The organism is Chitinophaga sp., from assembly GCF_039596155.1.
Taxonomy (GTDB): Bacteria; Bacteroidota; Bacteroidia; order Chitinophagales; family Chitinophagaceae; genus Chitinophaga.
In genome coordinates, this window is sequence record NZ_JBCNKF010000018.1 from 1 (window position 1) to 57,671 (window position 57,671).

46 protein-coding genes (1 of these 46 running past the window's edge) are annotated in these 57,671 nt (G+C 44.7%); 22 read left to right on the plus strand and 24 right to left on the minus strand.

Annotation, left to right across the window (positions count from 1 at the left end; all coding sequences use genetic code 11):
- Positions 1 to 255: 255 nt before the first annotated feature.
- Positions 256 to 570, minus strand: a complete 315-nt coding sequence (locus ABDW33_RS17730) for a hypothetical protein (protein WP_116853021.1) — start codon at positions 568 to 570, stop codon at positions 256 to 258.
- Positions 571 to 891: 321 nt separating this feature from the next.
- On the opposite strand from ABDW33_RS17730, the gene ABDW33_RS17735 reads away from it, so the two are divergent.
- Entirely contained in the window at positions 892 to 1,674 is a 783-nt protein-coding gene (locus tag ABDW33_RS17735; RefSeq protein WP_343691422.1) for a TIM barrel protein, read from the plus strand.
- 11 nt (positions 1,675 to 1,685) lie between these two features.
- On the opposite strand, the gene ABDW33_RS17740 is transcribed toward ABDW33_RS17735, so the two are convergent.
- The 3 genes from ABDW33_RS17740 to mqnC all read right to left on the minus strand — a co-directional run bounded on the left by ABDW33_RS17740 (position 1,686) and on the right by mqnC (position 4,184).
- Positions 1,686 to 2,228 carry a GNAT family protein gene (locus ABDW33_RS17740; protein WP_343691423.1) on the minus strand — a complete coding sequence of 181 codons (543 nt, stop codon included), beginning with the start codon at positions 2,226 to 2,228 and terminating at the stop codon, positions 1,686 to 1,688.
- A gap of 65 nt (positions 2,229 to 2,293) precedes the next feature.
- On the minus strand, positions 2,294 to 2,902 hold the full coding sequence (locus tag ABDW33_RS17745) for a hypothetical protein (protein WP_343691424.1): 609 nt from the start codon (positions 2,900 to 2,902) through the stop codon (positions 2,294 to 2,296).
- Between the two features lie 121 nt (positions 2,903 to 3,023).
- On the minus strand, positions 3,024 to 4,184 hold the full coding sequence (gene mqnC / locus ABDW33_RS17750; RefSeq protein ID WP_343691425.1) for a cyclic dehypoxanthinyl futalosine synthase: 1,161 nt from the start codon (positions 4,182 to 4,184) through the stop codon (positions 3,024 to 3,026).
- A gap of 73 nt (positions 4,185 to 4,257) precedes the next feature.
- Here mqnC and ABDW33_RS17755 point away from each other — a divergent pair, with 73 nt between their 5' ends.
- From ABDW33_RS17755 to ABDW33_RS17775, 5 genes are all read left to right on the plus strand, one after another.
- Complete coding sequence (locus tag ABDW33_RS17755; RefSeq protein ID WP_343691426.1) at positions 4,258 to 5,478, plus strand: aspartyl protease family protein; 1,221 nt, start codon at positions 4,258 to 4,260, stop codon at positions 5,476 to 5,478.
- Positions 5,479 to 5,510: 32 nt separating this feature from the next.
- Positions 5,511 to 6,419 carry an aspartyl protease family protein gene (locus ABDW33_RS17760; RefSeq protein ID WP_343691427.1) on the plus strand — a complete coding sequence of 303 codons (909 nt, stop codon included), beginning with the start codon at positions 5,511 to 5,513 and terminating at the stop codon, positions 6,417 to 6,419.
- Positions 6,420 to 6,505: 86 nt separating this feature from the next.
- A complete protein-coding gene (locus ABDW33_RS17765; RefSeq protein ID WP_343691428.1) occupies positions 6,506 to 7,741 on the plus strand; it encodes a pitrilysin family protein in 1,236 nt (411 codons plus the stop codon).
- A 15-nt stretch (positions 7,742 to 7,756) separates the two neighbouring features.
- Positions 7,757 to 9,040, plus strand: coding sequence for a pitrilysin family protein (locus tag ABDW33_RS17770; protein ID WP_343691429.1), 1,284 nt, complete (start codon positions 7,757 to 7,759; stop codon positions 9,038 to 9,040).
- A 124-nt stretch (positions 9,041 to 9,164) separates the two neighbouring features.
- Positions 9,165 to 9,575, plus strand: coding sequence for a lysozyme inhibitor LprI family protein (locus tag ABDW33_RS17775; protein WP_343691430.1), 411 nt, complete (start codon positions 9,165 to 9,167; stop codon positions 9,573 to 9,575).
- Here the strand turns inward: ABDW33_RS17775 and ABDW33_RS17780 are convergent, their stop codons facing one another.
- The 3 genes from ABDW33_RS17780 to ABDW33_RS17790 all read right to left on the minus strand — a co-directional run bounded on the left by ABDW33_RS17780 (position 9,576) and on the right by ABDW33_RS17790 (position 12,077).
- The gene (locus ABDW33_RS17780; RefSeq protein ID WP_343691431.1) at positions 9,576 to 10,466 is read right to left on the minus strand and encodes a YitT family protein; all 891 of its coding nucleotides are present in this window, start codon (positions 10,464 to 10,466) and stop codon (positions 9,576 to 9,578) included. It abuts the gene before it with no gap.
- Positions 10,467 to 10,519: 53 nt separating this feature from the next.
- The gene (locus ABDW33_RS17785; protein ID WP_343691432.1) at positions 10,520 to 11,659 is read right to left on the minus strand and encodes a formimidoylglutamase; all 1,140 of its coding nucleotides are present in this window, start codon (positions 11,657 to 11,659) and stop codon (positions 10,520 to 10,522) included.
- A gap of 169 nt (positions 11,660 to 11,828) precedes the next feature.
- Positions 11,829 to 12,077: a hypothetical protein gene (locus ABDW33_RS17790; protein ID WP_343691433.1), complete on the minus strand. Its 249-nt coding sequence runs from the start codon at positions 12,075 to 12,077 to the stop codon at positions 11,829 to 11,831.
- Positions 12,078 to 12,454: 377 nt separating this feature from the next.
- Between ABDW33_RS17790 and ABDW33_RS17795 the strand changes: the two genes are divergently transcribed.
- Positions 12,455 to 13,549 (plus strand): glycosyltransferase, encoded by a 1,095-nt coding sequence (locus ABDW33_RS17795; RefSeq protein ID WP_343691434.1) that lies wholly within the window; start codon positions 12,455 to 12,457, stop codon positions 13,547 to 13,549.
- A 35-nt stretch (positions 13,550 to 13,584) separates the two neighbouring features.
- Here ABDW33_RS17795 and ABDW33_RS17800 read toward each other — a convergent pair whose 3' ends face one another.
- Complete coding sequence (locus tag ABDW33_RS17800) at positions 13,585 to 13,941, minus strand: ArsC/Spx/MgsR family protein (RefSeq protein ID WP_343691435.1); 357 nt, start codon at positions 13,939 to 13,941, stop codon at positions 13,585 to 13,587.
- A gap of 71 nt (positions 13,942 to 14,012) precedes the next feature.
- Here ABDW33_RS17800 and polA point away from each other — a divergent pair, with 71 nt between their 5' ends.
- From polA to ABDW33_RS17815, 3 genes are all read left to right on the plus strand, one after another.
- The gene (polA, locus tag ABDW33_RS17805; protein WP_343691436.1) at positions 14,013 to 16,829 is read left to right on the plus strand and encodes a DNA polymerase I; all 2,817 of its coding nucleotides are present in this window, start codon (positions 14,013 to 14,015) and stop codon (positions 16,827 to 16,829) included.
- Positions 16,830 to 16,990: 161 nt separating this feature from the next.
- A complete protein-coding gene (locus ABDW33_RS17810; protein ID WP_343691437.1) occupies positions 16,991 to 17,512 on the plus strand; it encodes a GNAT family N-acetyltransferase in 522 nt (173 codons plus the stop codon).
- A gap of 87 nt (positions 17,513 to 17,599) precedes the next feature.
- The gene (locus ABDW33_RS17815; protein ID WP_343691438.1) at positions 17,600 to 18,748 is read left to right on the plus strand and encodes a C1 family peptidase; all 1,149 of its coding nucleotides are present in this window, start codon (positions 17,600 to 17,602) and stop codon (positions 18,746 to 18,748) included.
- A gap of 153 nt (positions 18,749 to 18,901) precedes the next feature.
- Here the strand turns inward: ABDW33_RS17815 and ABDW33_RS17820 are convergent, their stop codons facing one another.
- A complete protein-coding gene (locus ABDW33_RS17820) occupies positions 18,902 to 19,210 on the minus strand; it encodes a hypothetical protein (protein ID WP_343691439.1) in 309 nt (102 codons plus the stop codon).
- Positions 19,211 to 19,221: 11 nt separating this feature from the next.
- On the minus strand, positions 19,222 to 19,839 hold the full coding sequence (locus tag ABDW33_RS17825; protein ID WP_343691440.1) for an L-threonylcarbamoyladenylate synthase: 618 nt from the start codon (positions 19,837 to 19,839) through the stop codon (positions 19,222 to 19,224).
- Positions 19,840 to 20,091: 252 nt separating this feature from the next.
- Here ABDW33_RS17825 and mtgA point away from each other — a divergent pair, with 252 nt between their 5' ends.
- Complete coding sequence (gene mtgA, locus ABDW33_RS17830; RefSeq protein WP_343691441.1) at positions 20,092 to 20,766, plus strand: monofunctional biosynthetic peptidoglycan transglycosylase; 675 nt, start codon at positions 20,092 to 20,094, stop codon at positions 20,764 to 20,766.
- Here the strand turns inward: mtgA and ABDW33_RS17835 are convergent.
- The 4 genes from ABDW33_RS17835 to ABDW33_RS17850 form a co-directional block, all read right to left on the minus strand.
- Positions 20,743 to 21,285 (minus strand): ATP-binding protein, encoded by a 543-nt coding sequence (locus ABDW33_RS17835; protein WP_343691442.1) that lies wholly within the window; start codon positions 21,283 to 21,285, stop codon positions 20,743 to 20,745. The two genes, mtgA and ABDW33_RS17835, sit on opposite strands and share 24 nt — an antisense overlap.
- Positions 21,264 to 21,884, minus strand: a complete 621-nt coding sequence (gene pnuC / locus ABDW33_RS17840; RefSeq protein WP_343691443.1) for a nicotinamide riboside transporter PnuC — start codon at positions 21,882 to 21,884, stop codon at positions 21,264 to 21,266. Before pnuC ends, ABDW33_RS17835 begins: the two co-directional genes overlap by 22 nt.
- A gap of 70 nt (positions 21,885 to 21,954) precedes the next feature.
- Positions 21,955 to 23,616 (minus strand): PNGase F N-terminal domain-containing protein, encoded by a 1,662-nt coding sequence (locus ABDW33_RS17845; RefSeq protein WP_343691444.1) that lies wholly within the window; start codon positions 23,614 to 23,616, stop codon positions 21,955 to 21,957.
- A gap of 243 nt (positions 23,617 to 23,859) precedes the next feature.
- Positions 23,860 to 24,453 (minus strand): NifU family protein, encoded by a 594-nt coding sequence (locus tag ABDW33_RS17850; protein WP_343691445.1) that lies wholly within the window; start codon positions 24,451 to 24,453, stop codon positions 23,860 to 23,862.
- A 224-nt stretch (positions 24,454 to 24,677) separates the two neighbouring features.
- On the opposite strand from ABDW33_RS17850, the gene ABDW33_RS17855 reads away from it, so the two are divergent.
- The gene (locus tag ABDW33_RS17855; protein ID WP_343691446.1) at positions 24,678 to 25,130 is read left to right on the plus strand and encodes a methylglyoxal synthase; all 453 of its coding nucleotides are present in this window, start codon (positions 24,678 to 24,680) and stop codon (positions 25,128 to 25,130) included.
- A gap of 180 nt (positions 25,131 to 25,310) precedes the next feature.
- Positions 25,311 to 26,855 carry a family 10 glycosylhydrolase gene (locus ABDW33_RS17860; RefSeq protein ID WP_343691447.1) on the plus strand — a complete coding sequence of 515 codons (1,545 nt, stop codon included), beginning with the start codon at positions 25,311 to 25,313 and terminating at the stop codon, positions 26,853 to 26,855.
- Between the two features lie 79 nt (positions 26,856 to 26,934).
- Here ABDW33_RS17860 and pafA read toward each other — a convergent pair whose 3' ends face one another.
- From pafA to ABDW33_RS17885, 5 genes are all read right to left on the minus strand, one after another.
- On the minus strand, positions 26,935 to 28,578 hold the full coding sequence (gene pafA, locus ABDW33_RS17865; RefSeq protein ID WP_343691448.1) for an alkaline phosphatase PafA: 1,644 nt from the start codon (positions 28,576 to 28,578) through the stop codon (positions 26,935 to 26,937).
- Positions 28,579 to 28,693: 115 nt separating this feature from the next.
- Positions 28,694 to 29,587, minus strand: a complete 894-nt coding sequence (locus ABDW33_RS17870) for a helix-turn-helix transcriptional regulator (protein WP_343691449.1) — start codon at positions 29,585 to 29,587, stop codon at positions 28,694 to 28,696.
- 27 nt (positions 29,588 to 29,614) lie between these two features.
- Complete coding sequence (locus tag ABDW33_RS17875; RefSeq protein WP_343691450.1) at positions 29,615 to 30,436, minus strand: SDR family NAD(P)-dependent oxidoreductase; 822 nt, start codon at positions 30,434 to 30,436, stop codon at positions 29,615 to 29,617.
- A 47-nt stretch (positions 30,437 to 30,483) separates the two neighbouring features.
- Complete coding sequence (locus ABDW33_RS17880; protein ID WP_343691451.1) at positions 30,484 to 31,308, minus strand: SDR family NAD(P)-dependent oxidoreductase; 825 nt, start codon at positions 31,306 to 31,308, stop codon at positions 30,484 to 30,486.
- 341 nt (positions 31,309 to 31,649) lie between these two features.
- Complete coding sequence (locus ABDW33_RS17885) at positions 31,650 to 32,537, minus strand: glycerophosphodiester phosphodiesterase family protein (RefSeq protein ID WP_343691452.1); 888 nt, start codon at positions 32,535 to 32,537, stop codon at positions 31,650 to 31,652.
- 266 nt (positions 32,538 to 32,803) lie between these two features.
- On the opposite strand from ABDW33_RS17885, the gene ABDW33_RS17890 reads away from it, so the two are divergent.
- The 7 genes from ABDW33_RS17890 to ABDW33_RS17920 all read left to right on the plus strand — a co-directional run bounded on the left by ABDW33_RS17890 (position 32,804) and on the right by ABDW33_RS17920 (position 48,819).
- The gene (locus ABDW33_RS17890) at positions 32,804 to 33,574 is read left to right on the plus strand and encodes a DeoR/GlpR family DNA-binding transcription regulator (RefSeq protein WP_343691453.1); all 771 of its coding nucleotides are present in this window, start codon (positions 32,804 to 32,806) and stop codon (positions 33,572 to 33,574) included.
- A 335-nt stretch (positions 33,575 to 33,909) separates the two neighbouring features.
- A complete protein-coding gene (gene gltB / locus ABDW33_RS17895; RefSeq protein ID WP_343691454.1) occupies positions 33,910 to 38,436 on the plus strand; it encodes a glutamate synthase large subunit in 4,527 nt (1,508 codons plus the stop codon).
- Positions 38,437 to 38,464: 28 nt separating this feature from the next.
- Positions 38,465 to 39,940 carry a glutamate synthase subunit beta gene (locus ABDW33_RS17900; protein WP_343691455.1) on the plus strand — a complete coding sequence of 492 codons (1,476 nt, stop codon included), beginning with the start codon at positions 38,465 to 38,467 and terminating at the stop codon, positions 39,938 to 39,940.
- A gap of 211 nt (positions 39,941 to 40,151) precedes the next feature.
- Positions 40,152 to 40,763, plus strand: coding sequence for a hypothetical protein (locus ABDW33_RS17905; protein WP_343691456.1), 612 nt, complete (start codon positions 40,152 to 40,154; stop codon positions 40,761 to 40,763).
- Between the two features lie 164 nt (positions 40,764 to 40,927).
- Positions 40,928 to 46,003 carry a translocation/assembly module TamB domain-containing protein gene (locus ABDW33_RS17910; protein ID WP_343691457.1) on the plus strand — a complete coding sequence of 1,692 codons (5,076 nt, stop codon included), beginning with the start codon at positions 40,928 to 40,930 and terminating at the stop codon, positions 46,001 to 46,003.
- A gap of 37 nt (positions 46,004 to 46,040) precedes the next feature.
- Positions 46,041 to 48,305: a BamA/TamA family outer membrane protein gene (locus tag ABDW33_RS17915; protein WP_343691458.1), complete on the plus strand. Its 2,265-nt coding sequence runs from the start codon at positions 46,041 to 46,043 to the stop codon at positions 48,303 to 48,305.
- A gap of 130 nt (positions 48,306 to 48,435) precedes the next feature.
- A complete protein-coding gene (locus ABDW33_RS17920) occupies positions 48,436 to 48,819 on the plus strand; it encodes a septal ring lytic transglycosylase RlpA family protein (protein ID WP_343691459.1) in 384 nt (127 codons plus the stop codon).
- Positions 48,820 to 48,883: 64 nt separating this feature from the next.
- Here the strand turns inward: ABDW33_RS17920 and ABDW33_RS17925 are convergent, their stop codons facing one another.
- Positions 48,884 to 49,435 (minus strand): type 1 glutamine amidotransferase domain-containing protein, encoded by a 552-nt coding sequence (locus tag ABDW33_RS17925; RefSeq protein ID WP_343691460.1) that lies wholly within the window; start codon positions 49,433 to 49,435, stop codon positions 48,884 to 48,886.
- 646 nt (positions 49,436 to 50,081) lie between these two features.
- Between ABDW33_RS17925 and corA the strand changes: the two genes are divergently transcribed.
- Complete coding sequence (corA, locus tag ABDW33_RS17930) at positions 50,082 to 51,188, plus strand: magnesium/cobalt transporter CorA (protein WP_343691461.1); 1,107 nt, start codon at positions 50,082 to 50,084, stop codon at positions 51,186 to 51,188.
- Between the two features lie 46 nt (positions 51,189 to 51,234).
- Here the strand turns inward: corA and ABDW33_RS17935 are convergent, their stop codons facing one another.
- Both ABDW33_RS17935 and ABDW33_RS17940 read right to left on the minus strand, forming a co-directional pair.
- On the minus strand, positions 51,235 to 51,738 hold the full coding sequence (locus ABDW33_RS17935; protein ID WP_343691462.1) for a DUF2480 family protein: 504 nt from the start codon (positions 51,736 to 51,738) through the stop codon (positions 51,235 to 51,237).
- Between the two features lie 128 nt (positions 51,739 to 51,866).
- Positions 51,867 to 53,993 carry a SurA N-terminal domain-containing protein gene (locus ABDW33_RS17940; protein ID WP_343691463.1) on the minus strand — a complete coding sequence of 709 codons (2,127 nt, stop codon included), beginning with the start codon at positions 53,991 to 53,993 and terminating at the stop codon, positions 51,867 to 51,869.
- Positions 53,994 to 54,761: 768 nt separating this feature from the next.
- Between ABDW33_RS17940 and nadA the strand changes: the two genes are divergently transcribed.
- Positions 54,762 to 55,769, plus strand: a complete 1,008-nt coding sequence (gene nadA / locus ABDW33_RS17945; RefSeq protein ID WP_343691464.1) for a quinolinate synthase NadA — start codon at positions 54,762 to 54,764, stop codon at positions 55,767 to 55,769.
- 949 nt (positions 55,770 to 56,718) lie between these two features.
- On the opposite strand, the gene ABDW33_RS17950 is transcribed toward nadA, so the two are convergent.
- Both ABDW33_RS17950 and ABDW33_RS17955 read right to left on the minus strand, forming a co-directional pair.
- Positions 56,719 to 57,417, minus strand: a complete 699-nt coding sequence (locus tag ABDW33_RS17950; protein WP_343691465.1) for an SDR family oxidoreductase — start codon at positions 57,415 to 57,417, stop codon at positions 56,719 to 56,721.
- Between the two features lie 158 nt (positions 57,418 to 57,575).
- Positions 57,576 to 57,671, minus strand: the 3' end of a protein-coding gene (locus ABDW33_RS17955; RefSeq protein ID WP_343691466.1) for an AraC family transcriptional regulator. Its footprint extends 825 nt past the window's final position; 96 of the gene's 921 nt are visible here — the last part of the coding sequence; its start codon lies off the right edge, out of view; the stop codon is at positions 57,576 to 57,578.

Genomic DNA, 57,671 nt, shown 5'->3' on the forward strand with positions numbered 1-57,671 from the left:
TCTCAAAACGATTACCCAAAAATCAATATAGGGCGACCCTTAAAATGCTATATAACTCAAAAAAATGAGAGGGTGCCTCATTTACTTATGAGACACCCTCTTTTTATGTATTATACATGTAAAATGACTCCGGATTTTTTGAAAGGTTGAAAGGAAATAAAGGTGACGGTGAAACATCTCCCCTCGTACCCTCAGCTTTATAACCTTACAACCTTAATAACTTTGTCGTTTGACCATAGAGGTGGTACCATCGGATCAGGCAACTTTATATTGCTGTACCTTCTGCGCCGGGGTTTTGCGCTCTCTGATACCCTGAGTAATCCTGCGTACAATCCAGCTAAGTGTAAACGTCGGAATAAAGTCCAAACCAGGGAATAATTCCTCCATAAAGTTGAACACACTTCCGAATGCTCCCATACTGCCACCAAACATCCTGTAAAATATGATAGCGGAAATGGGGGCCCAAATTACATCACTTACTTCGCCTAGTACTGGCACTGCATAACTGGCACAGCCAATCAGGTCCATCAGTATACAAATCCATAAGGCGGGAGTAAATCTCTTTTCCATATTGACCTCCGCTTTAAATTGTGAACATTATAGTATAATCAAATAGCTTACCAAATTCAATTACGGATGGTGGTATAGTAATTACGGAGTCGGTGGCCGGGGTTCTTTTCGGGAGTAATGATTTGTTATACAATCTTTTAAAAAATGCTGATTTTTTATACTTCCTGGGATTTCTCGTAATTTCTTATTTAACACAGGCGTAACTGTACTTCTGTAACGTTTGGTACTACTATAAAGTTACGAATTTCAGCCGTGATTGGTTGTACCCAATTTCAAAAATGCGTAGTTCCACGTTATATTTAGGAAAAATTCTATTGTTATATGTCCACTTCGCTCAAAGGCCGTATCCGTCATTCTGTATGTGCCTGGCCTTATGAATCCATTCCATTGGACGCCTTTTGCAAAGGTGCCAAAGAAATAGGCCTGGAATCCATTGATCTTTTGTATCCCCATCAGTTTGAAACTGCAAAGCAATTCGACCTCACATGTGCAATGGTTGCATCCGTGAGCGATGAATGGAATATCACCAGAGGATGGAACCGCATAGCGCATCACGATGATCTCATTACATACTACCGATACCTGATCGATGAAACAGCGAAAGCCGGATTTCCTTCAGTTGTTTGCTTCTCTGGCAACAGAGAGGGGTTGGACGATGAGCAGGGTATTGAAAACTGTGCAAAAGGATTAAAGCGTCTACTGCCTTATGCAGAAAAAAAGAAGGTGAATATCGTAATGGAACTGCTGAATAGTAAGGTTGATCATCCTGATTATCAATGTGATCATACAAACTGGGGGGTAGCGCTGAGTAAGGAAATTGGCTCGGACCGTTTTAGCCTGCTATATGATATCTATCACATGCAGGTTATGGAAGGCGATATTATCCGCACAATCCGTGATAATCATACTTATTTCAGTCATTATCACACAGGTGGTGCTCCTGGTAGAAATGAGATCAATGACAGCCAGGAGTTATATTACCCGGCCATTATGAAAGCAATTTACGAAACAGGTTATAAAGGCTTTGTAGCACAGGAATTTATTCCTACCAGGACGGATAAACTATCCTCGCTGAAAGAAGCTGTATTGATATGTGATATCTGATGCTACTTATATCAGTACTTCCAGTCACTACGCAGCATGCCCATGACCACCATATCTACAAATTGTCCATGTAGTTTGGCATTGTGGCGCAAAATACCCTCCTTCGAAAATCCAAGTTTAATTGGAATACGGGCACTGCGCTCATTTTCCAGTGCAAACCGGATCTCAACTTTATTGAGTTTCAGATTTTCGAAAGCAAATGAGATGAGCACCTTGCAGCAGGCCACGACAATACCATTGCCGCGGCAATGTTCTGCCAGCCAATAGCCGATTTCTGCTTTTTGCAGCAGGTGGTCCCAGCAATGTAAGTCCAGTACACCGCATAGCTGTCCGTTATACCAGATGCCGAAGGCAATGGCTTCCTGGTCGTCTGCTTTGCGCAGCATTAACTCTATAAAGCGAAGTGAATGTTCTTCATTCGTGTTGTAATCCACCCATGGGAGGAATCGGCGCAACGCCTTACGGGATGTATCGAGGGTGCGATAAAGCACCGGTGCATCGTCAGGTTGTAACTGCCTGAGGATTATATGATCGTCTACGGCTAACTCCAGCATAAAAAATTAAGGTTTGGCACCTGCACCCGGCCAGGGTATAGGGCCAAACCTCAAATATAGTAAACTTAAATTTTTGTAAACAATTGTTGCCGTTGCATATCCCGAATTATCTGACGTGCAAACTGAGACGCCTGCTTATAAGCCGTAGGCGGATCTATTGCTTCTGACTGTGCATTGTAGATCAGTTTCTTCTGTACCAGGTCATACAGATTCGTATCCCACTCATATCGTATATTAGTGGTGTAATAGCCTGGGGTGAACATCCCTCCGTACCATCCCCTGTAGTAGGGAGCGTAAGGGTAGGAGGGCACATAGCCTTTTGTTTTTGTTTTATCTACCATGGCTATCGTCAGCACCTGGTCTACATCATCATTCCTGAATTTATGCAGAGCAGCCTTTTCATCTTCTGTTCCCGACAACACTGCATCCGGGCCGTATTGGGCAAAGGAAGATACTGCATTGAGCCCTTCCTTGTGCAACTCATTTACCAACTCCCTTTCCATCAAAATGCGCAGATTCCTGTCCCTGGGAGAAACAAGGGCTATCACGATCATTTTTTTGCTGGTATCCAGTCTGGCATCCGGTGTTTTCCAGGACGAAGTTAGTTTGGTACTGGTACAGGCAGAGATGGGCAACAGTCCTATACATACTAGCAATACTCCTAACCTTTTCATAATCTCTTCCTTTTAACTGTTGATTAGACGGAAAAAAAAGGGGAGAGTTACATTGACTTGTTAAAAATAATAAGGGCTTGCAACGATTGGTTGCAAGCCCTTATACTTATGTAAGTCAATATTAATAATTAATTACCTGCTCCTGGATACCTGCCGGAATTTCCCTGAATTCGTACAACTGGGTTCTCAGCTGCGGTTCAAAACCTGCTTCTTTGATCGCCTGTTGCATGGATTTATAGGTAAATCTGTGCGGTGCTCCGGCAGCACTAACCACATTTTCCTCGATCATAATTGATCCAAAATCGTTCGCCCCGGCATGGAGACAGATCTGCGCCACCTGCTTACCGACAGTCAGCCAGCTGGCCTGAATATTTTTGATATTCGGCAGCATAATACGACTCAATGCAATCATGCGGATATATTCTTCGGAAGTGGTCATGTTGTGTACCCCTCTTATTCTTGAAAGCAGGGTATCTACATCCTGGAATGTCCATGGGATGAAAGCGGTGAAACCGTAGTGACCTTCAGGCTTCTCGCTCTGAACCTGTCTGATATCTGCCAGGTGTTCAAAACGCTCCAGGACTGTTTCCACATGTCCGAACATCATAGTAGCAGATGATGCGATATTCAGCTTGTGAGCTGCCCGCATTACATCCAGCCACTCCTGTGCACCACATTTCCCTTTAGAAATGAGCCTGCGCACACGGTCGTTCAGAATTTCCGCCCCTGCACCCGGTAAGCTGGCCAGACCAGCCTCTTTCAGTGCTTTCAGGACTTCTATATGTGTACTTTTTTCAAGTTTGGTGATGTGTGCCACTTCAGGGGGGCCGAGGGCATGCAGCTTGATGGTAGGATACAACTGTTTCAGCTGCTTAAAGGTATCCACATAAAAGGCCAGACCAAGATCCGGATGGTGTCCACCCTGCAGGAGCAATTGATCGCCGCCAAATTTCAGGGTTTCCTCGATCTTTACCTTGTACTCCTCAATAGTTGTGATGTAAGCGTCTCCGTGACCCGGGATACGGTAAAAGTTACAGAATTTGCAGTTAGCCGTACACACATTGGTCGTGTTTACGTTTCGATCTATCTGCCAGGTAACTTTCCCATGTGGAACCTGCTGCTTACGAAGCTCATTTGCAATGTGCATCAGCTCCGTAAGTGGTGCTTTTTCAAACAGATATACCCCTTCTTCCGGTGTAAGCCACTCAAAATTTAATGCTTTCCTATATAGATCTTTCAGTTCCATGATAAACAAAGGTAGCAAAAAACAATATGCCGCCATTGGTGGATTTTTAGCTGGTAATCGGCTTTTTTAGTCCTACATTTATATAACTGTTATTCTGTCATTCTCACGTATGCAAAAAGCAACATTGTCAAAGCACTGTTGTATCATTTTATTAGCGCTTTCTTTATTCCACGTCGCAACAGCTCAATCAAAACTGCCCCAGGAAGTGGAAAGTACGCTGATCTCCCGCTTTCCGTTCAAACAATATTATGGAGGCGTTGTGGTGATACTTGCACAGATCAAAGGTTTTTCCGATACGCTCCAGTTCATCCTTGATACCGGAAGTGCTGGCATTTCTCTGGATACCGGCACCTGCGTTCGCCTGGGAATCCCCCTTACACATACAGACAAAGTGGTGCGAGGAGTAGGAGGCTCTAAGAAGGTGGATTTCGCTATGGACCGAACGCTGGTATTGCCAGGCCTTGATGTGGATAGCCTAAACTTTCATGTTAATAATTATGAGCTGATCAGCCAGGTGTACGGTCTGCAGGTGGATGGAATTATTGGTTACAGCCTGTTGAGCCGATTCAATGTACTCGTAGACTACAATATTGAAGAAGTACAACTTTTTACAAAAGGAAAATTCAACTACCCTAAAGGCGGCACATTACTGCATCCGACCCTGACCATGATACCCATCGTCAATGCTCAACTGCGGAATGGCAAAACATCCACTGCAAGCAGGTACTATTTTGACACCGGCGCAGGGATGTGTCTCCTGTTCTCCAAACAATTTGTATCGGACAGTGCCGTGCTTTCTACCCGGAAAAAACAGCGGAAAGTCATTCAAACCGAGGCCCAGGGACTAGGTGGCAAAATGACAATGGATGTAACTACTATCGGGGAATTCAAGATAGGCAATTACAGCTTCCGGAATGTACCCGTCTATGTATTTGATGATCAGACAAATATCACCGCCTATCCTTTTCTTGGAGGCATGGTTGGCAATGACCTGCTCCGCCGTTTCAATATCTATCTCAACTACGGTAAAAAAGAGATTTATCTGCTGCCCAACAATCATTTTAAAGAGCCGTTTGACTATTCCTATACCGGACTGGTCATCTATATGATTGATGGTAAAATTGAGATTACTGATATAATTAAAGGTTCTCCGGCAGAAAAAGCTGGTTTAAAGCCCGGAGATATCATCATTGCAATCAATAACCTCTTCACTAACAACATTCAGGAGGTGAGGGAACAGTTAAAAAATATAGGAACGAAGCCCATGTTACTTATCAGCAGGAACAACGAACTCATGTTGAAAAAAGTGCTCATCAAAAGTATTTTATAATACTTTGCAGTATCTTTCGTTTGATGTGTAACGTGAAAAAGCTACTGTTCTACATAATAATCGCTCTGCCGCTCTTGTCAGCCGCCCAGACACCACCCACTACCGCGGAACCGGTAGCCATTCTGCCGTTCAGAATATACAATCACTCCCTGATTATCAGTGCTTCACTAAGTAGCTCAGAAGATAGTCTGCATTTTATTTTCGACACAGGTGCCGAGGCAACTACTTTGAGTATCGAGACAGCCAAACAACTAAGACTGGAAACAAAGGAAGACGGTGGATTGAGTGGAACAGACGACATTGTGATCCGGGTACCCACATCCACTATTAACCTGCTATACTTTGGAAAGGCCCGTTTACCCCTGATAAAAGTATATCTGGAGACCCTGAAGGAATTCCAGAAATCTCCCATTCATATTGATGGCATTATCGGTGTGGATCTGCTCAAAATGTACATTGTTCAGATTGACTATTCCAATGCCCGGATCCTGCTATTCCGCCCCGGTAAAACACCCATGAGCATTCCCGGCAAGCGACTGGCTATGACACTCAATTTTGATACGCCAGTTATAGAAGCCGTGATCGAACTGCCAGATGGCCGTTCCCTGGGTAGTCGTTACCATTTCATCTCCGGGGGAGACTATGGAATTCTGTTTAACTGGCCATTCGTCGAAAAATACCGTCTGAAAGATATATTGCCCATTGTCAGTACAGACAAGGTCGGCGATCTTTACCAGGTACTTACCTATATGAATACGATCATTCCTTATCTTGCCTTTGGCTCTGTACGCATGGATAAAGTTTCTGCCAGCTACTGCAAGGATGTAAACGATATAGGCGGATTAACAGAAGTGGCTGGTTCTATCGGCTCCTATGTCTGGTCACAATTCCATACCATTACCATCAATTACAAGCAACGGGAAATTTACCTCGACAAATAGAGGTTTAACCTGCCTCTCTCAAAATCAATATGGACATTCCTCTTTATTTTTAATACCTTAACTTGCAGTTCTCATAAATAGGAATTATGATCCATTACAATAAATTCACTTTAGCCAATGGCCTGCGCGTGATTGTGCATGAAGACCATACCACGCCAATGGCAGTGTTAAATGTCATGTACGATGTGGGCTCCCGCGATGAAGATGCTGATAAGACAGGATTTGCACACTTGTTCGAACACCTGATGTTTGGCGGCTCTGTCAACATCCCGGAATATGATGAACCACTTCAGATGGCGGGTGGCGAAAACAACGCTTACACAACCAGCGATCTGACGAACTACTATATTCAGCTTCCCGCAGAAAATATTGAAACCGCCTTCTGGCTGGAGAGTGACCGTATGCTTTCCCTGGCATTCAGCGAAAAAAGCCTCGATGTACAGCGCAAGGTAGTGTGCGAAGAGTTCAAAGAACACTATATTAACAAACCATACGGCGATATCTGGCACAAAATGCGTGAACTGGCATACACCGTGCATCCCTACAAATGGATGACTATCGGTAAAGAGCTATCACATATTGAAGACGCGAAACTGGAAGATGTAAAAAGCTTTTTCTTCAAATATTACCGCCCGGTCAACGCTATTCTGGTGGTAGCCGGCAAAGTAACCACTTCTCAGGTGAAAGCCCTGGCAGAAAAGTGGTTCGGTGATATCCCGGCAGGAGAGCGGATTCCACGCAATATTCCTCAGGAGCCGGTACAGCAGGAAGCACACAAACTTGAAGTAAAAGCTAACGTGCCGCTGGATGCCCTTTATAAATGCTACCATATGCCGGGTCGTATGGATAAAGATTATTACGCAATCGATCTTATCTCTGATATTCTCGGAGGCGGTGCTTCATCCCGCCTGCACCAGGTGCTGGTAAAAGAGAAAAAACTCTTCAGCAATATTGATTGTTATCATTTCGGTACCCTCGATGCCGGATTGTTTACAATTGAGGGTAAGCTGGTGAAAGGCGTAAAAATGAAGGATGCAGAAAAAGCTATACAGGAAGAGCTGGATAAGGTACAACAGCAAATCATCCCCGAAAGAGAGCTGCAGAAAGTAAAAAATCGCGTGGAAAGCATGCTCGCCTTTGAGGACATGGGACTGTTGAACAGAGCGAATAACCTCGCCTTTTACGAGCTGATGGGCGATGCCGCTCTTATGAATGCGGAATTCAGCAACTACGAAGCAGTAACTGCCGAAGAAATGCACAAGCAGGCTGCTATACTCTTTGACGAGAAAAACTCGAATACTCTTTACTATTACGCAGGTTAATATTCACTAAGATTAATGATAAATCGTAAACTCGCCCCTGAGATAAAAGATGCCGTTGATTTTGAAATCGCACTGAAACCGTATGAGAAATTCACACTGGATAATGGCATCCCTGTCTATGTAATTGAATCGGACGAACAGGAAACCTTGCAGCTGGAAATGGTATTTCCTGCGGGTAGCTGGTACGAATCAGAAAACCTCATTGCCTCTGCTGCTAACTTCCTGATGAAGAATGGCAGTGGTAAGCATTCTGCATTGCAAATAAATGAAAGTATTGATTACTATGGTGCTTACCTGAACAGGAGCTGTCACCATGAATTCGGTACTTATACCCTACACTGCCTCACCAAGAGCTTTTCCGCCCTACTGCCTACACTGCAGGAAGTGATCCTGGACCCTGCCTTTTCTGAGGAGGAGCTGGCCATCTTCCAGCAGAACATGAAGCAAAGGCTCGCGGTAAACCTGCAGAAATGCGATTTTGTAGCTAACAGGCATATTGATAGATACCTGTTCGGCGAATTCCATCCTTATGGCCGTGTAAGCAGCATGGAAGCCTACGATGCATTGCAGACAGCGTCACTGAGATCCTTCTATCAGCAACATTACACTTACAACAACTGCCGCATCTTCGTGGCTGGCAAGCTACCCGATCAACTGATTCCGCAACTAAACCAATACTTTGGCACCACCAAATGGAATGGAGAAGCGACAATCATCAAACCGGAGATCGCTATTATGCCAGCAGAAGAAAAAAAGTTCCGCATTTTTAATGATGAGAATGGGGTGCAGGGAGCTGTGCGTGTAGCACGTCATTTCCCGAACCGTTACCATCCTGATTATCCAAAGATGCTGGTGCTGAATACTATCTTCGGTGGCTATTTCGGGTCCCGCCTGATGAGCAACATCCGTGAAGAAAAAGGCTACACCTACGGTATTTCTTCCCAGGTATACAACTTCCGCCAGACAAGTGCGATCAATATTCATACAGAAGCGGGCAGAGATGTGTGCGAAGCAACCATTGAAGAGATCTATAAAGAAATGCGCACCCTGCAGAATGAAGTCGTGGATGAGGAGGAATTGGCTCTGGTTCGCAATTTCATGATCGGTTCTATTCTGGGTGACCTGGATGGTGCCTTCCAGATTATTCAACGCTGGAAGAACCTGATACTGAATGAACTGGATGAACATTACTTTTATAATAATATCAAAACTATCAAAACCATTTCTGCAGAGGAACTGCATGTACTAGCCAAACAGTACCTCTCCCCGGAAGATTGGTATGAACTGGTTGTGATATAAAACCTTTCATATTATTACACAAAAGAGAGGTCTCGTCTAGGACGAGACCTCTCTTTTTGCTTTTCCCTATGCCAAATGTAGTTATTATTATTTTTTTCTATATTTGCACACCTAATCATATCTTATGAAAATACTTTTACTATGCCTGCCATTGTGCATAAGTCTGACTGTGTTTGGACAAACCTCCAGAACAACTATAGACTCTATTGAATATCGCTATCAGCAATGCCTGAGCCAGGGTGGTAGTTCTTATAACTGTGCACTGGCGTACTACCAGGAAATGGATAGCCTGCTCGCTGCTGTATACAATCAGGTCTACAATAATCTGGACAATCCTCGCCGCGAAAATTTAGAATTAGCTCAGGCTCAGTGGGCTGAAAAGAAAGATGCTTACTTTAAAGACATTGAAACCCGTGCTGAAAAGAAAAGACCTTTGACACTTGCGGGTCTGGATGATGATATGATCGTGACTGATAACAAGGCTGCCTACCTGAAACACAGAGTAATAGAGTTGCTTAAGAGCATCCATTCCTGATTAGTGATGGGTGGCGCGGCGCTTGATCATGCCTCCTTTGGTATCATTGATGTTGTGTTGTACTATAAAGGCTTTTTCATCTATTTTCTCTATTTCGTCAATGATTTTGTGCACTTCCAGGCGGGTCACTACCGTGTAGATGATATCAATATCCTTGTCCACAGCGCCCCGTTTGCCATAACCACTTTGTCCCTTGAATACGGTCACTCCTTTCTTGAGGGACAAAGTCAATGTCTTGCGAACCAGTTCACTTTCATTTGAAATAATAGTAAGTGCAATATATTCTTCAAAACCGGAGATCACATAGTCTACCGTTTTTGAAGCGGCCAGGTAGGTGAGTATTGCATACAGTGCTGTTTCAATATTAATAAGGATCGCAGCTACACTAAAAATGACGAGGTTGAAATACATGATCACTTCACCCATGGACAGGACCGTCTTACGGTTGATGTAAAGTGCAAGTACTTCTGTACCATCCAATACCGCTCCGCCTCTTACTGACAAACCAATACCCGCACCTAAAAAGAAGCCACCGAAAATAGCGATCAGCAGACGGTCGCTGGTGATGGTAGGTACCTTGATAAATACCAGTGCACAAGCCAATCCTACGATAGCACACATCGCCTTGATGGTAAATTCAACGGAAAGTTGCTTATAAGCAAGTAAGATAAAAGGGATATTAATAATAACCAGTAGCAGGGAAATGTTCCATCCAGTCAACCTGTTGATAAGCAGAGAGATACCCGTCACACCTCCATCCAGGAATTCATTCGGCATCAGGAATCCTTTCAAACCAATAGCCGCCAGTAGCACTCCAATGGTAATCAGGACAATATCCTGTAAATTCTGGATCAGGTTAATTCGGGCACGGATTTCCTTCGTGTTCGGCATGACAGGTAGTTATTTAGTTTGTACAATTTAACTCCGGGCCGTCTTGTGGTGTCTTACATCCGCTCCTGGTGGCGCAGCCATCTCTCCGGGATCTCATTATTGCTCGCCATCAGGTAATCGTTATAGGCACAGGGTAAGAATTCTTTCCCAGGCATCTGCATCCACCAGCGCCCGGTCTTTTTACTCTTTAAAAATACAGTTTCGATATCCCCACATACAATGTTAAACTCCCAGAATGCTTCGCGGTCCTGTAACAGCGCTTCTTTATTTCGGATGGCTACACCATCCATGAAGTACCACATCATCTGAGAAATCTGTTTTGCCGTCAACTGGTTCCTATCCCTTTCAGGGAGATAACCATAAATACCAAAGGTGCTTAAGCGGGCGCTCATTCCCGCATAACGGGAGAGTACACAGGCCTCATCACCCGCCAGTCCGTTAGGGGAGAGAGTATTTGCAGGAGCATCAGAGTTCCTGATGATGTTGATATCCAGACTCAGCATATCTGTGTTCCGCAATACCGGCTCCATCTCTTCCATGTTTTCTCTCACCTTGCCCAGGCGATAGCAATCGAACCGGAGTTTATCCAGTGTTTCCAGCATACGGGGATGCACAAAGAAGCTCTGGAAGCCAAGGTGATTATAATGACGGATGTAGTTGGGCTGCTCAGTAAACATTTCCATGAGGAAGCTGTCTGCAGGGATAGTAGATTCTTCTTTCAGGTCTATCAACGCATCGGCCACAGTGGCCTCAATCACATATTTCTGCGTTGCGTAAGCCTTATATTGTGCATAGGTCAGGTCGTGGGAACCGCCTAATATAATAATCGTTTTACCGGAGTTTAATAGCTCTGCCAGTACTGTTTTCAGTCCGGCATAGGTATCTGTGAGGGTAATGCCTGGGCGCAGATTACCGATATCGGCAATCTTCACTTCCTTATGCCAGTAGAAAAGACCAAAGAACTCACGGCGAATTGCATCCGCGGCATCAGGCCCTTTCTTACCTGGACCATATCCGCGCTCTTCAGATGCGCCTATTAAAATAATGTCAGCCGCATCCAGATCAGGTATGTTTCCTTCTTCATAGCAATCGCAAATGGCGCCTATCTGGTAGGCATCATATTCCTGTTCATTGTTCAGGTCTGCTTTTGAGAGGGGAATCAGGTAATCGTGAAGTAGCGCGAAATCTGCCATCAATAGTAGTTTGTTTGGTCGCAAACCTACGAATCAATTGTGAATTAACGATCGACGTGAATAAAGATAGTGATTTGATATGCAACTGATAATGATAGCAATACCGGACCGATGAAATCAGTAAGTATAGTGACAACCTGCCAGCCACTACAAATGAACTTTCTGGCAATTAGTTCTTATGTATGATGAATTCAAAAGGTTTGACTTCCTTCCTTGACAATGCTTTTTGCAGTACTGTACGCTTGCTGCTGACCTTGTTTTTGTTACAATCTGCAACTTCCATAACATTACACAGATATTCCATTGTTTCTACCATGGATAGCATCTCGTTGATTTGTCTAACTGCATTTTGAATTTGCTGTTCGCTGTACCTGTCTTCATGCAGTACAAACAATAAATCCCTTTCAACCTGTTTCATTAGAATAAATTGATTGTTCCCCTAAATGTTGTTTAAAGGCGTTTTCAATAGGCGTAAGTGATTTGGTGTGCTTAACAACTGGATGTATACAAGGTCTTTAATTGCGCGGGAACGATCCGGCTATATTCAATAAAGATCAGTGCATGCGCTTTTTATTCATAGTAGGACAACCGCAATCGTTTTTCTTTAAAACTTTACAGCTCTGTCCGATTAAGCTTACCGTGGCGCAAAGAAGAAAAATAGCCAGCCAATTATTAGATTTCATACTCTATGTTGTTTCTCCGATAATGTTATAGATGCCAGTCTGTACGAGAGTTTACCTTTTCTTAACAGTGCGCATTTCTAAATTAAGCTAATTTCGTAAAAATTTCAAATATTTGCCTACAAAATCTGCGCGTAAAACAGTTCTGGTAGTCCCTCTGGACTGGGGATTAGGTCATGCAACCAGGGATATCCCTATCATTCACGAATTATTAAACGCAGGCTGTAATGTAGTTATTGCTGCCGAAGGGAAACACGCTGCGCTGTTAGGCCAGGAATTTCCCCAGCTGACTATCCTGCCACTTCCCGGATATCGTATCCAGTATGCTCAAAAAGGCTGGTTCTTTGGCCCGAAAATTATCCAGCAGATCCCTCAGATCATCAAGTCCATCAAATATGAACAAAAATGGCTGCACCAGATTGTGAAAGAACACAATATCGATGCTGTCATTTCTGACAACCGGTTCGGCTTATATCATCGCGACATCCCTACTGTTATTATCTCTCACCAGTTGTTGATCAAGACACCGTTCGGTGGAGTCATTGAGACGATCCTGCAAAAGATCAATTACAGTTACATTCGTAAGTATGGCGCTTGCTGGATACCAGACTATGCCGGGTCCAACAATCTCTCCGGAATATTAGGCCACCCAAAGGCATTACCGCCGAATACTAAATACCTGGGCTGTCTCAGCCGTTTTGAAAACAGACCAGATGTAGCTAAAAAATACGATCTGCTGGTACTGATCTCAGGCCCTGAGCCACAACGCTCCAACCTGGAAAAAATGGTGCTGGAACAAGTAGCAGCATTACCTATCAGTGCACTGATTGTAAGCGGTAAGCCAGGTACGCCCGAAACCAAACAGGTAACAGATCGTATTCAACAGGTGAATCATCTCAATGCAAAAGAGCTGAATGAAGCGATGCTGGGTGCAGATATGGTATTAAGCCGCTCTGGTTATACCACCCTTATGGACCTTGTAAAACTGAATAAGCGGGCAATCTTAGTACCTACGCCAGGTCAGTCCGAGCAGGAATATCTGGGTAAGTTCCTGATGAAAAAAGGGTTCTTTTACAATGTGAATCAATCTGAATTCAGGTTGGAGAAAGCATTGGAAGATATCAAAACATTTCCCTGGAAGTCTTTTGAACACGAGGAAGACATGGAACAATACAAACAGGTTGTAAGAGATTTTGCTGCCGCATTATAATTAAAGCGTGCGACTATCGGTCGCACGCTTTAGAACTATTTTTTTGCTGCCGCTTCCAACCCTTCCACATTTTTCTTATCACTCCCGATAAAGATCTCTTTTCCTACTATTGCTACCGGTCTCTTCAAAAATGAATATTCCTGCAAAATTAAATCGCGGTAATCTGTCTCCGTCAGCTCCTTCTCATGTAATCCCATTGGACGATACTTTTGTGATCTCCTGCTAAACAAAGCTTCATAACTTCCCGCCAGTTTATGCATTTCTTCCAGTTGTGCTGCTGTTATCTTCTCAGTCTTAATATCCTGCAACTCAAATCCTTTTTCCTTTGCTTGTACCGCCTCAATGATCTTCTTACAGGTGTTACATGTCGACAGATGGTATATTTTTTTCATGTTGCTTTTCTTTGATCGCAAAGATCCTAACTGAGGTGATATAATTCACAATTCATAGTTACTTTTGGCAGATGCAAAAGAAACTTTTTTTATTGGATGCCATGGCTCTCATATATCGCGCATACTATGGCCTGATCCGTAACCCTCGTCTTACCAGTGCTGGCCGTAACACCAACGCCCAGTTCGGTTTTACTTCCACACTGATAGACCTTATCAAAAAAGAGAATCCTACTCATATGGCTGTGGCATTCGATACGCATGCTCCAACCGAAAGACATACCACCTTCGTCGATTATAAAGCGAATCGGGAAGATGCGCCCGAAGACCTGCTTGATGCTATTCCTGACATAAAACGTATCATCACCGGCTTCAATATTCCTTGCATTGAACTGGACGGATACGAAGCGGATGACGTAATTGGCACCCTCGCGTGGCAAGCTGCCGAAGCAGGTTATACTGTATACATGGTCACTCCTGATAAAGACTATGGCCAGCTTGTAAAAGAAAATGTATTCATCTATAAACCTCCTTACATGGGCAGCAAAGAAGAAATTCTTGGTCCTAAGGAAGTCTGTGAAAAATGGCAGATCAAAGATGTACATCAGGTAATTGACATCCTGGGACTTATGGGTGACGCTGTCGATAACATTCCGGGTATTCCCGGAGTGGGAGAGAAGACCGCTATGAAATTGTTAGCACAGTACGATTCTATTGAAAATGTACTGGCCAATGCCGACAAGATTGGCGGTAAAATGGGAGAAAAGATCAAAGCGGGTGCTGATAGCGCCATCCTCTCAAAACAACTCGCTACCATTATTACCGATGTTCCTGTTACTTTCCATGAGGAAGACTTCTGCATCAAAGACCATAACAAAGACGCTCTTTCTGAAGTATTTATCGAACTGGAATTCAAAACCCTGGGTAAACGTATCCTGGGTGATACATTCGGAGGAAGTACAGAAGCCACCGCTACCGGCAAGGTACAACTGGACCTCTTTGGCAATGCCACGGGTGCAACTGTGGTAGTGACACCTGAAGACAATCCGGAACAGGTAGTAAGCATCCTCGTTGCTGAAAAGAATATCAACAACACACCACATACCTATCACCTTGCAGATACGCCTGAAAAGAGGGCAGAACTGCTGACCACCCTGCTTACCAAACAGGAAATTTGCTTCGATACTGAAACGACCGGTACCGATGCAAATGCAGCAGACCTGGTAGGTATGAGCTTTTCATTTGCTGCCGGTGAAGCCTGGTATGTTCCTGTACCTGCGGACAAAGCCGGTACCCAGGCAATCCTGGAAGAATTCCGTCCACTCTTTGAAACCACTCATATCGTCTTCATTGGTCAGAATTTGAAATATGATATGCTGGTGCTTAAGTGGTATGGTATAGAAATTAAGTCCCCTGTATTTGATACCATGCTGGCCCACTATCTCATTGAGCCGGAAGGCCGTCGCAGCATGGATCTGCTTAGTGCCCAGTACCTGCAATATGAACCTGTTTCCATCGAAACCCTCATCGGCAAAAAAGGGAAGAACCAGGGCAATATGCGCGATGTGGAAATCGAGAAGATCAAAGATTATGCAGCAGAAGATGCTGACATTACTTTTCAGCTGAAAGAAAAGTTTGCGCCATTGCTACCTGCTAAAAAGGTAGAAAAGGTATTCTATGAAGTAGAAAACCCACTCGTTAAAGTCCTTACAGATATGGAATATGAAGGGATTGCCATTGATGTACAGGCGCTGGCAGACTATTCCCGCGAACTGGATACCGAAATCAGAAGGGCAGAAGAGAGTGTGTATACACAGGCTGGTGTCCGTTTTAACCTTGCCTCTCCCAAACAATTGGGAGAAGTACTCTTCGAAAAACTGGCGCTTGATCCTAAAGCGAAAAAGACCCGTACAGGTCAATATGCCACTGGTGAAGATGTATTGGCAAAACTGGCCAGCAAACACCAGATTGTTGACGACATTCTCGTATTCCGTGAGCTGAGCAAGCTGAAGTCTACCTATGTAGATGCATTGCCAACCATGCTCAATAAGCGTACTAACAGGGTACATACTTCTTATAACCAGGCAGTCGCCGTAACCGGTCGTTTGAGTAGCACGAATCCCAACCTCCAGAATATTCCTATCAGAACTGACAGAGGTCGGGAGATCCGTAAGGCATTTGTACCCCGCAGCGAAGAGTATACCCTGCTTTCTGCAGATTACTCACAGATAGAACTCCGCATCATTGCCGCCATTAGTGAAGACCAGGCCATGATAGACGCTTTCCGCCAGGGTATAGACATCCATGCAGCTACTGCCGCAAAGGTATATGGTATCCCACTGGAAGAAGTGACCTCAGACATGCGTCGCAATGCCAAGAGCGTAAACTTCGGTATCATCTATGGTGTGAGCGCCTTTGGCCTTTCGGAGAACCTGGGTATTGCGCGTAGTGAGGCAAAAATGCTGATTGATAATTATTTTGCCCAATATCAGGCGATCAAGAACTATATGGACAAACAAATCCAGTTCGCACAGCAGAACGGCTATGTAGAAACATTGCTGGGACGTAAACGCTGGCTAAAAGATATCAACAGCTCTAATGCTGTTGTAAGAGGCTATGCGGAACGAAACGCTATCAACATGCCAATACAAGGTACCGCCGCCGACATGATCAAACTGGCCATGATCGCAATCCATAAAACACTGAAGGCACAAAACCTGCGCTCAAAAATGATCCTGCAGGTGCATGACGAGTTGGTTTTCGATGTACATAAGGAAGAAATTGACATTATTAAGCCGATTATTCTCGAAGGAATGCGCAACGCACTGCCGCTGGCTGTTCCGGTCGAAGCAGAAATAGGCGTTGGCCGTAACTGGCTGGAAGCCCATTAATTACTAATAAAGTGTTAATATATTCACATAAAGGCCGGACAATTGATTATTGTCCGGCCTTTATTCATCATGGAAAGTATAAGAAAACTCACTGCATGAGCGCTGCACCGGGTACTTACGCCCCTCTTGTGTTTTCCAAAATCCTTTACTAGCTTTCGCCCATGATCCTGACCTCAAGGTTGCAAATATTGCCTTGTACCCTGCAGTACTTCGAAGCATTACTACAAGGAAAAGAAGCATTGGCCCATTTGTTGGATGTAGATATACCGCTATTCTGGACCGAGTTCCCTGAAATAATACTGGTAGCGTACGACAAATTGCGTAATGACCCTTCTATGCTTGGCTGGTTCCTTTACCTGGTGATCCACCAGGAAGACAAACGGCTGATTGGTGCCGGTGGCTTCAAAGGCCGCCCGGACGATAATGGCGTGGTGGAAATCGGCTATGAAATCACGGCTGCATACCGCGAGCAGGGGTATGGCACCGAATTGACTCAGGCCCTCATCAGGTTCGCCTTTGGCCACTCTTATGTGACACGGGTGATCGCCCATACAGAAGAAGAATATACCGCTTCTGTAAAAGTGCTCCAGAAATCGGGAATGTCCTTTGCCGGCGAAAACCCCGACACTCAATTATGGCGCTGGGAAATTTCCCGGGCACAATATAAAATGCCCCAGGACTAACAACCGCTTACCTCAACTTTCTTTCTGAGTATAAAAGGTTTGGTTTACATTTGGAACCTCGTTTTATAATCAAAACACCAAACCAAAATGAAGAAATGGATCTTATGCCTGGCCGTGTGTTATTCCACCACGACTGCCATGGCGCAAACCACTAACAAAGAAGGCAGCAAATACCAATTTACCGTAATCAAAAACCTGGATGCAGGTGATGTGGAAAATCAGGGCCGTACTGGTACCTGCTGGTCCTTCTCCGGTCTCTCCTTTTTCCAGGCCGAAGCACTGCGCAACGGTAAAGGCAAAGGTGTAAACCTGAGCGAAATGTTTGTGGTAAGAAGAATGTATCCGCTCAAAGCCGTAAACTATGTTCGCATGCATGGTAAAGCAAACTTTGGTGAAGGTGGTGGTTTTCCGGACGATCTGACCTGTCTGCGTGAATATGGACTGGTACCTCAGTCTGTCTATGATGGCAATCGCGATAAAGTATATAACCATGCCGAAATGGTATCCGTTCTGGAGACTATGACCAGCAAAATCGGCGCTTCAGAAGGTACTATCAACCCCAACTGGAAAAATGCAGTTGACGGCGTGCTGAACGCCTACATGGGTGATGCTCCTGAAAAATTCGAATATCAGGGTAAATCATACAATCCCCAATCCTTCGCAAAGGAACTGGGGCTGAATGCTGATGACTATGTCCTGGTTTCTTCTTTCACTCATCATCCATATTATCAGCAGTTCGTACTTGAAGTGCCGGATAACTGGAATTGGGAAAGAGTATATAATGTACCATTGAATGATTTCACTGCTATCGCAGAAAATGCTATCCAGAATGGTTATACCATCGCATGGGCTGCTGATGTGAGTGAAAAAGGCTTCAACTTCTTTGAAGGATTGGCGGTAGTGCCAGAAACTGAGTGGAACGACATGAGCGCTGAAGATAAAAAGAAAGTGTTCGAAGAGCCTGTAAAAGAAAAAACAATCACGCCTGAACTGCGTCAAAAAGCTTTCGATAATTACGAAACACAGGACGACCACGGTATGCATATTGTTGGTATGGCAAAAGATCAGAATGGTAAAGTATACTTCCGTGTGAAAAATTCATGGGGTACAAGCAATCCTGGCAGTGGTTTCTTCTATGCTTCCGAACCATACTTCGCTTATAAGACAACCTGCATCATGCTGAACAAAAAAGGCTTGCCTGCAGATATAGCCAAGAAGCTGGGCATTAAACAATAATACACTCTTTCTCAGCAAACAGCCGCTTTTCCCAGAAGGGAGAAGCGGCTGTTTTTATTTGCCGGAGGCAAGTAAATTATCTGCTTTTGTCAAATATTTTCGCTCTTTTCCTCATTTAGAAAGGACTTCCGACCGCAAGACAAAGTTCACTTGTTATTTGCCTTCAATACGTTGTGCTTCCTGGTAAGTCCCTAACCTGAATTTTAAAGGGATCTTTGTCCGCTGTTCAAAGTACCACTCCTTTTTACAGAAATATCCGAAGCACCGATCATAATATTCATGCGGACTGAGGGGAGGAGCTACAGCTGGTGTAAAAGCTGCTACCGGAGCTGGCTTTGCAAAAGTAATTGCTTTAGTCATCTTTTTCTGAAGCGGATACAACGGCGCGACAGAAAGCTTATTTTGCCCTTTCGCAACATTAAGACCTAAAAACAGCAGTAAAAAAGCACTACTTATTTTCATAACTAAACTGTTTAAACGATCTCCTCAAAACTACCTATTCCTTCCCTGATCAGTTCAGGTTCAGCGCCGGTACAATCTATCACCGTGGAAAACTGCATACCTCCCGGCCCACCATCCACAACGATATCCACAATGTTCTCAAACTTCTCGTGAATGATCTCGGGATCAGTATATTCTTCTACGTAGGCTTCAATGGGTAATGATGTGCTGAGAATAGGATTCCCTAATTCTTTCACGATCGCCCTGCTGATATTATTATCTGGCACACGAATACCAACCGTATCTTTCTTTTGTTTCAGCATTCTGGGCACCTGTTTGCTGGCAGGCAGGATAAATGTGTACGGTCCCGGCAATGCTTTCTTGAGCATTCTGAACGTAGGTGTATCTACACTTCGCGCATAGTCAGACAAATGACTGAGATCGTAACATATAAATGAAAACTGGGCTTTGGCAGGATTAATATGCTTAATGCGGCAAATGCGCTCTACAGCTTTATGCTGTGAAATATCACAGCCCATGCCATAAACCGTATCGGTCGGATAGATAATCACGCCTCCATCTTTCAGACATTCCACAATCGTCTTCAAATGACGGGGATTCGGATTGTCCGGGTGTAAAGTCAAAAGCATACTGTAAATTTACGATTATACCTCCAATTACCAGACCAGCTGTATAAAAGGTAATAGTTCATTTTGCATTTTATCCCCATATACTGCAGAACTACCTATAGCTGGCTTTTTAATCTGAACATAAGCCAATAGGGAATAAAAAGCCACTCATAGTTAACAAGGACATTAAATAATCTTACTATCTTTCCGCCCGATTTCCAAAATCTCTTGTGGATGAAGTTGAAAGGAATTGTTCCGAGAACATGGCGACACTTGAAAAAGATTCTCCTGGTCTTATTTATTGCTCATTTTGTTTACCTCATTGCTTTAAAATGGGTCAATCCCCCCATTACTGTGACGATGATCTCCAGCTGGATTGGTACATGGGGTACTGATACTAAATTTCATAAAACATGGGTAGACTATTCAGAGATCTCTGAATTTACCAAGCTGGCCGTTCTGTCCAGTGAAGACCAGTTATTCCCCGATCATAATGGCTTTGACTTTAAGTCTATCGAAAAAGCCATGAAACATAACCAGAAGAGTAAAAAGATCCGTGGGGCAAGTACCATCAGTCAGCAGGTAGCAAAAAATGTATTCCTCTGGCAGGGGAGAAGCTGGTTTCGAAAAGGACTGGAAGTCTATTTCACCTTTATGATTGAAAAACTCTGGGGCAAGGAACGCATTCTGGAAGTATACCTTAATGTAGCTCAGACCGGCGATGCCATCTTCGGTGTGGAAGCCGCTGCCCAGCAGTTCTATCATAAACCGGCGGCAAGCCTCAACAGGGAGCAGTCTGCCATGATCGCGGCCTCTTTGCCTAATCCGGTTAAGTATACGGTTGTACCACCGGCAAGGCCAACATTGTACAGGCAAAAAAAGATACTGGTGCAAATGCGTTTACTGGCAGGCGATCCTGATATCTCAGAGCTGATCAGTTCCAAGTAATAACTGATCGACGGCCTTTACTGCCGCCTTCTCTCTTTCCTCAAACGATCCACGGATTTCTACCCATGGTATCCCTGAAGACTGCACAATCTCTTTATAGACATTATAAAAGTATTCCCGCATAGCGGGATCAGGATGCTCTCTCTGTGGATCTTCCTCCCATGGAATATCAATATAGGTAAGCAGGTAAAGGTCATACCTCCGCTCTGCCAGTGCAGCCAGTATCCAGGGATCACATTCACCGTACTTATGCTCACTCCACACCCTGATCACATGTAGGTCTGTATCACATACCAGTAGGCGGTTAGCCAGCTTTGCCCTTTCTGCCTCCAGTTCCAACTGCCCCTTTGCAATGACCAGCAGATCTGACTGCTCATAGCTGCGGGGTAATTCCTCTATATACTGACGGGCATACTCTGGCACCCACATTGTTTCGTAATAAGACGCCAGAAACTCACTCAGCGTACTTTTGCCCGTGCTCTCCGGACCAATAACCACTACTTTGAATAGCTCTTCCATATCTTCTTCCAGCTGTAATACCCCATCACTGCTACGATAAACAGGAAGATGGTCAGCACCGCTGTCGCGACTAGTTTTTTATGAAATAATAACGGGATAGCTACCAGATTGGATATATTCAGTAAAATCCAGTTTTCAATCTTCCTTTTGGCAAGGAGCCACATTCCACTGCATGCAGTAGCAGATACGAAGGCGTCTATTAACGGTACATCTGAATTGGAAAAATGACTCAGCAGGTAATAGAATAAAGCCCAGCCGATCAATGATATGGCCACCGTGACTATCCATTCTTTTTTAGACGCCCACCCGATCGGTACCGCTGGCTCCGTCGGCTTCTTCCTGGCCCAATGATACCATCCATACACACTCATGATGAAATAATAAGCATTCAGCGTCGCTTCTGCATAGAGCTTAAACTGCTCTCTGGATAAGAGATATACATAAATACCCGTGCTGATCAGACCTGTAGGATAAAGCCAGATGCTGTTCTGTTTACTACATACTACGCTGATGGCGCCAAATATCGCAGCCAGGATCTCCAGCCAGCTCATGGCCTTTACCCCTTCTATCAACGCCTGGTAAAATACATCCACATTCATGCCGCAAAGATAAGTGTACCAACCCCCTAAAAAAATCGCTTATGCGGTTGGCATAAGCGATTCTCTAACGTTATTTTTTATCTCCCATCAATACTCCCGATACATTCCATGCACTAAAGGCACTTCCTTCTCTCTTGCCTAATGGGATCGCTATTTTAAATTCATGTACTCCCGGCGCGAGATCCGGCAGTGGAATGTATACCGCCGGTGTCAGACTTCCAGGGCACCAGTTAGATCTGCTGAGATCAGATGATGACAGTCCATTTGAGAAATTACCTGAGGATGGATTCAGCAAACGGTAAGTGCCGCAGTCTGTTCTCCATGGTACAAAGTGATATACCCGTTTGCCATCTACAAATATTTCATTCAGCTTAGGTACGAATTCATCACCATTCCCCCAGCCGCCATGACCGGTAGTAATGTAGCGAAGCTGTAAATTGGTAACACCATCCGGAATATTCACTTTCACCGTCAGGGAATCATGGTCGAACATAGTACCATATTCCTGTCCTGCCATTTCCATTACGTTGGTGGTATTGAAGATCGGCTCCAAATAGCCCGGCGCCCGCAATCCTTCATCTTCATCTCCTTTAAAGTATTTCAGACGCAGACTTACAATATGACCTCCCTTGTCATAGTTGCCAATGAATACCCCTATCCACACATCGCCTTGCATTCCTGGCTGCAGTTCTGTGATCTCCTGACGGAACACGGCAGAATCAGCCCAGTTGTAACCTGCAATCTGGCTTCTCTCATTGTAATGATGAATGCCGAAAGGAGTGAAAAAACGCAGTAGTTCCAGAATAGGGAGGTAATCGTCTGTAGCCACCACACCCTGATATTTTTCTCTGTAAACAGGCAGATCCTTTACCCCATTTTGCAGACCGTTCAGAAAAGAACGTTGTTTATCCATAGGGATCACAAATACAGAACCTGTACGATCATAGGCGTCTCCATTGGAATACTGGGCCAGTTCTGCAAATACCTGGCGACCCGGTACATATTCCGGCAGTTTTATTTTTTTCAGAATTACGGTCCCCCCGGCATAATGGTAGGTCACGTCACGCTGATCGGCAGCAGGATTCGGCTTATCATAGCCAAAGGAAAGCTGCTCCTTGCTGAATACCGGAATGGTGGTATAACGGCTATCGATTACCTCACGGGTATAATTAGCCTGATCTACCAGTTTACCCATCGCTATCGTATCCGGCCAATTCAGATCTTTAGGACTGATCTTTCCTTTTTTCACCTCGGTAGCCACCACCTCCATTTCTCCGTTCCTCACGGTCTTCAGCACCAGTCCCAGGGCAGGTGCTATTCCTAAGCCTGGTGAACCTTTCACATGCAGGGCATTGGTATACCATACCTCCACGGTATTAGAGCGGACGATGACTTTGGCTTTTTTACAAAGATACCCGGCAATAGTAGCTGTATCCGGTAAAAGCTCCGGCTTCTCGTAATCTTCGATCTTTTTTCTGAAGGTTACGGATCTACCTTCCAGGCGAAGCACCTGTAAGGTCACATTTTCGCCAAAATCGAAGTATTGCTGTTCTCTGGCATTTCTATCTTCATCATTGATAATATGGGCTTTGGGTCCATCAATGAATAGTGTTGACGCATTTTTTTTAAGTTCTTCCCCGTGATAGCGCACCTTGTAGTAGACTGTCACGGCATTCTGAGCATGTAAATCCGCGGCAAACAGCAAGCTGGCTGCGATAAACAGATATTTCATAAGTATGAGGCCTGATTTTGTAACGTTTGCAAGATAGTAGCAAAAAACAGAAATAAAATATTCCATGGCAAACCTATGAATACAAATACTGCATTCCTGCCCCAACCGTAATACAAAACATCCGGTAGCCATTTACCATATTAATCTTGTAGCGGCAGTGATCGCTGCCAGCTGCACGCAATAAAAAAGCACAGTCAAAAAGACTGTGCTCATTTTTAACACTATCATTCTCTCAACTATGGCTTATTCCGCTTCAGCTACCACTTCCTTCACTTCCGGGATCATACGCTTCATCATGCCTTCGATACCGGCTTTCAGTGTGATCATGGAAGAAGGGCAACCTGAACATGAGCCTTGCAGCATCAACGTCACAGTTCCATCTTCGTAGTCTTTGAACTGAATGGCGCCACCATCCATTTCAACAGCAGGCTTCACGTAGTTTTCAAGCAATTCTTTAATACGCTTTACCACATCAGTATCGTCTGCACTTACTTCGTTCCCGGCAACTGGTTTGTCAACGATCTCATCTTCGTTCACAACAGGACGGTTATCTTCCAGATACTCTTTCAGAAAAGCTTTTATAGTAGGGATAATATCATTCCAATCAGTTTCAGAAGTTTTTGTCAGCGTTATAAAGTTCGCCATAATAAACACACCCCTGATGAACGGGAAACTGAACAATTCAGCTGCCAGTGGAGATGGTTTTGCACTTGCTTCATCCGGAAAGTCAATATGCTTACCTGGGTACAGGAGCTTGTTAGCAACAAACTTCATGGTTTCCGGGTTCGGCGTCATTTCAGTATATATGCTGATGATGGGATTTCCTGTTTTAATCATGGTATTCTAAACTTTTGATGGAACAAAGGTAACTACTTTCAACTAGAATCTGAGGGAATTCAGCCCTTTTAACTATTACATTTTTCAATAGGGATATAGATAAAATCGCATGGGTTACACCCTGAATTTACCCCGGCAGAGCCGGGATAAATTTTTTCGACTAATTATTACATTGCACATTATTCTATATATTAACTTTATGGAAAATAACGCCATCATTGAGTATGCCTTCTATTAAAACATTGCATGCACGCAAAAGAATAGCACTGATCGCCCATGATCATAAGAAAGCTGAGCTCGTAGAATGGGCCCTATATAATAAAACCGTACTCTGCCGCCATGAACTGTACGCGACAGGTACCACAGGCAAGCTCATTGAAGAAAATCTGGACGTGCCTGTCAGAAAATTATTATCAGGCCCCCTGGGTGGCGATCAGCAAATCGGCTCTATGATTGCCGAAGGCAAAATTGATGTGGTAATCTTCTTCTGGGATCCTATGGAGGCACTTCCGCACGATCCGGATATCAAAGCCCTGCTCCGCCTTGGTGTAGTATGGAACATCCCTATGGCCAGCAACCGTACCTCTGCAGATTTCCTGCTTACATCTCCGCTTATGCACCAGGAATATGAAGTACGCTTACCTGACTATTCACAATATCTCGGTAGAAAAGTATAGCACTCATTTCGTCCCAATCTGACCTAATCTTTTCAATTATTCATCTTTCTTAGAAAGATCGGCACCGTTTGTGCTGCAAAGTACTCCTTACTAGCCAGTTAGGTGTTTTCCACACACCTTGCCGGAGAGTAATCGGGTTTCCTTATTTTCGCAATTTTTCAGGTCTTAACGTATTGTAGAATGGTGAAACACTTATTAGTGGCCGCTTTCCTCCTGGCAGGCTTTTTCAAACCGGTCCAGGCGCAGCTGCCACCCAAACGGGAACTAAGAGCCGTATGGATAGCAACAGTAGAGAATATCGATTGGCCTTCCCGCAGAGGGTTACCTGTTGAACAACAAAAACAGGAATTTATCAACCTTCTCAATACACAACAGCGTAATGGCATGAATGCCGTAGTGGTACAAATCCGCCCGGTAGCTGATGCTTTGTATGCTTCACCCTTTGAACCCTGGTCAGAATACCTGACGGGTACACAGGGACAGGCTCCCAATCCTTATTATGACCCTCTTCACTTCATGATCGAGGAAACACATAAAAGAGGAATGGAATTTCATGCCTGGTTCAATCCTTATAGAGCCGTATTCAATGCCAGTCGCAATAATGTGACAGGGAACCATATTTCCAGAATGCGCCCTCAGTGGTTCCTCACTTACGATAACAAAAAGTACTTTGATCCGGGCATTCCCGAGGTACGGGAATATGTCACACAGATCATTCGAGATGTAGTACGTCGTTATGACATAGATGCTGTTCATTTTGATGATTACTTCTATCCATACCGCGTACCAGGTAAGGAGTTCCCTGATTATGCTTCCTTCCGTCAGTATGGACAGGGTATGGAAAAAGACGACTGGCGCCGGTACAATGTAGATACCATCATACATATGGTGAGCATTGCTATCAAACAGGAAAAAGCATGGGTGAAGTTTGGAATAAGTCCGTTTGGCATCTGGAGGAACAAGAATAAAGATCCGGAAGGGTCTTATACAAGTGGTACCACCAATTACGATGATCTGTATGCAGATGTACTGAAATGGCTGAAGAATGGCTGGATTGATTATGTAGCTCCGCAGCTATACTGGGAAAGAGGCTTCCGGGTAGCCGACTACGAACTGCTGCTTAACTGGTGGGCTCAGCATGCTTATGGACGTCATTTGTATATCGGCCATGGAGTGTACAGGATCAACAGCAATGCCGCCTGGAGTAATCCGAATGAATTGCCGGTGCAAATCACGGAAGCCCGCACACTTAATACTGTACAGGGAAGTATGTTTTACAGTGCCAAGTCCTTCAATGGCAACCCAAGGGGCATAGAAGATAGTCTGCGGAATCACTTCTATCACTATCCAGCCTTACGTCCCATTATGCCATGGCTGAATGGGAAAGCTCCTGAGTCTCCATATTTTGCTGATGCATTTGAAAGACCCAATGGATTGCATTTACACTGGGTAGATGGTGATACAACCAATCGCACAACACAATATGTGTTATATCGTTTCGAAGGCAGAGAGGTGATCAATCTGAATAATCCTGAAAAGATATTGACCATCTTAACACAAATGTCAGATCCGCAGTATGTAGACCCTACCTACCAGAAGGGAAAAGAGTATACTTATGTGCTCACATCTCTCGACAGAATGCAGGATGAAAGCCTGGCAAGTGATCCAATGTATATAAGAATAGTTGGTGGAAAAGCGAGATTCTATTTCGATCCTCAACCATAATAAAACCTCCGGGCGACCGACCCGATGGTTCGCATAAAAAAACCGCTGCCTGAGGCAGCGGTTTTTTTATGCTTATTTTTTATTTGTAGACTTCCATTACCGCTCTACCCACACAACCACTCGGCATCTGTATCTTCAACATCGCCGCTACTGTTGCCGCAATATCCGTCATACTCGTCTTCTCATTAGTATACCCATGCTTTACATGCCAACCCATGAACACCATTGGAATATGTGTGTCATAAGGCGCCCATGTACCATGCGTCGTACCTTTCAGACTGCCCTCATACCATCCTGGATCAGGAATTATAATCACTGCACCATCGCGCTTAGGATAGTATCCATTGATTGCCATCTGTTTAATTGGTTCAGGTAAGGCGCTGTTTCCTATATTATCCAGATCTGCGGCAAACTGAATCCCCGGCACTGTCTGCAGATAATACACCGCTTCTTTCTTCACTGCATCATAATCCAGCTTTGCAGCTTTGATCTTCTTCACATCGAAGTCTACATGGTAATTGTTGGTGCCAAGTACCAGACTATCCACACCAAATACATTTTTCAGATCAGCTGTCAGACCAGATACAATTGCTTTATCATTCACCAGTCCTGAAGGAATATCATATGCCTGCAGGAAGCCTACAGAATGAGAAGCACCGTGATCCGCTGTCAGGAACACCAGGTAATTTCCCTTACCTACTTTCTGATCAAGGAAAGTGAAGAAAGAGGCCAGATCCCTGTCCAGACGCAGATAAGTATCTTCTACCTCTATGGAATTAGGTCCAAACTGGTGCCCTACATAATCAGTAGAAGCACAGTTGATTGTCAGGAAATCGGTCGCCGTTCCGCTACCCAGACTGTATCCGTTCACAGCAGCTTTTGCAAAATCCAGTGTAAGGGTATTTCCATTTGGGGTAGCCCGCAGACTACCTTTACTTACTTTATATATAGCAGGCAGATCATGAGGGAACTTCGGACTGGTTTCCCCTTTGTAAGTATTTTCCCAGCTCACATCATCTGCGGAACTCTGTATATATGTATTGATCGGGTAAAGCGTCTCCCACGGTTTGGACATCAGTTCAGCAGGTTCATTTTTTGCATTGAACTGTTTTACCCATTCAGGAAGTTCTTTCATATAGTAACTGCTGGTCACGAAAGACGCATTGCTGTCATCCAGCCAGAAAGCGCCATTTGCTATATGCCCGGCAGGCAGAATAGAAGCACGATCCTTCAGAGAAACACCAACTACTTTGGAACGGAAGTTCGTTGCGAGCCTCAGTTCATCGGTGATGGTAGAAGCAAGCAGACTACGAGGAGACATCTTACCGGCGTCAGAAGTAGTTCCGACAGGTGTAACGGTCGAATCTTCCGTGCAATAGAATTCCCTGCCAAGTGCCTGGTCAGTCCAGCCATTACCCGTAATGCCATGAATGGCAGGTACTGATCCGGTAAAAATAGTACTGTGCCCTACAGCGGTGTAGGAGGGGAGGTGCGTGATGAAGGTGTTTTCACATGTAAATCCTTCGCCCAACAGTCTTTTGAAACCACCGGTTCCGTAGCGGTCGGCATAACGGTATAAGTAGTCCCAACGCATCTGGTCTACAACGATACCAACTACCAACTTAGGGCGGGCAACTGCTGGTTGTGCCTGTGCCATTACAGTATCTTTCTGACCGAAAGTACAAGCAAGTACCACCGCCAGAGCGGATAATGTTTTGTTCATATTGCTCATAATATTGATAATTTCCTGATTGTCACCGCAAAGATGTGTATTAATTAGGATAAACAACCTCCATTCATCAAATGAACAGGTGGATCTTATCAATGGCAATACGGGATTAGTTCAGAAGCGCACTTTTTCTGAATTCAAGCGGCTTCATCCCGGTTTGTTTCTTAAACAACCTGGTAAAGTAGGACGTATTCTCGAAGCCAAGGTCGTAAGCTATTTCTGCAATTCCCTGATTCGCCGTTCTGAGAAGGTTTTTTGCCTCACCTATCAATGACAGGTGAATTAGTTCGAGGGCGGTTTTCCCTGTTTCCTGTTTGAGCACATCTGTCAGATAACGGGGAGAAAGATAAAGCTGACCAGCCATATAATTAACAGAAGGCAATCCCTTATCTTTTATCCCTCCATCTTTAATGTATTGCTGAAGTATTGCATTGAACCGGGTGGTTGTTTTACCTGAAAGCGCTGTCCGGTTGATGAACTGGCGCTTATAAAACCGCTGCGAATAATTAAGGATAGAAGCGACATGCCCCAGTATAATTTCACGGCTATATTCATCCTGGTTCAGGTTATACTCAGTTTCAATTTTTTCACGTAGCTCCCATATAGTCGCTTCTTCCTTCGGGGATAAATGCAATGCCTCATTTACTTCATAATCAAAGAAACCATATTTCTGGATGGCCTGGTACAGGTCATGGCCATTCAGATAATCTTCATGAATAAAGATCATAAATCCGGCTTCTTCCAGTTCCAGGTTGCGCATTTCTATAATCTGCCTTGGCTTCATAAAATACATAGAGCCATTTGAATGATCATAGGGTGTACGCCCATACATGATAACACCTGATTTAAGCTTTTTAAACGCAATTACATAAGCATCGGTCGTAAATTCCCGATCGCCCAGGGGGCAGGACTGCTGACAGCCTATCATACTAATCATAGTATTTTCGGGTGCCGGCCATCCATTTTCCCGGTGTAACTCGCTCAGGGTTGTAAAGTGTTTCATAATTGTAAATTTACTGAAACAGAAGTATCAACCGTGTGCAGCTACAGCTACATTATCCCAAAGCTCCCATTCGGCTATTTTCTTTTGAAACTCAACCCTGGTTTTACGAAGACCCAGATTTCCCAGGAACAGGCGCAGTGGAGGGTTTTTAGCATCTATCAGTTGTAATATCGCATCAACGGTCGCTTCAGGATTACCATATTGATCTGCCGGCATGCCCTCAGTTTTAAATAGTTCCTCCCGTACATGATCGTAAGCCTTTAGGGGATTGGCCCTTACAGCAGAACCACTACCAAATTCCGTTTTATATCCGTTCGGTTCTACCAGGGTAACATGGATGCCAAAGCCTTCCACTTCTTTGGCCAGTGCTTCGCTTAAACCTTCTACTGCAAATTTGCTGGCATTATACATTCCTAATATCGGCAAAGACCATACACCTAATACACTGGATAACTGTATGATATGACCGTGCCCCTGTGCCCTGAAAAATGGCAGTGCTGCCTGTGTTACAAACAAGGTTCCTAATACATTGGTATCAAGAATATCACGGGCGTCTTTTTCACTCAATTCTTCCACCGCACCAAAAAGGCCATAACCGGCATTATTAATTACAACATCCAATATCCCGAAATGTAAAACTGCCTTTTCCATAGCTTCGTTCACAGCTTGTTTATTGGTAATATCCAATGTCAGCGGCATAAAGGTAGCAGGGTACTTTATAACCAGGTCGTCGTAAGCGCTGATATTTCTGGAAGTAGCTACTACTTTGTCTCCTCTTTCCAACAATGCACTGATCCATATCCTCCCAAATCCTTTAGAAGCTCCTGTTATAAAAATCGTTTTTGACATGATTGAAGTTTTTAAACAATTAATGTGATTTGTGCAGGTACTGAAATTTAATGTCCGTGGGCGGCGATGCTTACTTCTTTCCAGGTCTCAATGTCTTTCAGACGTTGTGTATATACCTGTTGTATAGCCTGGTAGGCAATTTTACCAAACAGCAAGCGTTGGGGAGGATTAGCATTATCCACCAGGTTCAATAGCGGAGCAATGGTGGCTTCAGGTTTACCCCAGGTGTCAGGATGTTCTGCAGATTTTGCAAATGCCTCTCGTACAGGTGCATAATCTACGATGTCTGAGCTGGTTTGTGAAGCAGATGCACCAGCCCAGTCAGTGGCATACCCGTTAGGTTCGATCAGTGTAGTCTTAATACCTAAATGGGCAGTTTCTGTACCAACGGTCTCAATCAACCCTTCCACTGCAAATTTTGAGGCATTGTATAATCCCAGTAACGGAAGGGTGGTCAGACCCAGGAAGCTGCTAACCTGTATAATATGTCCGTTTTTCTGTCTGCGCATTACAGGCAGTACGGCTTGTGTAACCCATAATGAGCCGAAGAAGTTGGTTTCCATCTGAAGTCTGGCCTGTGCTTCGGTAGTTTCTTCGGTAGTACCAAATAATCCATACCCGGCATTGTTGATCAATACATCTATGCGGCCAAATTTTTGTTCAATGGTCTGCACCGTATTAAATACTTCTTCCCGGTTATTTACGTCCAGTGGCAGCGGCAGCAGGTTATCACCATAAGTAGCTACCAGTTCATTCAATGCTGTGGTATTGCGTGCTGTTGCGGCTACCTTATCGCCACGTTTTAAAAAAGCTTCTGCCCATAATTTTCCAAACCCTTTAGAGGCACCCGTGATAAAGATTACTTTGCTCATGTTATACTGTTTTAATGATTTGATATAGCAAAGCTAGACCAAGCCATCCCGGCAGAATAGTCCGTTTGAGCGGAAGAATAGCACAGAAATACGGAAGCTGAAATAGAAGATGAAATAGTTGTTATAAAGAATGACTGGCTGGTTATTCCCCGTGACGCCGTAGTACCGTCAGGCTGCAATAAAAATGCCGCCAGCTCCCGTTTGACTATCAGATCGGAACTGGCGGCTATAGCCTGTTGCATTGCTGCAAATTGAACAATCAGAAAAGAGGGAATTCGCTAACCAGCATGAAGGCCGGTTTCCCTCTCAAAAAAAACGCCTCAATTGATGAGGCGCATTATTTATAATTTATTAAATCTATCCGGATAATCTGTAATAATCCCATCTGCGCCCATCGCCTTCAACCGTTTCATGTCTTCTATATCTGCTACTGTCCATGGTACTACTTTCATCCCTTTGCTATGACAATAATCCAGTAACTCTTTCGTCACCAAAGAAAAATGCGGGTTATAGAACTTAGGTAAAAATCCCAGTCCTTCCAGCTGCTGATAAAGAGACACATTCTTATCCCCTGTCAGGAATCCCAATATTACCTTCGGATATTTTTGGTGCAGCACCTGCAAAGGACGCATATCAAAAGACTGGATCAGCAGCCTGTGTCCCAGCTTTTTTAACTGTTTCACCTCCATAAGTTTCTCTACATATTCCTCCGGAGCGGGTTGTTCCTTGCCATCCGTTTTCTCAGAAGACTTGATTTCCAATAAATAATAAACTGGCGCCTTATGATGCATCTTATTATATGCTTCTACAGAATCAATCATTTCAGACAGGAGGGGAGCATAGGTCCTCATCCGCTGTTGCTGCGGAAACTTAGAATACGGTTTTTCACCAATTCGAAAAGGCCGGATATCGTTATAATTCATCTGGTAGAAGATATAATTACCTCTTTCTGATGGCTGGATCTCACTACCATCTGGTTTGGTAGTATATGCAGGGTCAAACGAAGCATCGTGATACACTACTACTTTGCCATCTTTCGTAATGTGCACATCAAATTCTAAGGTATTTGCGCCATCTTCGATCGCCCGGATCATAGCGGGGATTGTATTTTCGGGCATTAATCCCCTTGTTCCCCTGTGTCCTACTTTAAAAAATGCTGGCAAAGGTGCAGTAGCCATCACGGCGGGCAACAGGGCTACTACCATCATCAAAGTCAATAAAGATTTCATCTTATTCATTGGATTTAATAACATTCTCTTTTCAAATCTTTCTTTTTATTTCGCCGTTCCCGGTAGTCCACTTTCGTTTTGACTTTCTATTCGGTGGCAGAAAATAATATTTTGTTAACTAGTTTTCAATGTGATAACCCCAAAAAATGCTTTTATACGTCAAAAAGCGCACTTTTTCATAATATTTTTTTCCGTTTACATGTGTAAAATTCAACAACATGAAAGTACTTTTGTAACCAATTGAAGCAATAAAATCTTTTGCGCGTATGTCAATGATAAATATCGCTGAGCGACATAAATATATATTAGACCGCTTAGCGGAAAAAGGATATGTAAATGTAATAGACCTGTGCAAAGAACTTGATGTCTCTGGTGTAACGATCAGAAAGGACCTTAAGTTACTGGAAGACAAGGCTTTATTATTCCGTTCACACGGCGGTGCCACAGTTAATAATCCTTATATCAATGACAAACCTGTAAATGAAAAAGAAAAACTGCGCCGGGACGAGAAGAACCTTATTGGTGCAGCTGCTGCCACCCTCATTGCACATAATGACGCCATAATCATTTCTTCTGGTACAACTGCACTGGCATTGGCCAGGAATATTCACCCCAAAGGACATCTCACCGTAATTACTCCTGCACTCAATGTAGCACAGGAACTGCTGCGCTTTCCGGAAATAGAAGTATTACAACTGGGCGGCATTGTACGCAACAGCTCTTCTTCTGTAACTGGTAACTATGCCGAACGCATCCTCGCCGATTTCTCCTGCAGTAAATTGTTTCTCGGCATTGAAGGCATAGATATTGAATTCGGACTTACAACTACAAATCTAATGGAAGCGCAGCTAAATCAGCGCATGGTAGCTGCGGCACAAAAAACAATCGTCATTGCCGATTCATCTAAATTCGGCAGGAGAGGATTCGGTAAGATATGCGGACTGGAAGATATCGATGAAATCATCACCGATAGCGGTATCTCTGCCCATATAGTAAAAGCCGTGGAAGAGATGGGGATTAACGTGACTATCGTATAGTCCAGGATTTCCCACTTAATATATTATATAACCCCATTTTATTGGTTGCTATAGCAACCAGTGCGGATTTCCTATGCTTATATTAAACTAATTCCCAACACGATCTGCTACTACAAGGGTAAAATACGTCCACTTTCATGGTCGCCACTTACTATATTCTAACAATAGCCTATACTTTTTTAATCTTTTCTAAATTTTTAGTGTTATACGCATGTTTTACTAAAAAATACCGGCTTCCTTTAGTATCTTTATACCGTTCCCGAAACAATTACGGTACCTCCACCGCACCTGATACAATGGGTGAAGTGTGTGCCAAGGTCAAAAAATCTAAACGAATGCAAGAAGTGAAGCAATTGCAAGGACTGTACCACCCGGATTTTGAACATGATGCATGCGGAACAGGCTTTACTGTCCACATCAAGGGCCGTAAATCGCATCAGATCATCCGGGATGCGCTTACCATGTTGGAAAATATGGAACACCGCGGTGCATGTGGCTGTGAACAAAACACCGGTGACGGGGCAGGGATTCTGATCCAGCTCCCGCACGAGTTTCTGTATGACGAGTGTCTGAAAATTGGTATTAGTCTGCCAGAATTTGGTAAATATGGCGTGGGTATGGTATTCTTTCCAAAGGAACCACGATGGAGAGAAGAATGCCGCGAGATCCTGGCCCGTGCGGCAGAGAAACTTGGCCTCGATATTCTTGGATATCGCAAAGTTCCTGTGCGCCCCGATGGCATTGGTGAAAGCGCCCTTTCAGTAGAACCTGAAATTGAGCAGGTATTTATTGCCTGTCCTCATCATATCACCGACAACGATGAGTTTGAACGTAAACTCTTCGTGCTCCGTAATTATGTGTCTAAAACCGTAAGGAATACTGTTCCTAAGGAAAAAGCACTGTTTTACTTTGCCTCCCTTTCTACTAAAACGATTGTATATAAAGGCCAGCTGACTACCTACCAGGTACGTCATTATTATGCCGACCTGAGCGACGAGAAGATGGTATCTGCCTTCGCAGTAATCCACTCCCGCTTCGCTACCAATACTTTCCCAAGCTGGAGGCTCGCTCACCCTTACCGTTATATCGCGCATAATGGTGAGATCAATACCCTCAAGGGTAACCTCAACTGGCTCCGCGCCGGGGAAAAAGACTTCGTTTCCAAATACTTCTCTCAGGAAGAAATGGATATGATCTCTCCGATCGTGGAAGAAGGTCAGTCTGACTCCGCCAGCCTGGACAACGTTGTGGAACTCCTGCTCCTCACCGGTCGCTCCCTTCCTCATGTAATGATGATGCTTATCCCAGAAGCATGGGATGGTAACGAAGACATGGATCCGGTAAGAAAAGCATTCTACGAATATCACGCATCTCTCATGGAACCCTGGGATGGTCCTGCCTGTATCTCTTTTACAGATGGTAAGATCATCGGCGGCACCCTGGACCGTAACGGTCTGCGCCCTGCCCGCTTCGTTGTTACAAAAGACGATCGTGTAATCATGGCTTCCGAAGCCGGCGTATTGCCAGTAGATCCAAAAAACATCAAAGAAAAAGGCCGTCTGCAACCCGGTAAAATGTTCATTGTGGACATGGAAGCCGGCAGAATCATCGGCGATGAGGAACTGAAACAGAACATCTGCTCTCAGCAACCTTATGGCGAATGGCTAAACAAATACAAAATCCGTCTTGAAGAACTGCCTGAACCACGTGTTACTTTCAGTCACCTGGAACCAGAGCAGATCTTTAAATACCAGCAAGCCTTCGGATATACTACCGAAGACCTGAATACCATCATCGCCCCAATGGCCCTGGATGGTAAAGAGCCAATCGGCTCTATGGGTACAGATGCTCCCCTGGCTGTGCTGAGTGATCAGCCACAGCACCTGACCAGCTATTTCAAACAGCTGTTCGCACAGGTGACCAACCCGCCTATTGATCCGATCCGTGAAAGACTGGTGATGTCATTGGCTACCTACGTAGGTAACAATGGTAACCTGCTCGACGAAAATCCACTGCATTGCCATGGTGTGGCCCTGCGTCACCCCATCCTGAGCAACTACGAACTGGAAAAGATCCGTAGCATCGATACCGGTCTGTTCCAGGCGAAGACCCTGCAAACCTACTTCCGGGCCGATGGTAAACCTGGCTCCATGGAAAAAGGGCTGCAACGTCTGTGCCGCTATGCTGTTGATGCCGTAGAAGATGGTTATGAAGTAATCATCCTCTCCGACAGAGCGATCGACTCCGAACATGCCGCTATCCCTTCTATCCTCGCTGCTTCTGCCGTACATCACCACCTCATCCGCAAAGGATATCGTGGTCAGGTCGGTATCATCGTGGAAGCCGGTGATGTGTGGGAAGTTCACCACTTTGCCTGTCTGCTCGGCTTCGGGGTTACTGCCATCAACCCCTACCTGGCCCTCAGCACAATCCGTGACATGAAGCTCAACGGCAAACTGGAAACTGAATATGATGTTGACAAACTGAAGAAGAACTATATCAAGGCTGTCTGCGATGGTCTCCTGAAAGTCTTCTCTAAAATGGGGATCTCTACCCTGCAATCTTACCAGGGTGCACAGATCTTCGAAATATTAGGTATCAACCGTCAGGTGGTAGACAAATACTTTACTGGTGCGGTATCCCGTATCCAGGGTATGGGCCTCGATGAGATCGCCCGCGAAACCCTCGCTAAACACTGGATGGGTTACGGTCGTAAGGAGACCCCTGTATCCCGTTTAGGTGTAGGAGGTATCTACCAGTGGAAGAGAAAAGGGGAATTCCACCTCTTCAATCCAACCACTATCCACCTGCTGCAGTTATCTACCCGCATGGGCGACTACAGCATCTTCAAGAAGTATTCTAAAGCGGTGAATGACCAAAGCGAAAGAGCAGCCACCCTGCGCAGCGTTTTCACTTTCAAACGTAACCGCCCTTCTATTACCCTTGATGAAGTGGAATCTGCGGAAAGCATCTTCAAACGCTTTGCTACCGGAGCGATGAGCTTTGGCTCTATCTCTCACGAAGCTCACTCAACACTGGCAATTGCCATGAACCGCATTGGTGCCAAGAGCAATACCGGTGAAGGTGGTGAGGATGAAATGCGCTATGAGAAATTGCCAAACGGCGATAGCATGCGCTCCGCTATCAAGCAGGTAGCCAGTGCACGTTTCGGCGTGACCAGCAACTATCTGACCAATGCAGACGAATTACAGATCAAAATGGCACAGGGTGCTAAACCCGGGGAAGGCGGCCAGCTGCCGGGCCATAAAGTGGATGAATGGATCGCGAAGGTACGTCACTCTACACCAGGTGTAGGCCTGATCTCTCCGCCTCCTCACCACGATATCTACTCTATCGAGGATCTGGCCCAACTGATCTTCGATCTGAAAAATGCTAACCGTGCTGCCCGCATCAGCGTAAAACTGGTGTCTAAAGCAGGTGTTGGTACCATAGCTGCCGGGGTAGCCAAGGCAAAAGCAGATGTAATCCTCATTGCTGGCTTCGACGGTGGTACCGGTGCATCCCCCATCAGCTCTATCAAGCATGCTGGTTTGCCATGGGAACTCGGTCTGGCGGAAACTCACCAGACACTGGTGAAAAACAAGCTGCGTGGCCGCGTTGTTGTACAGGCAGATGGCCAGCTGAAAACAGGCCGCGACATCGCTATTGCCACCTTACTGGGTGCGGAAGAGTGGGGGGTAGCTACTGCTGCTCTGGTGGCCGAAGGTTGTATCATGATGCGTAAATGTCACCTCAATACCTGCCCTGTAGGTGTGGCGACGCAGGATCCGGAATTGCGCAAACGCTTTAACGGCGATCCTGAAAACGTAGTGAACCTGTTTAAATTCCTGGTAGAAGAATTCCGTGAAATCATGGCTGAATTGGGCTTCCGTACCGTAAATGAAATGGTAGGTCAATCTGACTGCCTGCAGGTACGTGAGAACATCACCCACTGGAAATATAAAAACCTGGATGTATCGCAGGTTCTGTACAAAGAACCTGCTGACGAAACAACCGCGCTGTTCAAATCTGAAGAACAGGATCATGGTATCAGCGAAGTGATTGACTGGAAGCTGCTGAAAGCAGCACAGGCAGCCCTCGACAAAAAGACCAGGGTATTCCAGCAGTTCAATGTTAAAAATACTGACCGTTCTGTAGGTACAATCCTGAGCAATGAGATCTCTAAACGCTATCAGGGTGCAGGTTTACCGGAAGATACGATCCACTTTAAATTTGTTGGTTCTGCCGGCCAGAGCTTCGGGGCTTTCAACACCAAAGGTGTAACCCTGGAACTGGAAGGTGAAGCAAATGACTACTTCGGTAAAGGTCTCTCCGGTGCTAAACTGGTCCTTTATCCAAATGCTGAAGCAGGTTTCAAGGCGGAAGAAAACATTATCGCAGGTAATGTTGCCTTCTATGGCGCTACCTCCGGTGAAGCTTACATCCGTGGTAAAGCTGGTGAACGCTTCTGCGTACGTAACTCCGGCGCTACCATTGTATCCGAAGGCGTGGGTGACCACGGTTGCGAATACATGACCGGTGGTAAAGCTGTCATCCTCGGTGAGACCGGCCGTAACTTCGGCGCTGGTATGAGTGGTGGTATTGCTTATGTATACGACGTGAAAGGCAACTTCGCCGGCCGCTGCAACAAGGAAATGATCGACCTCGATCCGCTGGATCAGGAAGATGCTACCACGCTGCACGACCTGATCACCAAGCACCACGCTTACACAAACAGCACCGTGGCTAAGTTCATCCTGAAAGATTGGGAAAACCAGCTGCGTCACTTTGTGAAAGTATTCCCGAAAGAATACAAAGCCGTGCTGACCGCTTCCAAAACAAAGGAAAAGGTAGAGAAGTAGTAACATTAACAATCTAACGACAACCAACATGGGCAAACCAACAGGATTTCTGGAATTTACAAGAGAGCTGCCTGGAAAGAAAGCTCCCCGGGAAAGAGTCCAGAACTATAACGAATTCGTAGAAAGACTTTCAGATACCAAGCTGAATGAACAGTCTGCGCGCTGCATGAACTGTGGTGTTCCATTCTGTCACAGCGGTTGCCCGCTGGGTAACGTAATTCCTGAATTCAACGATGCAGTCTATCACAAAGACTGGAAAGAAGCATATGAAATCTTAACCAGCACGAACAACTTCCCTGAGTTCACAGGCCGTATCTGTCCTGCGCCTTGCGAAAGTGCATGTGTATTGGGTATTAATCAACCTCCTGTGGCAATTGAAGAAATCGAACGCCATATCATCGAAATCGCTTTCGACAAAGGACTGGTACAGGCCAAAGCGCCACGTATACGCACCGGCAAGAAAGTAGCCGTTATCGGTTCCGGCCCTGCCGGCCTGGCTGCTGCCGCTCAGCTAAACTATGCCGGCCACCAGGTTACTGTGTTCGAAAGAGACGATGCTCCGGGAGGTCTGCTCCGCTACGGTATCCCTGACTTCAAACTGGAGAAATGGGTAATCGACCGCCGCGTGAAAGTAATGGAAGAAGAAGGCGTTACCTTCCAGTGTAATGCCAATGTAGGTGTAAACGTCAGCGTGAATGACCTGCTCCGTGAATACAATGCGATCGTACTGGCTGGTGGCTCCACCATCCCACGCGACCTGAATATTCCCGGCCGCCAGCTGAAAGGCGTTCACTACGCAATGGACTTCCTGAAACAGCAGAATAAACGCGTAAGCAACCGCGCTGTAAGCGGTGAAGATATTCTCGCTACAGACAAACATGTTGTCGTGATTGGTGGTGGTGATACCGGCTCTGACTGTGTAGGTACTTCCAACCGTCATGGCGCCAAAAGCATCACTCAGATTGAACTGATGCCTAAGCCACCGGGAGAACGTACTCCTTATATGCCATGGCCTACCTATCCAATGGTGCTGAAAACATCCTCTTCCCATGAAGAAGGTGCTGACCGCCACTGGGCTATCGGTACCAAAGAATTCGTAGGTGACGATAACGGTAACCTGAAAGGCCTGAAACTGGTAGATCTGCAATGGAGCCTGGGCGTAGATGGTCGTCCGGGTGGATTTACAGAAGTACCTGGTTCTGAAAGAGAAGTACCTTGTGAACTGGCTTTCCTGGCAATGGGCTTCCTACATCCGCAACACACCGGGTTATTAGATGATCTGGGTGTTGAAAAAGATGAAAGAGGTAATGTGAAAGCAGGAGAGAAGGCGTTCCAGACTTCTATACCTAAGGTATTTGCCGCAGGCGATATGCGCCGCGGACAATCGCTGGTGGTATGGGCTATCAGCGAAGGACGCGAGTGCGCACGTAAAGTGGATGAATTCCTGATGGGTGTTTCCCAACTGGAAAGCAAAGACGCGTCTTTACCAGCAATGGCAGTGTAAAACACATAATCAGGATGTGGATGTTCGTATCTTTTTTCAAACCTGCTGATCGATACAAACACACATTAGTTACAAAGATTCTCATAAGCAGGTTTAGATTTTGTTGTAACCTTCAGCCGGGCCGGGTCTTTACCCGGCCTTTTCTTTTGAATAAACTATACAATAATGACGGGCCCTCCGGCACCAGCATTTTTGCCTATTTTTGTTTATCATGAAGCAGTCTCTCTTTATTTTTCTCCTTCTTGGAGCTATCAATAACGCCTTCGCCCAGATAGGCCATACCATCTACGACACCCACCAATACAATAAAGGCCTCTATAAATCTTTCGAAGAGTTCCGTAACAATGAACCCTCCGAAACCGGCAATATTGTAATAAAAGGTAAAACCACCGCCGCCCAGTTCTACCTATTGTCTCCGGCCACTGAACTGGTTGCTGTAGGCAATGACGGTAAAGAGCATAAAATAAAAAAATACTGGGGCTACTGCGACGGCACCAATCTATATGTCAGAGACAACGGTCTTCAGAAAATTGAAGAAGTCGGCTATTATTGCCTCTACCAGGTACGCGCCATTACCGCTTCCACTCCAAACGCAGCCACCGGCGGCATGGTGTTCAGCAATACGCCACCCGCAGTTGTCAGCAAAAAGGTTATTAACCTCGTCACCGGCAATTTCTACGATCTCACCTTATATAATATGAAGAAATTCATCCTTCCGCAGGATAGTGCCCTCATCAGGGAATTTTACCAGGACCCCAGAAATAAGGAGCGACTCGTCTACTATATCCAGAAATTCAATCAACGCAATACACCTAACTGGTAACTTTTCACTTATTAATACATACAAAAAAGCGCTTTTACGGACCGTAAAAGCGCTTTTTTGATTTTACCCCCTCTGTAGGTATAAATTTTGTTTAACTACTCTGTGTTTAAACAAGGGTCCGCCTAATGCGTTTTAACTCAATATTTTCTATGTAATCCTTTTACATGACAGCACCCGCAACTAACGATGAAAAACATCACGGCCGGCCCTGGTGGCGCTGGTTACTATGGGGAACTCTTATTCTGTTGATTATACCGGTGATGGCTGTATTAGTATTACAGCTGGAACCCGTACAGGACTTCATCCGTCGGCAGGGAGAACAGTATCTCCAGAAAAAATTGCATACAACTGTTCGTATCGGCTATCTCCGCATACGCGGATGGCAGTATCTGGAACTAAGAAATGTTTACGTGGCAGATACTTCCAAACAGGCATTGTTCTACTCAGGAAATTTGAAGGTTCGCTACAATCTGTTGGCATTTCTCAACAACGAACTACGGGTGAACGGCCTGGAATGGGATTCCGTTACCGCAAATGTGTACCGTAATGCCGGTGACACCGCCTTTAATTACCAGTTCATCGTGGATGCCTTCGTAACCAAAGACACGATCCCCGACACAGTAAGCACAAAAACTGGTACTACACTTCAGTTCCTCATCAAGGATGTTACCCTCAAACATGTGTCTCTCCGCTATGCAGATGTACCCGGAGGGATGACTGCCGTGGTCACTTTCCAGGAGCTCCATGTTGACCCCGACGATCTGCTCGTCGACCAGGGACTATACGCCGTTCGTGGACTGAAGATTGACGGTCTCAAAGGTTTCTTTACGCAGGACTACCGCCCAAAAGTATTGGCAGCAACGGCTCCACCTCCTGCCAGCGATACCTCCAGTTCTCCCTTCCACCTCATTCTCAAGAAATTAGAGATCGAAAACAGCTCCTTTCTCTACGCAGACGAGGGGAGTGGTCTGAGCACCGGCTGGAAAATAGGGAAACTACAACTTCTCAATTCCAGCATGGACATCGACTCTACACTGATACAGGTAGGTGAACTCTCCATTAGTCATACCGGGGGTATCTTTACTATGAATACCCCAAAAGACTCTTCTGCGCCGAAACCGACACCGGCTGACAGCACAGCCCCAAATACCTGGAGAGTACTGGCAACAAAAACAGAGCTTGATCATATCAACATGCGGTATGATAACAATACAGCTCCTGCCCCCAGGGGCGCGGGCGGTAAAGACCCAGACTATAACCACCTGTTCCTGAAAGATTTAGTCGCCCATGTAAGCAATATCAACTATAACGCTGATACCATCAGCGCTGTATTACACAGAATATCTGTGCAGGATAAATCAGGATTCGGTATCAAACAGGGCCACTTTGACGTATTGTATACCCCAACCACAATCGCGCTGCGCAATCTGTTGCTGGAAACAAACCGGAGTATCCTGCGTAAACACATCGTGCTAAACGCCCCTTCATGGTCTACCGTCTCTGACAACCTGGATCTCTTACAACTACAGGCTAACCTCGACTCCAGTCATATCACACTGGGAGAGTTCCTGCCGTTTGTACCAGATAGTCGTAAGAACCCGTCCATGAAACCGCTTTGGGATAAGGAGATCTTCCTGACAACCTCTCTCAAAGGCAGCCTCGGAAAACTGATCATCGAATCACTCAACCTCACTGACAATAAAGGCAATCATATCAACGCCAAAGGCGAAGTAGGCCACGTAACAGACGTAAACAACCTGTACGCTAACCTGCCTTCCATTTATATCCTCTCTGGTAATAAAGCCCTCCGCTCCTGGCTGCCTCCTGGCACTATGCCGGATACGCCCAGGTTACCGGAGCAAATGATCATTACCGGTAGTTTGCTGGGAGGTATGAAAGACATGAAGACCAGCCTGGACCTGAAGAGTAATGCCGCCATCGCCAGCCTGACCGCTCATCTGATTAACATCACTGATAGTATACATAGCAGCTATGACCTGACCCTGGCCTCTTTCCGTGTACAACCAGGTTACTTTCTCTATGATACTACCATCGGCTGGATCAGTGGCCGTATTATGGCCTCCGGCAAGGGATATACCTTTCCCGGGATGTTGGCCAAAGCAGATGCACACATCAATGAGGCCACCTACAACAGGTATACCTACCATGACATAAGCGTTAAAGCCAATATCGATAAGCAGCAACTACATGCCGAAGGCCAGAGCAATGACTCCAGTATCAACCTCTCCTTCAATGCAGATGGAACGCTCAATGATACTACCCTCCAGTCCCTGAAAGCCAACGCCCGGATTGTACGTGCAGATCTGTATACCACACACCTGTACAGCGATCCGTTTGAACTGAAAGGAAATATGGATGTAGATTTCAGTAGTTTAACCCCTGCGCGCCTGGATGGTAATGCCTTCCTCACCGGTTGGCAATTGGCTACCAACGGACAGGTGTTTGTTCTTGATACTATTTCCCTGCTCGCTGCCTACAAAGACCAGCAATACTTAAGTCTCACAGGGCCATTTGGTTTCATCAATGCAAATGGTAATATTGATTATACTAAGATCGGTCCTGCATTTGGACAGATTATCAACAAGCCATTGAGTCCCTACGATAGTGCTAAACTGGTAAAGCTACCTGCTGGTCAGCTATTAGCCTGGAATGCTGCCCTGACTTTTCCACGCAGCTTACAGGCCATGGCGCCAACTTTGCGCATGGAAAAGCCGCTGCTTGTAAGTGGTCGGCTAAACTCTGACAGTAGTTTACTTGTACTCAATGCGGCATTACCTAAACTGAGCTACGATTCCATCTTGCTGGACAGTCTGGCCATCGCCGCCAATATTGCAGATACCACCCTCAGGGCACAGGTTTCGCTGGCCGATATTCACCATAAGGTAATGCCATTGTATCACACCTCTCTTACCGCCGCTGCTACAGCAGGGAAGGTGAACTGGGATCTGCTGCTGGACGATCAAAAACGCAATCCAAAATATAAAGTCGGCGGCTTCGTGGAGTTCCTGCCAGACAATGCCCTGGCACTTTCCCTGAAACCAGATCTGCTGCTCGACCGCCAAAAATGGCAGGTGGATGAGGATAACCGGATTCATATTCACAATGGAGGTCCCGATACAGCGCATATCAGGTTATCCTACAATGACCAGTCCATTGCCATCCGGACAAATCCCGATAGTAGCAGTGCCAATAGTAAACTACCCGCGCTTGAAACTAATATCAAAAACTTCAAGCTCTCTACTATTACCGCATTACTCGCCGCAGATACACTGCTGGCTAACGGCCTGTTAAACGCACAGGCGACTGTGCGAAACCTGGATCAATCGCCGCTGATCAATTCAAAACTCACCGTTGATAGCCTGACATTCCGATCTTCTAATCTGGGAACACTCAAGGCAGAAGTGACCACGCCGCAAGCCAGTCAATATAGCCTGGATATGAGTCTCCAGGGAAATGACAACGACCTGCAGGTAAAAGGTACTTACGACTCGACCATCAATGCAACTGTGGATATCAACCAGCTGAATATGAAATCACTGGAGTCATTCACATTTGGCAATATGAACCGCATGCATGGTTCTGCAGACGGTCATTTCAATATCACGGGTACCACAGCCAATCCAAAGGCTACCGGTAACCTGCATTTCAATGACGCAGGTGGTACCATTACCTATGTAGGCGCCAGCATTACTATGCCTGATGAGAACATTGTGCTGGATGAAAAAGGAGTACAGTTCAATAGTTTTGTGATTGCAGACAGCCTGCAGAATGAGCTGATCCTGGATGGTCGAATCAATACTAAAGACTACGCTAATTTCAACTTCAACCTGAATATCAATTCGGACAATTTCATGATCCTGGGTAAACAGGTAGATCCGCAGCAAATGTATTATGGCCCTGCTTTCGTGGACACCCGTATCAAGATACGGGGTAACCTCGATCTTCCGAGAGTAGATGCATATGTGAAACTACGCGACAAATCAAATGTAACCGTAACCCTGCCCAGTGAAGAACCAGGTGTAGCCAACAGGGAGGGAGTGATCGTATTCGTTGACAAAGACAATCCACTGGATTCTTCGCTGATAAAAATGGTAGACAGTACCAAGCTGGAAAATCCAAGACTGAAAGGCATCAACTTCTCTGGAAATGCGGAGATCACACCTCAATCTACTATCCGCATTATTATAGACCCTGTGAATGGCGACTTTGTAGAGGCAAAAGGAACCGCCAGCATCAATGCAACACTGGATGCGAGTAGCAAAATGAGCCTTACCGGCCGTTACGAGATCTCTGAAGGTAAGTATGAAATGTCGCTGAACCAATTGATCAAGCGTTCCTTCTCCATAGAAAAAGGTAGTGCTATTACCTTTAGCGGAGATGCAACAGATGCAGATCTGGACATTACGGCCAAATATACCGTGAATGCGCAAGCCGCAGATCTGGTATCGGATCAGTTGACCAACCTCTCACAGACAGATAGAAACAAGTACAAACAGAAACTACCATTCTATGTGTATCTCCATATTAAAGGCAATCTGCTGAAACCTGATATTTCCTTCGAACTGGATATGCCTGAAACAGAACAGAATGCATTTAGTGGTAGTGTATATAACCGTATCAAACAGATCAACCAGATCCCATCTGAACTAAACAAACAGGTAATGGGTCTGCTGGTGCTGAATAGCTTCATTCCTGAAGATCCAATGGCGGGAGAGGGTAGCGGTGACTACGGCGTGAGCAACATGGCCCGCCAGAGTGTGAGCAAGATCCTCTCTCAACAGCTGAATAACCTGGCTGGAAACCTGATCAAAGGCGTAGACCTCAATTTCGATCTGGAATCAGATGAAGACTATTCTACAGGTTCTGCACAGCAAACTACCAATCTGAAGGTAGGGGCATCCAAGAGCTTGTTCAATGACCGGCTGTCTGTTTCTATTGGATCCAATGTGATGCTGGAAGGTGAATCTCAGGCGAACCCGAGCTCCCTGGTAGGTGATGTATCTGTAGAATACAAACTGACCCGCGATGGCCGCTATCGTGTAAGGGTGTATCAGCGTCAGGATAATACCACAGTGATCGAAGGCCAGGTGGTGGAAACCGGTGTTGCATTTGCATTGATCATGGATTACGACAATTTCAGAGAGATCTTCCAGCGTGCGAAAAAAGAAAAGAAAGCAGAAAGACTCCGTACCCAAAAGAAAACCAGTACTAAGCAATAAGATGGTTAAAAGCTATAGACATATACTAACTCCCTTTATGGTGGCTTTGCTCGCCATGGGATCCTATTCCTGCAGTTCTACCAAATCAGTACCGGAAGGCGATCGGCTTTATACCGGTACAACCGTAAAATGGGACGGCAGGAAGCCAAGAGATTATGGTACACTTAGTGCCAACCTCGCAAGCAGTGTCAGGCCGAAGCCTAATAAAAAACTACTGGGCATGCCTATCAGGCTCTGGTTGTATAACCTGGGCGGTAAGCCAAAAGGGAAAGGCCTCAACTACCTGCTACGCAATAAACTGGGGGAAGCCCCTGTGTTGTTAAGTTCCGTAAAAGCAGATTATACCGCCAATGTGTTGGAACAATACCTGGTAGACAACGGTTACTTCCAGGCGCTGGTTACTTCAGAAATAAAAAATTCGGGGAATAAAAAGGCTTCGGGGCTGTATACCGTCACCCCAAATCATCGCTACCGCATCAAGAGCGTGACCTACGAAACAGATAGCAGTGCGTTGGGTAAAGCAATTGCTGCTGCTTATAAAAACACCTCTCTGAAAATCAACCGCCCTTATAGATTAGATAGTATCAAGGCTGAAAGGGTGAGAATAAACAACATACTGAAAGACCAGGGCTACTATTACTTTACAGTGGATCATCTGCTGGTAGAAGTAGATAGTACGAACAATGGGATGGTGGATCTGTACCTGAAAGTGAAAGACGAAACGCCTCCACAGGCAAAGCGTCCGTATACAATGAAGAATATCACGCTGTACCCCAACTATTCACTGGATCAGGATTCTATGGCACGCAGGGGCACCCCTGTTTTATACAATGGGCTCCGTATTGTAGATTCAACTAAGAAATTCAAGCCCAGTGTATTTGACCGCATGGTCTTCCTGAAACCAGACAGCCTGTACCGGCTCAGTAATCATGACATTACCTTACACCGGCTCACAGATCTGGGTACATTCAAATTTGTAAAAGGGCAGTTCCGGCAGGTGAGGGGGGATAGCGCCAGACTCAATGCCAGTTTCTACCTTACGCCCTATCCAAGACGTAGCTTATCTGCCGAGTTGAGGGGTACTTCCAAGTCCAACAACTTTGCCGGCTCTGAATTGAAGATCACAGCAAAGAACCGTAACTGGCTGCACTATGCAAACCTCCTGGAAATATCACTCTCTGGTGGTCTGGAATGGCAGGTAGGTGGCGGAAAAGCAACAACAACAGCTGTCGGGGGTAATGGATATAACCTGAAGGCAGAAGCAGCGGTCACTATACCGCGTTTCTATCAGCCATTCTGGAACCTGAATGTACATACCCCATATGTACCCCGTACCCGTATCAGCGTAAGCTATGAACTGTTTAGCCGTAGCCAGCTCTATAACCTGAATGCTTACAATTTCCAGTTCCAGTATATCTGGCGCAAGACCCAGTACCTGGAGCATAAGTGGGCGCCGGTATCTATCACATACGTATTGCCTACTAAAACCACACCCGGATACGACAGCATCCTGAAAAATGATCCAAGCCAGCGGGCGGCGATTGAGAAGCAGTTTATCCTGGGTGGTAGCTACGACATCACTTATGACAACAAAGCATCTAATAAGATCCATACATTCTATATGAATGGCAACCTCGATTACTCGGGTAATCTGGCAGGATTGGTTGTGCCAAGGAATGATACCGGTATGAAGACCATTGTGGGTAGCCCGTTTGCACAATACATCCGATTGTCTGCTGACGTACGCCACTATTGGAAACTGAGTGGAGGAATTACATGGGTCAACAGGGTCTTTGCAGGTTTTGGTATGCCTTACGGCAACTCAACGACCCTGCCATTTGTAAAGCAATATTTCATAGGCGGAAGCAGCAGTCTAAGAGGATTCCGGGCGAGAACACTGGGTCCGGGTAGCTATCGGGATACCAGCAGTAAATATCTGGCCAATGAAGCCGGCGATGTAAAACTGGAGTATAACTCTGAACTACGTACCCATCTCTCGGGAATATTCAATGCCGCTGTATTTTTGGATGCAGGTAATATCTGGCTGAAGAAAGAAGTACCGGAGAAACCTGGAAGTCAGTTTAATGCAGGCAGATTCTTAAACCAGATCGCAGTGGATGCGGGGGCCGGTTTACGTGTAGATGCATCGATCCTTGTCGTACGCCTCGACGTGGCCTTCCCATTAAGGAAACCCTGGCTGCCCGAAGGAGAGCGATGGGTAATGAAGGACATAAAGTTTGGAGATCCGGACTGGCGCAAGGAGAACCTGATCCTGAATATTGCGATCGGTTATCCGTTCTAATTGGGTTATCTTAGCAGAGGTTGTTCATTTTCACTTTTTTTTAAAAGCCGGCATCAATCAACACCCTGGCAGTAATGAATTTTTGCGGTCGGAGATATGAAAAGTAAGATGAATCATACCATTTAGCAATATGCCTATGATTACAAAGAAATACACAAGAACCTTATTCGTGCTGTGTAGCGCGATATTGATTTTATTATCTTCCTGTAGCAGGAAAATTACAGAAAGCGGAAAAGCATCTTATTATGCTGATAAGTTTGAAGGAAGAAAAACCGCCAGTGGTAGTATCTTTCATCAGAACAAGATGACCGCAGCACATCGTACATTACCTTTCGGCACAAAGGTGAAAGTGGTCAATATAGCCAATGGCCGCACGGTAAAAGTGACCATTACAGACAGGGGACCCTTTGCAGAGGGCCGGGTGATAGACTTATCAAAGAAGGCGGCAAAGAAACTGGGAATGATCAGTACCGGTGTAGCACCCGTAGAAATAAAGTATAAAAAGAAGAAATAAAAAATGTGGGCAGCAACAAAGAGGAATTCCTCCTGTACTGCCCACATCCTCTTTACATGCCTGCTCAGGCGTGAACACCTTCTCCAATCTCTTCCACCATTTTCCTGCAAAAAGCAGGCAGATCATGTGGGTTACGGCTGGTAACCAGCCCATTATCCACTACGACCTCCTCGTCAACCCAGTTGGCACCGGCATTCACCAGGTCTGTTTTTAAAGAAGGATAGGAGGTAACCCTTCTACCTTTCAGTTCACCAGTTTCTATCAGCGTCCACGGACCATGGCAGATAGCAGCAATTGGCTTGCTATCATCAAAAAAACCGCTTACAAAGTTTACGGCTTCCTGATTCTCACGCAGGTGATCAGGATTCATCACACCCCCTGGCAATACCAGGGCATCATAATCTTTTGCATTGGCATCGCTTACAGTCAGGTTAACAGGATAGCTATTACCCCAATCCTTTTCAGCCCACGCTTTCACTTCTCCATCGTGGAGGGATATAACATCTACTTCTGCACCAGCATTTTTTAATGCCTCCAATGGCTTGGTAAATTCTACTTCTTCAAATCCATCTGCCACCAGGATGGCCACTTTCTTATTACTGAGCTTGTTTTCCATAATTCATGTTTTTAAATGATGGTGTTTAAGTGCTGATTATGCAGGTACAAAAACCCTTCCTTTTAACCTCCCGCTACCAGCGGGGTTTTTAACAGATGATTTCCCCACCGGAGTTGTCCACATTTTTACTCACATGCAGGTATCGTTACTCATTTTCCTTACATTTTTGTAGTATTTATTCTATTTTTTTTGGAATTCTTATGACAGTATTGTTATTTGCAGGACAATCAGTGTGACCATATACCTTCTGAGAATGACGAGAAATACCATCGCAACAAGTGGAATGTGAGTGTCATGGGATGTGATTAAAGCTGACTTTTAATTTTTACCCATTCTTTATTTGTAATTCCCATTTCTGGTACTGACGTATTTTGTTGTTCCGTAGATTTTACGGAAACGGAAGTATTATATTATCTAGTCTCCATATCCTATCTTAATAACCAATCTTTGGCTGCCGGTGGAACGTTCGCCGGCAGTACCTTTTAACAAAGAAAGGGCACAACCATTATCTTTGAGGCGCTTTGCTAACTGGCAAAGCGCTATTTTTTTGGAGCAGTGTTATTTTAGTCTATCCTTCTGCCGAACGGGTGGCCACCAGCTTTAAAATCAAGATGAGTCAGGCTCTTTTTTTGTTTACATTTATAACATGCGCAAGTCAAAGTCCATCATACCCATTCCCATCCCAGATGTACTGAACCCATTCAAGGTGAAGAAGCAACGGATTATGAACTATAATCCTGTGACAGGTCCTACCTCACGCCCGCCAGGGAGATGTGAGAAAGTAACAATATTTGATTACACACCTGTGCATTTCACAGAGAGTTCAGGGGAAGACCACCGCATGATATTCAGATACATTGACACACCTGAAACAACATGGATCAATGTAGACGGTATCCACAAAGAAACGGTTCATGAAATTTGTTCGACCCTGGGCATACACCTGCTGTTGGAAGAAGATATTATGAGTATCGGGCAGCGGGCCAAAATGGACGAGATCGGGGCTCATCTGTTCGCCCTGCTGCCGATGGCTTACTATAATGCAGATACGGCGGCCATTGAGTATGAACAGGTGAGTATCGTGCTGGGAAAAAATTATGTGATCTCCTTTCAGGAAGAGGCTACAAGAGATGTATTCGATCATATCAGAGAGAAACTGAGAATAGATAACTCCAGGATACGCAGTGCCGGGGCTGATTACTTATGTTATAGCCTGCTGGACGTAATTGTGGATAGTTACTTCCTGATCCTGGATAAGCTGGGAGATCGCATAGAACTCATGGAAGATCTGGTACAACATCAGCCGAATACACGTACGCTGGCACGGATCAATTACCTGCGCAGGGAATTGTTATTATTTAAAAGAGCAATCGCGCCGGTAAGGGATCTTATCAACGGGTTTATGAAAAGCGAAAGTCCGCTGCTGGATGAGCGGACTATGAAATATTTTAAAGACGTGTATGACCATATCATACAGGCCAACGACCTGGCGGAGAACTACCGGGAAGCACTGCTGAACGTACAGGAGCAGTATCATACCCAGATCAATCTAAAGATGAATGAGATCATGAAGGTATTGGCGGTGGTGACTACGCTGATGGCACCATTGACACTGGTTGCAGGCATCTACGGAATGAACTTTGAGTATATGCCCGAGTTGCATACCCGTGACGGGTACTATGTAGTACTGGGTGCAATGGTGCTCATGTTGATAGGCATGATCGTCTTCTTTAGAAAAAGAGGTTGGTTCTGACCTTATTCCTGGAAAATCCTCCACTAAAGTACCTGCATCTGAAGGCTTACTTCTTTTTGAAGATAGGTACGGTAGAGCAAGGCTCTCCATACATGATACTCTTCGCCACCGGGCGAAGTAGCCGGGTAATCTCTACATAAGCGGCTTCGCCTGCACCTTTATCCCCACAACCTTTCACAACCACGCGTTTATCTTCATAAACGGTCATGTCAATTGCATTAAGACGTTTCATAAACTGGGTCTTGAAGATCTCATCTTTCGAACCAAACGCCGCATAATTCGCAACAGGCTCCAGGTAAGTCATCACCAGCATATATGCCCAGAAGGGCACCACAGCATCCGCGGAGCAGGTAATAGCCACATTCTTATTTCTATATTGTTCCCAGTCTAATCCCTGTAAGGCGGCACGGAAATCTTTCTCTTTCAGGATCATCTCCATAAAAAGATATTGCTTCAGGTCGAATACAACAGTTTCTTCCTGTGGATAGTAGTCTTCCAGATCTAATGTGAGGAGTCCACTTTGCGCTACTTTATTTACTATCTCTTCCATTATTCAAATTTACTAAAATAATCGCGGTCAGCAGCGATGGGGCAGCCATTGCTACTGCTTGGATAGACGAAATAAAAAAAGCCCGGGGCATATGCCCCGGGCTCAATATTATCAGTTATTACTCTTCCTTAAAAGAATTTAGCACGATTGTCTTCAATCTTATTCAGCTTCTTCAGCACTTCGTACAGCTGACCACCCTGGTCCAAAGTACCTTTTACAGTCTGCTCATACTGAGTAGCCATAGAAAGTGGATCCAGACTCTGTGTATTTGGTGCAAAGTTATCTACTTTCACTACATACACACCAGCATTACCTTCGATAGGAGCTGTTACTTTTCCTACACCCCATGCCTTATTGAAGATCGCTCCTACAACTCTTGGTTCAAAGCCCATAGTTGCAACGAACGGAGTAGCAAAGTTAACGTTATCAGCTTTCAACTGTGGCTGATTTACAGCAGCAGCAGCAGCTTCCAGCGTAGCAGGAGATTTCAGTTTGGCAATCAGTTGCTCAGCTTTCTTCTCTTTCTTTACCAGCGCTTCTACCTGAGGTCTAACCTCATCCAGTGAAGCAGTACCTTCTGCACGAATACCAGTCAGTACGGCTACAACATATTTATCTTCGAAAGTGAATACATTACTTACATCTCCTTTCTTAGCTTCGTACGCCCAACGAACCAGTTCACGCGCCTGGCCGATACCTGGAATAACGAAATCCATAGGACGGAGATTATCAGCAATACGTTTGTTCAGACCTTTTTCCTGAACATTCTTTTCAAAAGTTTTAGCATCATGGTTCTGAGAAGCAAATTCGTTGGCAGCAGCATAAGCCTTGCTGTCAGTTTCCTTGCTTGCTTCAACCGGTTTACCCAGGTAGGCAACTTTCAGCGCTGGGCCAAAGTTCTTCTGGCTGATGATTTCGATCAGGTGATAACCGAATTGAGTTTTCACCACCTCCATTTCACCTGTTTTATGATTCAGTGCGAAATCTTTGAATTCAGGAACGAAAGAAGAAGAAGGTGTTACATCGTACTCACCACCATTTTCTTTACTACCTGGATCGTCAGAAAGCTGAGCCGCGAGTGTTTTGAAGTCAGCACCGCCTTTTACAGCGTTCTTAATGCTATCAATACGGATCTTAGCTATTGAATCTGGCAGACCGGCACCACCGCTCTGGGGATTAGCAGTTGCAATCAGGATGTGACGAACCTTTACGCTGTCTGGTAAAGTTTTACGATCCATCATTTTTGCGAACACAATCAGGTTGTTGTCATAGTAAGGACCGAATACGGTACCTACTGGCAGGTTAGCGATAGTATCTTTCTGAGGAACCATCAGTGCTGACTTGGCAACATAACCATCAAAGTAAGGAATATCAGAATTACGTTTTACGAAATTCTCGATGTTGGCAACACCGGTCGTATCCAGCTCATCTTTTGCTTCGAGCAAAATTTTCATTGCTGCGGCCGTATCCTGGGCAGAAGGCAGCGCATTGAAAGAGATATAATCTACACGGCGACCTTCTTCTGTTTTGAAGCTAGCCTTGTGGTTATTAATATATGTATTCAGTTCACCGTCGGTAACGGAGATAGTTGAATCTGCGATAGTTGCATATGGAACAGATACATAAGACACATTCGCAAACTGTGAATTATCTTTTATCTGTGCCTCTGCCAGCCATTTAGGATAGTATACACCACCTTTGATCAGGGAGATATATTTTTCCTGCATTCTTGACCTTATAATATAGCTTTCCATTTGTTTCAGCGCATTCCTCATTCTACCGGTCTGATCCTGACCAACAGAAGACAGTGCCTGCTGTAAAGCAGCGCGGTCGAACTGACCCGTCTTTCTGTCTGTGAATTGCTGTAAAACAATAGGATTAGGATCTTTACCACTGAACTGGTCTACCAGTTCATTCTCAGTTACCTGAATACCCAGTTTATCATACTGAGCAGTCATGATCTGTTCGCTTACGAACTGGTTCCATGCCTGTTCGCGGGCATACTGCTGAACCTGTTCATTCAGACTACCGTTCGGGCTTTGCTGACGGGCAGCTGCTTCGGCGTCCTGGATCATTTGCTGATACTGGGTGATATCTAACTCTTCACCATTTACTTTACCCACCGTAGTAGAACGGCGCATGATGGAATTTCTGCCGAAAAAGGCATCCTGCAGCAGGAAACTGACAATAGCCACGCAGATCACAATTACGATCACCACGGCATATTTATCCCTGATCTTCTGAATAACTGACATATATTATATAGTCTAAATTTTTTAAGGAAAGCAAAAATAGAATAAAATAACTGTATCTACAAAACAGATTTTTTTGGCTCAAACCCAATACAGTAAAGGGTTTCATTGAAAATTACGGTATAGGTATTTTATCTTTCATTCACAGGTTATCCACATTAAGGTTAAAAAAGACAGTATTAAATACACCCTGAAATTATATTCCAGAGGCCCGCTACTGACGTTTATTTCGGGCTTAAACCACTTAATTAAATAAACGGTTCAATATTCACATTTCAGCATGTCCAGATTCTTGATTCACATTGAAATGTGTACAAAAGTGAAAGTAAAACTAAAAATGGGAAAAGTATAAAGAAATAATTTTTGAGTTCGTTTTATCCACATGAGCTGTTAAAAAACCCGTATTTTTTGTTCAATAACCTCTGAAAAACCCGAGTTCGGTGACCGTAAAACTAAATTTGTTATTTCCTTAAAAGTTGGTTTGAATCAAAAATGGCCCGTTTTGTGAATTGTTATACCCGGTAGTTAACATTTTCTTAATACTACGTCCCCAAACAAAATATTCACGCAATGAGAAATCCACCTATGTGGATATAAATGCCAAAACTCAATGCTATGGCCGAAAAGCCCTGTTAATTTCCTGTGAATAGAACAGGCAAAAAGAATAACAACTACATTTGTACACGGTGGTAAAAATTACTTTCCCCATATTCACAGCCCTAATAGTAGTGGGTTTTTCTTTTTTAAAAAGAATAAATTATAAATATAGTTATGATAAGGGAGCTCGAAATCGCAAAAAAAAATTTGCAACGAAAAGGTTTTTTGGATTTGCCGGTCGATTCGCGTTTGGATCTTTTTGAGGAAATCGAAAGATTGAAAAAAGAGAAAAATGCAATTGTCCTCGCGCACTATTATCAGGAACCAGACATTCAGGATGTAGCAGATTACATTGGTGACAGTCTCGGGCTTAGTCAACAGGCTGCGAAAACCGATGCTGATATAATCGTTTTTGCCGGTGTGCACTTTATGGCCGAAACCGCAAAAATTCTAAGTCCACAGAAAAAAGTCCTTTTACCTGATCTGAAAGCAGGTTGTTCGCTGGCCGACAGTGCACCTCCGGAGCTGTTTCGTAAGTTCAAAGAAAAACATCCTGATCACCTGGTTATATCCTACATCAATTGCTCTGCCGGAATTAAAGCACTCAGCGATATCATCTGTACCTCCTCAAATGCCGAAAAGATCATCGAGAGTGTTCCTAAAGACCAGCCGATCATTTTTGCCCCCGACAGAAATTTAGGGGCTTATTTGGCCAAAAAAACGGGAAGAAACATGTTGCTCTGGAATGGGGCTTGCATGGTACACGAGATTTTTTCATTGGAGAAGATCACTAAACTCAAAATCCGACATCCTAAAGCAAAGATCCTGGCACATCCGGAATGTGAGGCCGCTGTTCTCGAAATTGCGGACTATGTTGGATCCACCACAGGAATTCTGAACTATTCTAAGAAAGATGATGCCCGGGAGTACATTGTGGTAACTGAAACCGGAATTTTACATCAAATGCAAAAGGAGAATCCGGGTAAGACTTTTATTCCTGCACCACCTAATAACGCATGTGCCTGTAATGATTGTCCACACATGAAACTCAATACACTGGAAAAGCTCTATCTCTGCATGGAATATGAAACACCGGAGATTACGATGAATGAACAACTTCGTATAGCGGCTAAAAAGCCTATTGAACGGATGCTGGAGATTAGTGCAAAGGCTGGTTTGTAAAATAAAATATTGAAATACAGATAGTTATAAATTATTTATTTGATTCTAAGGCCCGGTTAGCTTTCTAACCGGGCCTTTTTTGTGTAAATAAGTGCCCCGTAGTTTTGTTATTCCATATGTATCAGTGGGGATATCTGTGGGATTAAATTGTGGAAGGCTTCCAGAACGAACCGCTTGAGAATTGAATAAAATTTCACTACCAAGGGTACGAGACGGTACATTTAATTCTCAGGGCCTTCGCAAATGCAGATTATACCCTTGCTTATCCACAGTTCATTCACAGATTGTGAAAAAGCGTACTAAAAATAAAAATGAAGACGCTGAGAATCGCGTATAATTAATATGCTCGTACCATTATCCACTTCGTTACATTCTCAGGGCATTCAAATATAAATTCACTCTCCTTATTCACAAATATCTTACACGTCCCCTATGTGCATAAAGAAATTTATTTTAATGCCCGTGTAATTCACATTTGGTGTGAATTACTGAATCCAGAATTGTGAAATGGATGTTAAGTGAAGGCCCTAAGATTTTAATGAAAGTCGTGCGTACGGGGCATACTCTGGATGGTTTCATTCTCAGGCTGTTTAAAAAAGAAGGGCTTATAATTGCGATGAAATTTGCTTATCTGGATATTGGTCAATGTCATTCAATTCTCATGGCGTTCGTGGATAAGCGCGCTGAGAATAGTGTGGAAATGTTAGTAATCGGGGTCTATAACATATATTCAATTCTCAGCGCATTCATAAATGCAGATATTATACCCTGTTATCCACAGTTAACTCACAGGAAGCGATGAAATAAGAAAAAATAAAAATGAAGGCTTTGAGAATCATTTATATACTGAGCAGTCGGGTATAACCCTGGTTATTTGATTCTCAGAGCCTTCAAAATATAAATTACATCTCTACTTTTCCACAAATGTGGGTAAATGCGAATTCACAATTCACACAAGTCCGCCGTTGATATTGAGTACAGCGCCGTTTATGTATGAATTATTCACAATTGTTTCAATGAGGTTAGACACATCCTGTGGATTACCAATTCGGCCGACAGCAATGGCTTGAGAATAGTTTTCAAATGCTGCATTTTTCTCTTCTTTGTTCAGGAAATCCCACCATTCAGTATCGATTACGCCGGGTGAAACTGCATTGATGCGTAAGGGTTTTAATTCCTTGGCAAGGATAGGCACCATTGTTTCAAGTGCTCCGTTGATGGCTGCCAGACCAGCTGTACCCGTCAGTCTGGCCGTAGATGATGCGGCTGTGATGATGGTGATACTACCATTTTTAGTGATCCATGGCAATGCTGACTGTATTGTTTGCAGGTGAGGCCAGAACTTGCCGTCAAAACCTGCCCGCAGGTCGGTTAGGTTCATGCTGGCAAAGGGACCGCCTCCTTTGGAACTACTGAGGGTAAGGATCAGGTGATGGATTTCTCCTGTTTTTTCAAAGAAGTCCTTTAATGCTGCTTCGTTATTGCTGTCGAGTTGAATTGCGGTGACACCCGGAGCAGTGGCCCTGGCGGTTGCAAGTTTTTCTTCACTGCGGCCTGTTACGATAACGGCTGCACCTTTATCTGCGAAGAGTTTTGCGGTGGCGAGGCCGATTCCCGAAGTGCCGCCGGCAATAATTATTTTTTTCATTGTATGGGTGGATTGTTTTTACCGTACAAAGTTGCAGGAAGATAGGAGCGAAGAATTGTTTGAATGATGCGTGGAGTTGATTGAATTATGCTTTGGTATATTTCAAAGGGTGAGTTCACAATGAAATAAATAGGGTATGTTGAATGTTGAAATGAGGATCAGATTGTATTTCTATATGCCAGTGGTGTAGTCCCTGTTAGTTTTCTGAAAAAATGATTGAATGAAGCAGGCTCGCTGAAGTCTAGCTGATAAGC

Excerpts from the sequence above, each read along its gene's own strand:
- ABDW33_RS17730 (WP_116853021.1), bottom strand. The coding sequence starts at position 570 with ATGGAAAAGAGATTTACTCCCGCCTTATGGATTTGTATACTGATGGAC.
- ABDW33_RS17735 (WP_343691422.1), top strand. The coding sequence starts at position 892 with ATGTCCACTTCGCTCAAAGGCCGTATCCGTCATTCTGTATGTGCCTGG.
- ABDW33_RS17740 (WP_343691423.1), bottom strand. The coding sequence starts at position 2,228 with ATGCTGGAGTTAGCCGTAGACGATCATATAATCCTCAGGCAGTTACAA.
- ABDW33_RS17745 (WP_343691424.1), bottom strand. The coding sequence starts at position 2,902 with ATGAAAAGGTTAGGAGTATTGCTAGTATGTATAGGACTGTTGCCCATC.
- mqnC (WP_343691425.1), bottom strand. The coding sequence starts at position 4,184 with ATGGCGGCATATTGTTTTTTGCTACCTTTGTTTATCATGGAACTGAAA.
- ABDW33_RS17755 (WP_343691426.1), top strand. The coding sequence starts at position 4,258 with ATGCAAAAAGCAACATTGTCAAAGCACTGTTGTATCATTTTATTAGCG.
- ABDW33_RS17765 (WP_343691428.1), top strand. The coding sequence starts at position 6,506 with ATGATCCATTACAATAAATTCACTTTAGCCAATGGCCTGCGCGTGATT.
- ABDW33_RS17770 (WP_343691429.1), top strand. The coding sequence starts at position 7,757 with ATGATAAATCGTAAACTCGCCCCTGAGATAAAAGATGCCGTTGATTTT.
- ABDW33_RS17775 (WP_343691430.1), top strand. The coding sequence starts at position 9,165 with ATGAAAATACTTTTACTATGCCTGCCATTGTGCATAAGTCTGACTGTG.
- ABDW33_RS17780 (WP_343691431.1), bottom strand. The coding sequence starts at position 10,466 with ATGCCGAACACGAAGGAAATCCGTGCCCGAATTAACCTGATCCAGAAT.
- ABDW33_RS17785 (WP_343691432.1), bottom strand. The coding sequence starts at position 11,659 with ATGGCAGATTTCGCGCTACTTCACGATTACCTGATTCCCCTCTCAAAA.
- ABDW33_RS17790 (WP_343691433.1), bottom strand. The coding sequence starts at position 12,077 with ATGAAACAGGTTGAAAGGGATTTATTGTTTGTACTGCATGAAGACAGG.
- ABDW33_RS17800 (WP_343691435.1), bottom strand. The coding sequence starts at position 13,941 with ATGAAAAAAATATACCATCTGTCGACATGTAACACCTGTAAGAAGATC.
- polA (WP_343691436.1), top strand. The coding sequence starts at position 14,013 with ATGCAAAAGAAACTTTTTTTATTGGATGCCATGGCTCTCATATATCGC.
- ABDW33_RS17810 (WP_343691437.1), top strand. The coding sequence starts at position 16,991 with ATGATCCTGACCTCAAGGTTGCAAATATTGCCTTGTACCCTGCAGTAC.
- ABDW33_RS17815 (WP_343691438.1), top strand. The coding sequence starts at position 17,600 with ATGAAGAAATGGATCTTATGCCTGGCCGTGTGTTATTCCACCACGACT.
- ABDW33_RS17820 (WP_343691439.1), bottom strand. The coding sequence starts at position 19,210 with ATGAAAATAAGTAGTGCTTTTTTACTGCTGTTTTTAGGTCTTAATGTT.
- ABDW33_RS17825 (WP_343691440.1), bottom strand. The coding sequence starts at position 19,839 with ATGCTTTTGACTTTACACCCGGACAATCCGAATCCCCGTCATTTGAAG.
- ABDW33_RS17835 (WP_343691442.1), bottom strand. The coding sequence starts at position 21,285 with ATGGAAGAGCTATTCAAAGTAGTGGTTATTGGTCCGGAGAGCACGGGC.
- pnuC (WP_343691443.1), bottom strand. The coding sequence starts at position 21,884 with ATGAATGTGGATGTATTTTACCAGGCGTTGATAGAAGGGGTAAAGGCC.
- ABDW33_RS17845 (WP_343691444.1), bottom strand. The coding sequence starts at position 23,616 with ATGAAATATCTGTTTATCGCAGCCAGCTTGCTGTTTGCCGCGGATTTA.
- ABDW33_RS17850 (WP_343691445.1), bottom strand. The coding sequence starts at position 24,453 with ATGATTAAAACAGGAAATCCCATCATCAGCATATATACTGAAATGACG.
- ABDW33_RS17855 (WP_343691446.1), top strand. The coding sequence starts at position 24,678 with ATGCCTTCTATTAAAACATTGCATGCACGCAAAAGAATAGCACTGATC.
- ABDW33_RS17860 (WP_343691447.1), top strand. The coding sequence starts at position 25,311 with ATGGTGAAACACTTATTAGTGGCCGCTTTCCTCCTGGCAGGCTTTTTC.
- pafA (WP_343691448.1), bottom strand. The coding sequence starts at position 28,578 with ATGAACAAAACATTATCCGCTCTGGCGGTGGTACTTGCTTGTACTTTC.
- ABDW33_RS17870 (WP_343691449.1), bottom strand. The coding sequence starts at position 29,587 with ATGAAACACTTTACAACCCTGAGCGAGTTACACCGGGAAAATGGATGG.
- ABDW33_RS17875 (WP_343691450.1), bottom strand. The coding sequence starts at position 30,436 with ATGTCAAAAACGATTTTTATAACAGGAGCTTCTAAAGGATTTGGGAGG.
- ABDW33_RS17880 (WP_343691451.1), bottom strand. The coding sequence starts at position 31,308 with ATGAGCAAAGTAATCTTTATCACGGGTGCCTCTAAAGGGTTTGGAAAA.
- ABDW33_RS17885 (WP_343691452.1), bottom strand. The coding sequence starts at position 32,537 with ATGAAATCTTTATTGACTTTGATGATGGTAGTAGCCCTGTTGCCCGCC.
- ABDW33_RS17890 (WP_343691453.1), top strand. The coding sequence starts at position 32,804 with ATGTCAATGATAAATATCGCTGAGCGACATAAATATATATTAGACCGC.
- gltB (WP_343691454.1), top strand. The coding sequence starts at position 33,910 with ATGCAAGAAGTGAAGCAATTGCAAGGACTGTACCACCCGGATTTTGAA.
- ABDW33_RS17900 (WP_343691455.1), top strand. The coding sequence starts at position 38,465 with ATGGGCAAACCAACAGGATTTCTGGAATTTACAAGAGAGCTGCCTGGA.
- ABDW33_RS17905 (WP_343691456.1), top strand. The coding sequence starts at position 40,152 with ATGAAGCAGTCTCTCTTTATTTTTCTCCTTCTTGGAGCTATCAATAAC.
- ABDW33_RS17910 (WP_343691457.1), top strand. The coding sequence starts at position 40,928 with ATGACAGCACCCGCAACTAACGATGAAAAACATCACGGCCGGCCCTGG.
- ABDW33_RS17915 (WP_343691458.1), top strand. The coding sequence starts at position 46,041 with ATGGTGGCTTTGCTCGCCATGGGATCCTATTCCTGCAGTTCTACCAAA.
- ABDW33_RS17920 (WP_343691459.1), top strand. The coding sequence starts at position 48,436 with ATGCCTATGATTACAAAGAAATACACAAGAACCTTATTCGTGCTGTGT.
- ABDW33_RS17925 (WP_343691460.1), bottom strand. The coding sequence starts at position 49,435 with ATGGAAAACAAGCTCAGTAATAAGAAAGTGGCCATCCTGGTGGCAGAT.
- corA (WP_343691461.1), top strand. The coding sequence starts at position 50,082 with ATGCGCAAGTCAAAGTCCATCATACCCATTCCCATCCCAGATGTACTG.
- ABDW33_RS17935 (WP_343691462.1), bottom strand. The coding sequence starts at position 51,738 with ATGGAAGAGATAGTAAATAAAGTAGCGCAAAGTGGACTCCTCACATTA.
- ABDW33_RS17940 (WP_343691463.1), bottom strand. The coding sequence starts at position 53,993 with ATGTCAGTTATTCAGAAGATCAGGGATAAATATGCCGTGGTGATCGTA.
- nadA (WP_343691464.1), top strand. The coding sequence starts at position 54,762 with ATGATAAGGGAGCTCGAAATCGCAAAAAAAAATTTGCAACGAAAAGGT.
- ABDW33_RS17950 (WP_343691465.1), bottom strand. The coding sequence starts at position 57,417 with ATGAAAAAAATAATTATTGCCGGCGGCACTTCGGGAATCGGCCTCGCC.